The organism is Seleniivibrio woodruffii (genome assembly GCF_029267515.1).
In the GTDB taxonomy this organism is placed as follows: domain Bacteria; phylum Chrysiogenota; class Deferribacteres; order Deferribacterales; family Geovibrionaceae; genus Seleniivibrio; species Seleniivibrio woodruffii_A.
The window spans coordinates 230,687-277,272 of the sequence record NZ_JAJUIS010000003.1; the positions used below are offsets into that span (position 1 = coordinate 230,687).

The following is a 46,586-nucleotide window of genomic DNA, read 5'->3' on the forward strand; positions in this document are numbered from 1 at the left end:
AACCTATGGCGACTTCCTGTATGTTTTTCGCACGGACGGAAGGTTCCTGCGCGGGCATCTCCTGCATGGGGATGGCGAGTCTGTCCTTAGGTTTCAGTGCTGAAAAATCAATTTTTTCTATGAGTTCCCGCGCCTCATCGCGCAGTTTCTCTGCGGGTATGTATGACATTATTTATGCTCCTGAAGTTCGTCCACCGCCTGCTGAAGACGGCATTTGTGGTTTGCCTCCTGCTCCTGCGGCTTGTAAGAGCGCTGGCGGAGCATCATGTTGTCGAAATCGACCTCGTGGGCATCAAATTCCGGTCCGTCAACGCATACGAATTTTGTTTTTCCGCCGACGGTGACACGGCATCCGCCGCACATCCCCGTGCCGTCCACCATAATGGTATTCAGCGACGCAAACGTTTTAACGCCGAACGGACGGGTTGTCTCCGCGCAGAATTTCATCATTATTGCGGGACCGATGGCAACAGCAAGGTCAACGCCGCCCTTTTCGCATATCTCTTTCAGCGGGACTGTAACGAGGTCTTTGCGTCCGTATGAGCCGTCGTCTGTGCAGACGATGAACTCGTCCGCTATGGCGCGCATTTCGTCCTCAAGGATGAGAAGTTCCTTAGTTCTCGCGCCCATTATGATTATCACCCTGTTGCCCGCTTTTTTCATCGCCTGCGCAATTGGATGCAGGGGTGCAACACCAATTCCGCCGCCGACACAGACCACCGTGCCGACCTTTTCAATATGCGTTGGCATCCCCAGAGGTCCCAGAACATTCTCCACAACATCTCCCGCATTAAGCTGTGCCAGTTTCAGCGTGGATTTGCCCACTACCTGAAAAATGACCGTTATGCTGCCGACCGTTTCGTCGGCATCGGCTATGGTGAGGGGAATCCTCTCGCTGTAATCGCTGTCCGCCTGCAAAATGACGAACTGTCCCGCACGCCGTTCACGCGCTATTTCCGGTGCTTCAAGCACAAGCTGAAACACGTCGCGGGAAAGCTGTGTTTTTTCCAATACTCTGCTCATTTTTTACCTCAGATATTTGTTCCGAAATGCTAATTTCAGTCAGATTTTCTTTAATTGCAAGATATTTATGCGCCATAGCCCAGCCTTTGCGCCTAATGATGTTTTAAAACCTGAATGGATGTTATGCTATTTTTTAATATTGCTCAAAACAGATATTTGTAAATAGCTGAGAGGATGAAAAAGGGATTTTTTAGATGTATTGAAAACGTCGTTCTGTTTTGTTGGATTTATGCGCTCATCAGTCGCGATATTTTTTTGTGAGACCGTTGAGAAATTTCCTCATGTGCTGGTCGCCAAGCGCCTGGAAATTGCGGTGATCGGGTCTGCGGAAGTATGCGGACACTTCTGATTTTGTAATTTTCACGCCGCCAATTTCGAATATTTCTATGATGTCTGTATCTTTCAGTTCCAGCGCCACGCGCAGTTTTTTCACTATGTCGTTATTTCTCATCTTTAACGCCCCTTTTGTATGTTATGAAGCCGTCCAGAAAGGCGTTCAGAATCTCGTCGGAGGTTTCCTGATAGTCCTGGTCTTCCTCTTTGGACATGATTGCGGGGATGTCTTCACGTTTAATGGGATGACCTCCCATATCCAGTATTTTCAGGATTTTATTATCGTTAAGGTTCATGGCATAGCGGATGCGGCGAAGTATATCATTGTTGTTCATGGGGGTATAATACAGATTGGCTGGCGATTCGTAAAGTTATTTGTTGCCTTTTATAACGCTTCGCATCTCGGCGTTGTCGGAAGAAAAACCGTCATCATGTACTTGTTTATGTACACTCAGCCGCTTTTTCTTCCTCCGCCTTGATATGCTTGGTTCTAAAAAGCAAGTTTAAGACAGCGTAACTATCAAAGTGCTCTTTGCAGGATGCAGGAGGAAACGTCGGGTGTGATAGCTCCCGTTTCGCCGAGGGCTGTCATGCCGTGGCTTTTCAGCGCGTTCACAACGGCTTCAACGTCGGCTTTTATACCGTATTCGCTCAGCGTCAGCTTAACGCCGATACTGCGGAAGAGTTCCTCTATCTTTTCAATAGTGTGTTCCTCAGTTAAAGCCGCGCCTTCCAGTCCGAAAACGTTTTTGCCCATTTTCAGCAGTTTTTTTGATTTTTGAAGACGCATCTGGCGCAGAACGGCAGGCAGAATAATTGCCAGCGTCTGTCCGTGATCCAGCCCGTAAAGGGCGGTCAGTTCGTGACCTATCATATGTGTTGCCCAGTCCTGCGGAACACCAAGTCCGATAAGTCCGTTAAGCGCCTGATTGGAAGTCCACATCAGGTTTTTCTGCCAGCTTTCGGTGCGTCTGTTTTCCCAGTCTTTAGCAAGTGCGGCAACATTGCGCAGAAGCACCTCCGCATACCCCTCCTGAACCATACCGTCAGTGGGATAGGTGAGATACTGCTCTGTCGTGTGGACGAAGGTGTCCACCATGCCGTTAGCAAGCTGTCTGTCGCTTAGTGTTGTCATTACGGTATAGTCCATAACTGCGAACACAGGGTAGACCGCTTCTGATTTGAAGAAGCGTTTTTCATGGGTTTCGGCCTTCGTTATGACTGAACCGCCGTTGGATTCGGAACCTGTGGCAGGAAGGGTCAGCACAGCGCCTATGGGCAGCGCTTTCTTAACTTTATGTTTCCACTCAAGTATATCCCAGCCGTCACCGTCATACAGTGCCGCTGCGGCAACGTATTTCGCACCGTCGATAACGGAGCCTCCTCCCACTGCAAGTATAAAATCTATTCCGTTTTCCCGCACAGCCTCAACGGCTTTGTTCAGGGTTTCATAGTGGGGGTTCGCCTCAACGCCTGAAAACTCCGTGCAGGTATGTTCTTTCATCGCCTCTGTCACCTGAGAGTATACTCCGTTGGATTTGATGGAGCCTCCGCCGTAAATGAACAGAACTTTTTTGTCTTTCGGGATCAGTTTTGATATGGAACCGATTGTGTCTTTTCCGAAGATTATCCTCGTGGGGTTGTAGTAGTCAAAATTTTCAAAAGTGGTCATATTCCCTCCGTTCTATCTGAATAAAGAATATAGACGTGTTTTCGAAGATTGGAAGTGCGGTTCGTGCAAAATCTTTGCACAATCCTATAATTCTGAGATGTGAATAGTACCGCCTTGTTAAATTTTAAATAGCTGACAACTTGATTAATTTGTATTCAGGTATAATATTAATTAACAAGCAGACTGTTTTTATCTTTTTGAGGTGTGTCATGAAAGCAAACGGAGCATCACCGGACACCTGCATCAGTTTACAGATAACCGACAATGATATAATCCTGCTCCGTTCGCTTATGACGGATCCGGACGGGGTTATTATTTTCGCTCTGGACATGGAATACAGGTATGTTTCCTTTACTGTCAGCCACAAAAATGCCATGAAAGCGCTCTGGAACTGCGACATAGAGCAGGGTGTATGTATGCTCGACTACATCGGCTGCGAAGACGCCAGAAACAGAGCCTGTTATAATTTTAACAGAGCCCTTGCCGGCGAAAGGTTTACGGAAAGGGAGGTTTACGGCGGAAGGTACTGGGAGGACAGATACCAGCCCCTCTATGACGGGCAGTGCTGCATAGCAGGAATAAGTGTTTTCGCCATAGAGGTCACGCGTCTTGCGGAGGCAGAAGAAGAGCTCCGGACGGAGATGCTGGAAATGGAGCGGCTGAAAGAGCGCGAACTCATTTTCAACAGCGTAGGCGAGGGACTCTACGGCGTTGATCTCAACGGCAACTGCACGTTTATAAATCAGGAGGCGCTGCGTATACTTGGTTACGAAGAGCACGAAGTCCTTGGAAAAGAGACTCACGCTCTGTTCCACCACCACCACGAGGACGGCAGGGTATACGAAAGAGACGACTGCATAATCCACCGTTCACTGGCTAAAAACATGAAATCAGATGAGGTTACATGGCTTTTTAAGAAGACCGGTGAAAAATTCCCTGTGCGTGCCATCGCCACTCCGGTTAAAGATGGCGACAGTGTTACCGGTGTTGTGATAGCTTTCTGCGATATGACGGCGAAACACGAGGTTGAGGTGCAGCTTAAAAACGCCAATAAGGTGCTTAAACTGCTGGCAACCACAGATCCGCTCACAGGGATTTACAACAGAAGGTATTTCGAAGACAAGGGCGCGCAGCTCATTGCCGCCAGCAGAAAAGACGGCTCGGAACTTTCCGCTGCCATGTTCGATATAGATTTCTTCAAAAAAATTAACGACAGATACGGTCATTCAGTAGGCGACAAAGTGCTCGTTATGGTTGCTGCAACAGTTACTAAACATCTGCGCAAAGACGATATTTTCGCCCGCATAGGCGGTGAGGAGTTCGTTATACTTCTGCCGAGAGCGGGACTTAAAGATGCCGTGGATATTTCGGAAAGGATAAGACACAGTATTGAATATGCCGTGACGGAGCATAACAACGAAAGGATAAGCTGCACAGTCAGCATAGGGGTGACCAGCGTAAACGAGGGCATTGCAAACCTTGACGGGCTTATAAGAAAAGCAGACGACAGGCTCTATGCCGCGAAGAGGCTCGGACGCAACAGAACCGTGGCAGAGGATCAGCCGGAATAGGTCTCAACCCTGTTTCTCCCGTTTTCCTTGGCTTTATAAAGGGCGTCGTCCGCTTTGCGCACGGCTTCGTCCAGAGTGTCTCCGCTGTCAGGTATAATACTGAAAACGCCGATACTCACAGTCATGCGGATACATACGCCGTCAACGTCCACACATATTTTTTCAATGTCGCTTCGTACCGTTTCCATGTACTGTCTGAGTGAATTCTCTTCCCCGCCAGTGGTGTACACGGCAAATTCCTCTCCGCCATATCTTGCCGCTGTGTCGTTCTCTCTCTGGAAATGGGATTTAATGACGTATGCAGCCTTTTGCAGGCAGAGATCTCCGGTCAGATGCCCGTAAGTATCGTTTATCCTTTTAAAGTGATCAAGATCGAGAATAGCCATGGAAAACCGCACGCCCTCCCTGCGGCATGTGCCGAACACCTGAACGGCGTTAGCAGAAAAATAGCGTCTGTTGTAAAGTCCTGTCAGACTGTCCTTTTCGCTGAGCTCCTGGAGGAGAATGTTTGCCTCGGTGAGTTTTTTGTTCAGCCTTTTCAGTTTTGTGCTCCAGTAAAGCATAACGGCAATGAAGAGTATTGCCATCACCGCAACCTTGATAAGCAGGCTGTAGTCGATCCTCTGGTCATATCTTATGCTGAGCCAGTTGCCCAGTATGCGGTTTTTCTGGTCTTCGCTGATTGTGTTTATCAGTTTCTGGAATATGGCGGTAAGCTGCGGTTCGTCGTTTCTTGCGGCGATACCCATCTCCCAGTCCTGTGAAAGTCTGGCGGATATTTTAACGTCCGTTATCTTCTGCTGGCTTATCTGATAGCCGATCGAGGGCATAGTGCCTATATATCCGTATATCCTGCCCTGCTGGAGCATCCGGATACCCTCTTCGTCGTTTTTGACCTCGACTATTTTAAGTCCCGGATATGTGCGTTTCAGCACTTCGGTTATGGCATAGCCTTTAACTGAGCCGAATGTTCTGTCCATAACGCTTTCCAGCCCGTCGATGAATGGTTCGTTTACAGATGTTGCAACAACGTTCGGAACCACAAGATATGGCTTTGTGAAGTTGAGATATTTCATCCTCTCCGGTGTTTTCATGGCGAGGGAGAGGATGTCGCACTTGCGGCTTTTAACGGCGAGCATGGTCTCCTCCCAAGACGCTGTGGGAACGATGACTATCTCGGCGGGGAGTTTTGGTTTTATCAATGCGAAAAAATCTGCAGCTATGCCGACGTGGGTCTTTCCGCCTTTAAGCTGTTCGAATGGTATCCAGTTCGGGTCAACGCACATGCGTATGACTTTTTTGTTTTTCAGATACAGCAGCTCTTCACGGGTGAAAAGCTGGTTCGGGCTGGCGCTTTCGGGCACCTTTGCTGTTATCCACTGGTTTTCAAGCCGGAGCCTGTCTTCGGGGCTGATGCCCGCCATTGCCTTCTTTATTATGGAGTGCAGCAGCGGATATTTAGGGTTTATGCCGAATCGCAGATCCTCCATGCTGACCCCTTCCGGTGTGAATGCACCGGCTATTTTCAGGTTTACCAGTGCGTATTTCTTTATGATGTTGTTTCCGGCGTTAAGAGCGGTTACAACTGCGTCCAGCCTGCCGAAGGAGAGGTCGCGCATCATCTCGTCCTGCGAGGTGTATTCCTTTGCGGGGCTGTTAAGAAGAGAGTTCAGTGTTTTTGTATAAAATATTTCAGACATGATCCCGACCCGCCTGTTTTTTAGCGATCCGAGACCGGTATATGAACCGAAATCGTCGCGGATGAAGACAACGTTCGGGATGCGGAAGTATTCGTCTGTGAAGAGGGTGTAGTCAGCACGTTCTTTCGTATAGGTGATATCGGCTATAACGTCCAGTTTGCCGTCGCGGAAACCGTGCAGCAGCGACGACCAGTTGTTAACGGAATAGAGGAAGGTGATTCCCGTCTGTCTGCTTATCATATCCAGCAGTGAGAGTGTGTACCCGGCAGATTCGCCGTTTGAAACGAAGCTGAACGGGGAATAGTCCGGCATGAGACCCACGGAGAAAGCAGAGTGAGAACGTATGAACTGCTCTTCCTCATGAGTGAGTTTTATTTTATCCGGTTTTGTGATCTCCCTTCCGCTGAAAGTAGCCCAGCATTTTTCCAGATCCGATATTTCTGATTTAGGAATTGAGTTCAGCGTCTTTTCCATTATGGAAAAAAGTATGCGTTCATCTCTGCGGACGCCTAGTCTGAAATCTTCGTCCTGTAATTTGCCTATACCCGCGTTTCCTGCGGAAATTATGTTTGGCAGACTGTTTTCGCGGGCTATGAATTTACCTGTAAGCTCGCTGGCGACAACGGCGTCTGTCCAGCCGAAAGCAAGGGATTTCATCAGGTCTGCATAGTTGCTGTATTCTACAGTATCAAGCCCTGCTTCGCGCAGTATGGGAAGATAGTAAATGTCCTTTGCAACACCTATTTTCCTGCCTTTCAGGTTCGCAGGAGAATCTGCGGTAAATCTGCTGTCATCTGCCCGTTTGAAAAAAACAGTCTTTCTGTAGTGATACGGTTCTGTGAAAAGTATCTTTTCCGCCCGCTCCTTCGTGTATGATATTTCGTCTATAACGTCTATCTGTCCTGCGAGAAAAGCGTTATAGATATCCGTCCAGTTGCCCATGCGTATTGTCAATTTAAGCCCGGATTTCTTTTCCAGCATACGGAGAAAATCAACAGAGAACCCCTTTTCGGTTCCGTCTCGGAAAAAAGAGTATGGCTCGTTGTCATTAACAACGCCGATAATGACAGACTTCTTTTTAGCTATGAAATTCATTTCCTCCTGACTGAAAGAGGGCGTTGCCCATGCCTGCATCATAGAGGGGAGAGCGAGAAGACAAAAAAGAGTAAAAAATCTGGATAATTTCACCATAATAATGCTCTCCGCTTGTTTTTAAGACCGGATATGACTGATTTTACACTTTACAAAATTTAAATTCCATAAAAAAAGTTGATTTCAGACGCTGCGCGGTGTGAACTACAGCTTTTTTTATGTGAAAAAAATGTCCGGACATAATTGTCCTTTTTGTGAATTTAACAGGTGCATCATGTGGTTAATCATTTAATTGTTTAAGAGACGAATTGTATCTTAATTCTTTTTTCACAGAAATTTACATATTTTATCTGGCTTTTTTATCCGCGATTCACATATTATGACTTACACACAAAAATGACGGAGTGTTATTATCATGGAAATTCTGACCTATTCAAGTATCTTCGACTATTTTTCCGCTACAACGGGTATAAGAGAGTCTGTTCTGCGCGAAAAACTGCGCACGGAAGGGATAGATTCAGTATCAAATCTGCTCCGCAGATGCGGAAAAGAGATGTTTTCAGTTAATACCGTTCTTGCAGAGGATCTTACTGATTCCAAGGGAAAAATCAAAATTTTGGATAGTTCCCGCCCGCTTTACAGACATATTTCACTTTTACTTGGGCTTCATAAAGCGGACGACAATTTTGCAACATCACCCATTGTGCTTGAAATTAAGGATACGGCTATCATCGGTTCCAGACAGTATATGACCAAAAGAGTTACGGACGTTATTATCGAGGCGGCGCAGAAGCACCCCGTTTTCGGCGGATATGCCTCTGCTCTTATACGAAAAGACAAGCGCTTCGAAGGGCTTATAAGTGCGTCTTTCCAGAAGATGTTTGCATCGACTGCCGGTGTTAGGGACGGCATGAGGATATTTCAGGATCTGCACAACAGTCAGCTTCTGCTTGAAAATACCGCGGCTATGGCAGTTCTTTGCGGCAGCGCGGCTCTTAACATGCAGAATTCCGTTACTGTTCTGCGAAGTGACAGTGCCCCCATGCAGCGTTTTATGTGTGCCTCTCTGCTGTTTTATCTGTTTCTGAAACACGGGAAAGGACATCTTTCCCTCTGCCAGAACGACGAAGATATGAAAAGGATTCTTGATATATCCGGCAATACCTCTTTGCAGAAAATCACAAACGACAACTCTGTTGTCAGAAGTATTGTCACCGCACATATATTCATTAAACTTCTGGAGCGCGGCGGTATGGCTCCGGCAGAAACTCAGGTGCACACACAGATTCAGTATCTTGCTGATGAAGGCTATGCAGATGAAGTCTCTGTTTCCCGCCTCAGAGAAATTTTTCTCGGTGAGCGCAGATTTAAAGGAATGGAGATTGCCCGCAGGCTTTCAAAAGTTTGTAAAAGCAAAACCTTAATATGGGGAGCTGATGGGAGTCCGTGTTCTGTGCGTATACTTTGCGCAAATGGAAACTGCGAATATGCCAGAGGCGGTCGGATGTGCATTTCAAAAGATATTACAGTTAAAGCTGACAGGGAATACCCGACAGCTGTCAGTGCCGGTGAATATCATCAATGCTTAAAGTTCGTAAATCAGTTCGAGGACTTTTTCAGATATACGGAAGCAAAGGTCTCGTAAGAGACCTTTGCTTATGACAAAATGATAAAGAGACAATATTTCGGGTTGCTGTTGCCGTAAGTGTTTAAAAAACTGTTTATTTCAGAAATCTTATCAAACTTGGTCATTTATTTCTGCGTTCACATAATATTCACGAAAAATCACATTAAAAATCACATTTCAGAAATTTAGATTTCAGCTTATAAGATTATGAACTATTGATATGTGTTATTGAAATATATTAATTCAGTGCATTAGTGTTTTGTCCCTATTTAATAGTGGCTTGTGCTGATTGATAATGTTGTGTAAGGAGGTTGACGATGAGGTTGGTTTATGCTCTTCTATTAGTTGCAGCTGTGCTGGTTACCGGCTGCGGCGGAAGCTCAGGAAAAGGTTCCGGTGACGACTCTTCCCTGTCGCCGGAAACGTCAGACAAAACTGTTGATTATGCAGTGAGTTCCGACGTCAGTTTGACGCTAGATGATACTTTTAAAGTTGTTTCATCTGTGTCCAGCGGAGACAACGGAACCGTTGAACGTCAGGCGAAAGATACGGTTGCTGTTATCAAAGGTGATGAACTTTTTCTGATGGCTCCCGTTTTTGCATCGGATACCGATGTAGTTATCAGTTATGAGACGACAGCTGTGGCATATGTCCTTATGGATCCGGGGCTTCTTGGAATGAGCGCGGAGGGACAGGAGGCGGCTGTGGATATCATCAAAAACTCAGAGTATTTCGATGATCTTACACTTCTTATCAAGACCAATATAGAGAGCGGTTCTGCGGCTCCTCTTGATCCGCTGGTGTATCCTCTTCTTTCAGAGTATACCGTCAGTATCATTCAGGAGATCAACAATTCGCCGAAAATGAGATCCGTGCTTTATAAAGCTGCTGAATACAAAACTGCAAAAGCGGCTTCCCTTAGTGATGATCAGTTTACTGCTGATGTCGCAAGCGGTGTTATGACAGTTTCGAACCCTAAAGCGGTATTTTATACCGCATATGCAGACAGTGACACTCTTTTCGATACCGTGGCAGCAAAGGAGGGGCTTGTTAACCTTACTTTCTCCGCGGACTGGCCTTATGTAGGTGCCAGATCGACAGAGCAGTCCCGTATCAATCTTTCGATGATACACACAACTTCGGATTCAGCGTATCCTGTTACGTTGGTCAGAGGTGGTGCGGATGACCTTTTGCAGGTTTCAACAGCAGAGGGTGCCGCGGCGTGGTATAATACGATAAAAGGTTTCGGTCTGCTTGTGGAAGGGCTTGGCGTTACAGCGGATTATACGAACTCTACCAAACTTAGAAAGATTTTATATAAGGTAGGAGATGTTGCAGGCGCTATTCAGGAGAACGTGGGCGACGCTACAGCCATCATAGGCGGTGTCGCATATATTGCCAGAGAGATAAACGAACAGGGTGGTATTGATGACCCTGAAATCAACAATATATGTCTGACCATCCAGAGAATTGCAGACTACACTGAGATGTTTTTCGGGAGCCTGCCTGATTCCGCTTATAAAGCTGATGCCATCGTAAAAGATATATACGGAGAAGATTCTCTTAACGATCTTATCAAAAAAATTAAAACAAAAGACAGCGGAACTATTGCAGCTTTAAAAACGCATCTGCTTGCGAGTCTGGACAGCGGTACCGCTTCTTTTAATTGCCTTATAGCCTTCACAAAGAAAGACGTCAGCGATTATTCCTTCTGGGTCAAGAAACTTTCATCATTCTATGGAATGGCTGAGACCTATGATCTGGACGATGCCCTTATGGAGATGGTTGCTGATTCCAGCCAGGATTTCGTAAAGGCGGCTCTTAAAAATATCGCAAAAAGAGTTTTCGGAAGCGGTTTCGCAATAGCTGCATACGGAAACAAGCTGATTCCTTATGCATATGACATGGTTACAGCCCCTGACGATATCAAATTTTTCGTCAAGGATGGTAATATTGAGGACATGTCCATCCCCAGTGTCGGTTCTGTGATCATCAAAGTTAACGGCACAGAAGCATATAACACCAATACGGGAAAGACAGATCCCATAATAGCGGGCGAGGGTGATACGCTTACAGTGTCCTTCACAGCGAACGCACCCGGATATGACGACGTTGCCAGAAAAAATGCCGACGTAGGCTATTTTATCGAGATCGGAGAAATGCTTGCTGCGCAGGCGGATGTGCGATTCCAGTATTCAGATCCGGTTGCCGCAGGCAAAAGCGTTGAACTAGCGTACAGACAGTATCTTTATATCAGCAAGGATAATTTCACAAGCACACCGGACTGGACGAGAGGCATACAGAGATATGGAGAATCGTCGTCTGAAACCACTTTCAGTGACGATGATTTTTCAAAAGATGCCTATTTCAAGGAAGACAGCTTCGGTTCAGAGTTTACGGTTGTACTGCCCCATGATGTGAGGCAGCTGGATCTCTATCTTTCAACGTTCTCCGCTTATATGAACACAAAATTCACAATTCCCGTTGTTAAAAGCGGAGCACCGAAAGTGTCCATAACCAGTATCAGGACGGAAGATGATCCGTCAAAGTATATTTTTAAGGCGAAAGCGACCGACGATAACACTTCATCCGTTAATATGAAATACTACTGGGATTTCGGCGACGGAAACATTTTTGACGGTGAAAGTCTCGTTTCCCACACCTATTCCAGTGTCGGTGAAAAAACAGTAAGCGTTGTCGTTACGGATGAGGATGGCAACACTGCAACCGAAACCGTAAAAGTTTATCCCACATCCAGTTCGACTGTATTTACGGATGTTGTATTCCTTGTGGACGTGTCCGGAAGTTATGATGATGACCTTGGTACATTCAAGAGCCTCGGAACATCAATCATCGGTGCACTTTCAACTCTCGGATCGAATGTTCAGGTTGGTGTTGCATCGTTCTCTGACTATCCGCAGTATCCTTACGGCGAATCATACGACTACTCTTTCCGCTATGATTCCGCGCTGAGCTACATAACAAGTAAATCTGTGGATGCCATAAATGCGCTGGGTATACTCAACGGATACGACAGCCCTGAATCACAGCTTGAGGCTCTGTATCAGCTTGCTACAAGTGACGGATGGCTTGATCAGGCGCAGAAGATCATCTTCCTCGTTACCGATGATTCATTCCATAACTCTGATGTGGAAACCGACTATCCCGGTCACGGATACACGGAGACTCTCGCGGCGCTCAATGCAAAGGGTATAAAGGTTGTGGGACTTATCCCTACCAGCTATACGATAAACGACGTTTCGCAGATAGCCTCAGATACCGGAGGTCTTGTGGTTAATCTAGGAGCTTCAAGCTCAGGTATTGTTGATGCGATCATGAATCTCAACGATACGAAAAGTAAAACCGTTAAGAAATCAAAATATGTTGTGGGAACATCTAAACCTATGACACGCAACAGATAATAAAAAGGTTTTGGAGCCCTGTGAGATTCAGGGCTCCAAAACATTCGTAAGATATTTTTTATTGATATTTAAGGGTTACTGACAGACCGTTCCTGTTTTCAAAACTGATCGTGCCTTTAAGCTGGCGGGCGAGGGATTTTATTATCATAAGACCGTATGACGTCTCTTTTCCGAAATTCTCTATGCTGCCTATGCCGCAGCCGTTGTCACTGAAAATCAGCGTTTTTTCATTCCCTTGCAAAAAGAAACTGATACCTATTTCCAGTTTTTTATCTTCCGATTTTGCGTATTTAACTGAGTTTGTGAAGAGTTCGTTTATGATCAGTGCGCAGGGCACAGCTTCGTCGAGAGTCAGGCTTATGTCCTGAATATCAGTGCTGACAGACATCTCGTCCATAATGTTGCTGGCGCGAAGCAGGTTGTCCAGCATCTTTTCGAAATACAGCTTTGCCCCCAGCTTTGAAAAACTGTTGGTTTCAAACAGCAGTTCGTGGGTGAGCGACATTGAAAGTATCTTCATTACACATTCGTTTATGAAGTCCTTTTCCGGTGAGTTATCAAGTTCTTCCGCATGGAGCGAAAGGAGGCTGCATATCATCTGGAAATTATTTTTTACTCTGTGATGAAGCTCTTTAAGAAGCACTCTGTTCTCTTCCAGTGAACTTAAAATCATCTCCTCGGATTTAAGCTCCTCAGTTATATCTCTGAAAATGAGAACTCCCATGCTGCTGCTTTCGTTTCTCAGGGTACTGAAGTTATAAACGACCGGTATCAGATGTCCGTCGCTGTGTACAAGGCTGTCTCTTCTGTTGCGTATGTTTTCGCCTTTTGAAAGGCAGGAGAGTATCTCACATTCCGAGCTGTGGGTTTCTCCGTTAAAAGTTTTGTAGTGGATCGAACTGTGATGGTCTTTATAAAGCAGTTCATCAGGGTGGTATCCCAATTTTTCCGCAGCGGAATTATTTATAAAGAAGATAGTTCCTTCCCTGTTGATTCCTATTACGCCTTCGTTGAGTGATTCCAGAATGGATCGGTGCAGGCTGCGTATGCTGGAAAGTTCATATGCGAGATAGCTTTCGCTGGTGTTGTCCAGCACGGTTACAAACATGTAGTTTTTTCCGTCGAATTTCAGAGGTGAGGAATGGAGCGTGACGTGCACTGCGGTTCCGTCCGCAATAAGATTTTCGCACTGGAAAGGTAATCCTTCGTCAAAGCTGTTCAGAAAGTCCAGATAGTCCTCATCGGTGCAGAACAGTCTGCGTATGTGCATTTTCTGGATTTCGTCATGCTGATAGCAATAGAAGCTGTTCATTGCAAAATTTGTGTCTATTATGGTCATTGTGCCGATGTCAACAAGCATGGTCATTATGCCTGAACGTTTGAAGATAAGCTCATACCATGTTTTTTCCGATGCCAGCCGATCCATTTCCTGCGCTTTTTCCGTTATGTCGCGGGCTATGCCGATGATGCTCTCCGGTCTTCCGTCCATGCCGTAAATCACTGTCTGGTTCAGGTCGAACGTCAGAACGGTACCGTTTTTCGTTGTTATCCGTGATGAATCGCGAAGATTCTTTTTTATATCATGTCCGTCGGCTATCTTCCTTAGTTCCTTCACTCTGTCGTTGTCCAGTATAGCTTCGAGTCTTTCAGGATTGTTTATAAGCTCTTCCGGGGAAAAGCCGGTCAGGCGCAGGGAGGACATGCTTATGTATTCTATCTGCGGGCGCGGTCTTAGTTTTAATGAGAAAACTATGTCCCTGTTGGTTTCCGAAAGCTGCCTGAGAATACTGTTTGTGCTGTCCAGATCAGAACGCATCTTTTCGAAGTGCATCATAACTATGCCAAGGGCGGATAACAAAGTGAGAAACACAGTCAACTGCATACTTTCGTATGCAATATCAGCATCTTTGTGCAAGATGATCACTATGAACATCATAACGCTCCACGCGATGAAAGATGTTCCTGCAACTTTACTGCCGATGCCTTTTACCTTTCTTATCAGCACCAGACCGGACATTGCGAAAACCGAACCTGCAAAAGTGTAGACTATAACGATTAATGCGTGTTCCGGATCGTCAAGGCGTATGAATCCGGGTAGCAGTGTGACGGTCAGCATCAGAGCGGACAGTTTAAGCGATGGAATTTTGCCGTATACGAAATGATAAACGCCCAGACCTATGAAAATGCTGCTGGCGTAGTTCAACGCCATCGACAGGATGATGAAATGATCCAGCCCTGGGGAAACCATGGGGAGGGTGCGGAAAAGTACAGAGATGGAGTTTATACCCCATCCGATGCTCCAGAGCAGCAGATAGCGCTTTCCCTCACTGTAGTATATGAACAGGAAGGTGAACGAAAGGGTTATCGCAGCTATTATTACAGTGGCGGAATCATTCAGCAGATGGAGCATATTATCACCATGCGGCGCATTGCTTCAGAACAGCGCCGGATATATTTTCCAGAGGGAGAACAATGTCGGCTGCGCCCGCCTCGATAGCCATTTTCGGCATACCGAAGACAACGCTGGTTTTTTCATCCTGCGCGATGTTGTAAGCGCCGGCATCCTTCATCTCTTTCATACCCTTTGCGCCGTCGTCGCCCATTCCGGTCAGAATGACACCCACAGCGTTTTTGCCGACATATCGTGCGCCGCTGCGGAAAAGAACGTCAACAGAGGGTCTGTGTCTGCTGACAAGAGGTCCGTCTTTTATTTCAACGTAATATCTCGCTCCGCTCCGTTTTATTAGCATGTGCCTGTTGCCTGGGGCTATGAGCACCCTGCCGGGCAGGACGGTATCGTTGTCGTCCGCCTGTTTAACGGTGACTCGGCAAAGCCCGTTCAGCCTGTTTGCAAACGAGGCTGTGAAGTTTTCCGGCATATGCTGAACAATCACAACTCCGGGGCTGTCCGCAGGTAGTCCCTGCAGAAATACGCTCAGCGCCTCTGTACCCCCTGTGGACGCACCGACAAGAATGACCTTTTCAGTGGTTTTTATCATGGCGTGTCCTGTGGGCGCCTCAAGCACGGCGTCGGCTGTGAGTTTCGGCGGTATCTCGCGGAATACGTTGCACATCCGGTTCACTTTCACCTTTGCCGCCGCCTTAACCGCGTCGCATACCATTATTCTCGATTCCTCAAGGAATGCCTTTGTTCCTGATTTTGGCTTTTGTATGATATCCACCGCACCGTATTCAATAGCTTTAAGGGCGGTGGCGGAGTTCTCTTCCGTAAGACTGGAGCACATGACCACGGGAATCGGATGCTGGCACATGAGTTTTTTCAGAAAGGTTATGCCGTCCATACGGGGCATTTCAACGTCCAGAGTTATGACGTCCGGCACGAAGGTTTTCATTTTTTCCGCCGCTGCAAAAGGGTCCTGGCAGGCGGCAACAGTTTCTATCGCAGAGTCGGACAGCAGTATCTCGGTAAGCACCTGCCGCACAACTGCGGAATCATCGACAACCAGCACTTTTAATCTGCCCATTTTATAACCCCTGAATTTTTGATATTTTTCTAAGGTATACGGTTCCTGTGTCCAGCGAAAAATAAAGTTTTCTGGTAAACTGCCCTCCGGTGTCGCTTGCGGTGATGACGTATCCGAGTTTTTTGAGAATCGTCATCGAGGCGGTAACGTTTCTGTTTCCCACCCCTGCGTCGTCATCGGAAACTGTGAACATATTGCTCCCGCCGAATATTTTCACTTCGGTCTCTTTCTTTTCCGCGCCTGCATTGATTATTGTTTTGTTCATATACAAAACAGCGCAGTCAACGTATTTCATAATATCCTCCCCGCGTTTAAGGGCTTCTGTGGAGGAGGGGAGCATACAGTGGCTCATCATGCCTATACCCAGCCTGCGGACGAACATGGTGATGCTTACGCAGGAGCCGAGCACTGTGTTTACAACCATAGGCGTATCTGCATAAAAAATTTCGCCCGGTTTTAGATACAGGCTGTCGGCTTGGTTAATCATATCATATCCTGAAAAAAACAGTGGGTGCCACCGTATTCAGAGGCAGTTCCATCCCGTGCACGGATTCGGAATGTCCGAGAAACAGATATCCGCCGCGCACCATGTTACTGCATATTTTCCCTATTATTTCATACTGGGTCTGATGATTAAAATATATTATCACATTCCTGCAAAAAACCACGTTCATTTCAACAGGAAGGTTGTAACTTTCGTTCATAAGGTTAAGCCTGCCGAAAGAGACCTTTTGCCTCAGTTCAGGCTTTATGCGTACGAGTCCCGATGCGGAATCCTTTGATCGGAGCATATATTTTTTCTTAAACTGATCAGGTATATCGGACACTTTTTCTGTTGTGTAAACGGCTTTAACAGCCCGTTCCAGAACGGAATAGCTTATGTCGCTGGCATATACGCGGAAATTGCCTTTAAGCCCGAAATGTTCCGCAAGAACCATGGCAAGGGTGTACGGTTCCTCACCAGTTGAACAGGCGCTGCTCCACACGTTAAGTGTGCGTTCAGTGCCCAGCCCGTTCTTTTCCAGTTGTGGCAGAAGCCTTTCAGTCAGAAATTCAAAATGATTCGGTTCTCTGAAAAAGTCTGTTTTGTTTGTTGTGATGGTGTCGATGAGGTTCATCTGTTCCCTTTCGGCACCGGGGTCTGCGCTGTTGAAAACCAGCGCAATGTATTCCCCGTATGTCGAAAGGTGAAGAGCTTTGAGTCGCTTGCGGAGTCTGCCTTCGACCATATCTTTTTTGGTCAAAGGCAGTCTTATTCCGCACTTGTCTTGTATATATGTTTGGATAATGCCAAATTCATCGGATGTCAGTTTCTGGCTGTAAATATCGCAGTGCAGTTCCGCATCCATTTTCCGTAACCTACTCCGCGTGTTCTTCCGCAGCCGGCTGTGCTATGGCAGACAGCTCGTTCATGGAGAATACGGCGTTAACGTTTAAAATTATCACAAACCCGCTTTCGCGCTTCGCCATTCCGGCGATGAAGGCGGTGTTGAGCTGTGTGCCGATTCTTGGCGCATCCTCGATAACACTGTCTTCGAACTCCACAACCTCCTGCACGGAATCCGCCAGTGCGCCGAGAATGGTGGATTCGCCATCTATCTGCATTTCAACGATTATGATGCACGTGTTTACACTGCGTTCCGTTGCGCCCATGCGGAATTTCTTTTTCAGGTCAACGACAGGCACCACATTCCCGCGAAGGTTTATTACCCCCACCATGAAATCAGGAGTATGGGGAACCTTTGTTACGCCCGCGAAATCCATAACCTCGCGGACTGACATGATGTCAACTCCGTAGACCTCTTCCGCCAGTCTGAATGTCAGAACCTGACATGAGGTGCCGTTTTTTACGGCTGTGTTCTCTTCCATGGTTCTCCCCCTGTCAGAAACTTTCAAAATCTAGGTCGAGGTTATCCTTTTTACCGTCGGAAAGGTCGAGATGTATCCCTTCTCCGTCCTTTTTGCCTGCGGATTTATTGGCGCTCATGGTCGGCTTTTCTATATGTTTCGCTGTCAGTGCAGGTTTTACCGCCTTCTTTGTCAGCGATGCGTATTTGGCGCTGAAGTTTGTGTCCCCCTTCATTTTAAAGAAGGATACCGCGTGCTGAAGTGCCTCGGACTGGCTGGAAAGTTCTTCCGCCGTTGCCGCCATCTCTTCGGATGCGCCCGCGTTGCGCTGGATAACCTGATCGAGCTGCTGGATAGCAGTGTTTATCTGTTCGCCGCCTGTACGCATTTCGCTGCTGCCCGCGGTTATCTCCTGAACCAGTTCAGCCGTTTTCTGTATATCCGGCAGTATCTGGCTGAGAAGCTGCCCCGCGCGCTCGGCTATCGCCACGCTTGAAGACGAAAGCTCGCTTATTTCGCCAGCCGCTTCCTGACTGCGTTCTGCGAGTTTGCGAACCTCCGCGGCGACAACCGCGAAGCCTTTTCCGTGCTCGCCAGCTCTTGCCGCCTCTATAGCCGCGTTGAGCGCGAGAAGGTTTGTCTGGCGCGCTATCTCTTCAATGATGGAAATCTTGTCCGCTATCTCTTTCATGGCTTTGACAGTCTGCTGAACTGCCTCTCCGCCCTCTTTGGCATCGCCAGCCGCTTTCAGAGCTATTTTTTCGGTTTGCAGTGCATTATCTGCGTTTTGGTTGATGTTGGAAGCCATTTCTTCCATGGATGCCGATGCCTCTTCCGCGCTTGCCGCCTGTTCTGTTGCGCCCTGCGACATATCCTGCGCCGCGCTTGAGAGTTCCCTTGAACCTGAGGCAACGTTGTCTGCGGAAGTGCGCACGTCGGTGATTATGCTTCTGAGTTTTCCAACCATATCCCTAAGAGCGTTCGCAAGCTGTCCGACCTCGTCTTTCTGGTTTACGTCAAGCTGCGCGTCAAGATTACCGTCTGAGAGCTGTAAAGCAAAGTTTACACCCTTGAAAAGAGGACCAGTTATGGCTTTTGTGAGCAGAAATCCTATGAAAAGTCCCAGCGCTATCCCGACAACTGCGAAAATAACTATCATAGTTATAGCGCTTGCTATCTCGCTCATCATTTTTTCCTTCTGATCATCAACAGTCAGGGATACGACTTCCATTGCAGAACGGGCGTTCTCGATAAGTGTCTTTTCTATCTCTATCTGTTCCTTTGTCTTTACAAAGTATGAGTCGATGGCGGTCTTGTATTCGCCGAGCTGCTTTACAAGACTGGATGTCAGTTCGCCGGGGTGCTGAACCGAAAGCGCGCGTGCTGTTTCGGCAGTCTGCTCGAAGTTATCCTCATACTGCTGTAAGTATTCGTCTTTGTGGGAGATTATAAACTCTTTTCCGGCAAGCCTGACCTTCAGAAATTCACTGATGACCTTCTGGGCTTCTAAAGAGTTGTATGTTGCCATCGCTCTGTCGGAGAGCTTTATAGCCTCTGCTGAATGACTGTTCACGTCACCCATAAGGGCTATTTTGTCTTTTTCAAGGGCGACATATTTGTCGAAAGATTTGATGTATGAGTCTGCATTCGACATTATGTCGTCCATCTGTTTTTTGTTCACAGGATCCTGAAAGCGGTCTTTAAGAGCCGTGGCAGTGGCGGTTATCTCCTGCGCTTTTTTGTTCAAAAGCTCTGCCGCAGAGAAATCCTTGCGCAGTATAAAGTTTTTCTCCTGCTGTCTGGATTCCAGAACGAGCTTTTCAATCCGGTTCAGATCGTTGCTGTTTGTTGCACGGTTCTGAACGTTTTTCAGTCCGCTGAACCCCATGTATCCTGATAGGAGAATGAGGACGATGAGTAACCCGAAGCCGATGAACAGCTTCATTCCAAGTTTGAGATTCTTCAGCATGTTTGCCCCCGATAAAAATTATTCGATTCCTGTGTATATTTTCTGAACGTCCACAATGAGCGCTACGGAACCGTCGCCCAGAACGGACGCGCCTGATATGCACTCTATGTCTTTGAAAGCCTTGCCAAGTGATTTTATGACCGTCTGATGGTCTCCTACCACGCTGTCAACTACAAAGCCAACACGTCTGCCGTCCAACTCGATTATCACTATCTGCTGAATTTCAGGCGCTTCGCTCTGTATGTTGAAAAAGCTGCGCAGGTGGATGTATGGTATCAGTTCGTTTCGGACCATGATAATCCGCCGTCCTGAACTGCTTCTGTGTGCCGCTTCGTTAAACTCGATACATTCATTTACTATGGAAAGAGGAATTATGAAAAACTGATCGTCTATAACCACCAGAAGTCCGTCTATGATTGCGAGTGTCAGCGGCAGTTTAAGGGTTATGTTCGTGCCTTTGCCCTGAACGCTGGCGATATCTATGGTGCCGCGCAGAGCTTCTATATTCCTGCGCACAACGTCCATCCCCACGCCTCTGCCGGATACGCTGGAAACTTTTTCTGCGGTGGAAAATCCGGGAGCGAAGATAAGGTCGAACACATCCTTGTCAGAAAGTTCCGTGCCCTCTGACACCAGCCCTTTCGCTTTCGCCTTTTTAAGAACGGCTGCTTTGTCGATACCTTTGCCGTCGTCGGATATCTCAATTAAAACACTGTCGCCTGAATGATTTGCGGAAAGGATGATGTGTCCTTTCTCCTCTTTGCCTGCCGCGATGCGTTCCTGCGGCGTTTCGATGCCGTGGTCAATACTGTTGCGGATAAGGTGCACCAGCGGGTCGCCCAGCTTTTCTATGACAGTTTTGTCTATCTCCGTTTCTCCGCCGTGGGTGACAAGCTCTATCTCCTTGCCCAGTTCAGCGGAGAGGTCGCGCACCAGCCTTTTGAATTTGCTGAACGTTGAGCCTATTTCAAGCATACGGATGCTCATGGTGTTGTCCCGCAGTTCCCATACGAGTCTTTCCACTTCTTCGGCGACCTTGAGCATTTCCTGATTGTTCTCTTTAACGGCTATCTGGCTCAGTCTTGCCTGTACTGTTACAAGCTCGCCAACGAGATCGACGAGGAAGTCCAGTTTTTCGGAAGGCACCCGAACGGAGGAGATGTTCTCTGCCGCCGCTTTCTGTTCGCGTATCTGGCGGACGTGCTGCTGCTCTGTAAGAGCCGCGTCCAGAGCGTCCTGTGAAACCAGTCCCTTTTCAACCATGACCTCGCCGATGAGCTTGCGTTCGTCCATGAGCGCCGTCAGGTCTTCATTGTTGATATCTCCCTTTTCAAGGAGTATTTCACCGATCCGTTTCAGATTGTCGCCGCCTCCGGTGAAATCGTCTATGATGTTGATATTTATCTCACTTTCGTCCTGAACGAAGATAAAGACATCGCGGACATCATTCTCTGATTTGTCAGTGGTAAGGATTATCTCCCAGTATGTATAGCATTTCTCCGGTTCTATGCTGTTTAGGTCGGGCATGTGGGTCGTCAGTGCCGAGACGCTTGCCTCGCCGAGCGCCGCCACCTCTTTCACCAGAAGCTCAGGGTTTGAGCCGTAAAGGAGTATTTCAGGTGACGGTTTGAAAGTGATACGGAAGGTTGTGAGGTTCTGTCTGACCAGCAGTGCCTCTTTTGAGACGGGTTCGTGCACTTTTTTAGCCGGTGCCTGACCGCCTGTTTCCGTGAAAAATGCAGATATCTCCAGCGCAAGGGGTGAATCTGCCTTCATCGCCGGATCTGTCAGCATCTCCTTTATGATGTCGCACGCTTTCAGCGAGTAGTCCAGCATGGGCTTGGTTATGCCGAGTTTGCCGTTGCGCACCAGATCGTACGACGTTTCTATGCTGTGCACCAGAGCGGCTATGTTCTCAAAGCCGAACATGGCGCCGGAACCTTTGATGGTGTGCATGGCGCGGAATACCCGCGCAACAAGCTCCATGTCTTCACGGTTGTCGTCCAGCTCAAGCAGCGACTCTTCCAGTTCCTGAAGAAGTTCAGTCGCCTCCTGAATGAATACTTCCTGATGCACGTCTGCTGACATATGTCACCCCAGAACTTTTTTTGTAACCGTAACGAGCTGTTCCGGCTGAAAAGGTTTCACTATCCAGCCTGTTGCTCCCGCCGCCTTGCCCTCCATCTTTTTAGAGTCCTGCGACTCTGTGGTGAGCATTATTATCGGGGTGAAGCGAAATTCAGGCTTAGCCCGAAGCTCTTTTATCAGGGTGATGCCGTCCATGTTGGGCATGTTGAGGTCGGTTACCACCATGTCGATCTTCGAGCCGCCTGTTTTTGCGAGCGCATCCTTGCCGTCTGATGCCTCGATTATGTTATATCCTTCTTTAGTAAGCGTAAATTTTACCATCTGTCTGATGCTGGCGGAGTCGTCCACTGTGAGTATTGTCTTTGCCATATCAGTTCTCCATTACCATTGTGCATGTGTGGAATTTATCCCTTGAGCATCCTTTGTGGCGGATAAAGCCGGATGCCGCACCTTTTGAAAGCAGACTGTTTTTTCCCTGTTTCAGAACGAATTGCCTGTCGTTCGCTGTAAAGGTTCTGTGTGCGCTGCACATAAGCTGAAAAAAAGTCATATCAACGCTTTCTATTTCTTCAACCTGAACGTCAACGTCCAACTGCTGTTCTGCCGCCTCTTTCAGGGCGGAACACAGCTCTGCCGCGTGTTCAACCGTCATGTCGCCTGAAAGGGTCATGACTGCGTTCCCTGTGTTCTCTGTCTTGTCAAGTTGTATGTTCATAAGTCACCTCAATGATTTAAAAAAGTTCAACATTGTCGTCGGGTCTGTGTCTTCCGGTGCCTTTTGCAGGTTTTCCTGCGGAGCCGGTGTTTATCAGCGCCCGTTCCGATTCCATTGTGTATATTCTGTTCAGATGCTCCGTAAGCTCTCTCACGTTCAGCCTGTTGCCCGGTTCCGTTATGTTTTTCAGCCCTGCCGCGATGGTATCCAGATCGTTCTTCATTATATCCAGAGGGTCTATAACGTGTTCAATGCGCTGTCTGTTAATATCCTGATACTGCATGGAAACCACCATTGCGTTTATTTCTTCTGCAAGCTGCATGGAGCTTTGCTGGAGACGCGAAATGATGTCCTGTGAACGTTCGATGGCGCCGTCCAGTCTGTTCAGTGTTCCGTCTACGTCGGCGTGAGCATTTGCAGTGACTTCTGAGATTGTTTCAACCTCTTTTGCCGACTGGTTGTGAATGGTTCTCACTCTGCCGGAAATACTGTCCACAGCTTTTTTTATCTCTGTTGCGAACTGGTTTGATTTTTCCGAGAGCTTGCGTATCTCGTCGGCAACAACAGCGAAACCGCGTCCGTGCTCTCCTGCACGCGCCGCCTCTATAGCTGCGTTCAGCGCCAGAAGATTCGTCTGGTCGGCTATGTAGCCGACGTTTGCGACGATTACCCTTATGTTTTCAACTTCCGCCATCACCTTGTTAAGGTCGGCGTTCGAGCGTGTCGCGTATTCACCAATTCTCTGCATCTCTGTAATTACGCTTATCAGAGTGTGTCTGCTTGTCTGGACAAATCCCTGACTGTCGCCGTCCTCTCCTGTGAAGCTGCCCAGAGCGTCACCCGCCATCTGCGACTGGTTCATCGCTTTATCAACTATGTCTGCAAAGCTGCCGCTGATTACGTTTGACGCATCTTCACTGTCTGAATTGACGCTTTTCAACTGTTCCTGAAAAACCGTCAGGAGCGCCGCATAGTCTGTCAGAACCCTGCTCACCGGAGCGCTGTTTGTTCTGATTGATTCCGTGAAACCTTCTCTGGCTTTTTCGGCGGCATCTGCGACGGCTTTGTCGGAACCTTTCGCCGCCAGTTTTAAGATTACAGCCGCAGCAACTGACAGAACCGCACTGAAAATCCAGCGGAGCAGAACATAATCAATGTTAAGCACGGCTGCCTGTGTCAGCGCCATGACAGCAACGGCAACAGTAATATTCTTATTGGTAAACAGCATCGGAGCCTCCGTGCAGGTCAGAGTTTTTCAGCATCGCAAGCACCTGACCGACCAGCTTGTCGTGACTGAAAGGTTTTTCCATCACTGTTATTTTTTTGATATGGGAACAGAAGAATCTGAGATCGTAGTCCATGTATCCCGTAACAACTATCACGGGCACATCGACTTCGTTCTGAATGAAAAATTCGAGTATGTCTATGCCTGTCAGTCCGGGCATCATTATGTCCAGAATTATGAGATCATAAAGGTTTCCTGTCGCCATGCTCAGGATGATGTTCCTGAGTCCGTCGGAACCGTCCTGCTCGTCCGTGACGTGGATACCCTCCCTTTTAAGGGCGATTTTCACGCTGTTTCTGAATTGTTCTTCATCGTCTATTAAAAGCACTTTTTTTCTCATGGTGAATTATACGCAATGTTTGTGCCAAGATATAATATGCTGATAAATAATATGTTTCACTTTCGGGTTAAATATACGGATGTTAAACAAAGTTGACACGATTAAACAAATATGGCTAACTAACCTATAAACAATACTTTCGTGCTGTAAAATAAAGTTGACACCAGCGTTTTTGTAATGAAAAATTATACATGCACCGTGTTTATTTTGGTTTGAGGCTTATATGTCGAAAAGGATACTTGTTGTTGAAGATGAGGCTGTGATAGGTCTGGATATCGCTTCCAGACTGGAACGCAGCGGTTATGCTGTTATCGGGCTTGCTGTTGACGATGAGGAGGCTTTTGCCATTCTGGCAAAGGAGACCCCTGATCTCATACTGATGGACATCAGTCTGAAGTCCTCTGTTGACGGCATAGAGCTTGTCAGCCGGATACATAAAGATAAAAAAATTCCGGTTGTTTACATAACGAGTTATTCCGACCCTGCCACCATAAGCAGGTCGATGACCACCTCTCCGTACGGCTACATCATTAAACCCTTTACCTCCCAGTCTCTGCTTGCCACCGTATCGCTTTCTTTTACAAGGATTGAACTGGAGCGCACCACAAAAGAGAAGAGCGAGCTTGTTCAGAGCGTTCTGGAACACACATCGGACGGTATCGCTGTCATTAATGCCGACTATTTCATCACTCTGGTTAACGATACCTTCTGCCGCATAACAGGTGTGCCCGACTGCGGTATGGGGGTTAATATCAGAAACATACTCGGAGGCTATACCCACGGCACCTATTCTTCGGTTATCTGTCTCGACAACGGCATGGAAAAGAAAACCGCAGTCATTGGCGTGAGCAGGTTCCGTGACGGGAGCATCATAACTCTCACCGATATAACCCAGACTGAGCTTTTTAAAACCGAGCTGAATATCGCTGAGAAAAAATTCACCAGCATTTTCAAAAAGAAATATATTCCCGGGCTTATCGCATCCTGCGGAGACCTTGTGATAAAAGACTGCAACGAAGCTCTCATGAGGCTTTACTCTCTCGCTTCCGATGCTGAAGGACTGCCTGTTTCAGCGCTCATTGGTGCTGATGCCGCGCAGAAAATTGCAGAGCTTGCCGAAGGTCAGACATATTTTGAACTTCCCAGAATAGAACAGATCAGCCGTTCCGGAAGGGCTTTTACCGCAGATTTCCGCGGCGACCTGATATCGGAAGGGGATACACGGTTTCTCATTATAGATATAGAGGACGTTTCTGAGAAAGTGCGTTTTGAGAACGTCGAGAAAGAACTTAAAATGCGCATGATACAGACAAACAAGATGGCTGCACTGGGCACACTGGTCTCCGGCGTTGCGCACGAGCTTAACAATCCCAATAATTTTATAATGTTCAACTGCTCTATAATAAAAGAGTACATAAACGATTTTATGGCGCTGATTGATGATATTACCGAGGAGACAGGGGAACCCATGGTCGGCAACACACCGTATTTCGAAGCGAAGGGCGATATGATGCAGCTTCTGGAGGGTATATACAAAGGTTCTGAAAGGATACGGGACATTGTGCTGGATCTTAAAAGTTTCGCCAGACAGGATACAATCGCAGCGCATCAGCTTATTTCCGTTGAAGAGCCGCTGAAAGCTGCAATCCACATCCTTGCGCATAAGATAAACAAAAGCACGGACTGTTTCGCAGAGGATATAGAACACGACCTGCCCCTTGTTATGGGAAACAGCCAGAAGTTGGAGCAGGTATTTATAAATATCATAATGAATGCTCTGGAAGCCACTCCAGGCAGGCATCTACCGGTTTCAGTCCACTGCCGCAGACAGGGAGAGGACGTCGTAATAGAGGTTAAAGACTGCGGAGTAGGTATACGCGAAGAGGATATTCAGCGCATCACTGAACCTTTCTTTACAACGAAACAGGCAGAGGGCGGCACAGGACTTGGACTTTCGATAGCCTATACAATCATTCAGGACCATAAAGGCACTCTGAACGTGTCATCTGAAAGAAACAAAGGCACTATCGTCAAAATAACGGTTCCGACAGGTGCCTCTGTATGATTTCAGGAGTTTTTATCATTGATGACGAGAAGATGATAACCGATTCCTATGCCATCTTTATGAAGCGCAGCGGAATCACCGATTACACCATATACAACGATCCCAGAGAGTTTGCAGGGAATATAGACAATATAAACCCGATGATAGTATTTGTGGATTTACAGATGCCCTATCATACTGGCGAGGAACTTCTTGAGCTGATAAAGAAGAAGCATCCCGCCGCCTCGGTCATAATAGTTACGGGGAACAACGACGTCAGCACGGCTGTGCGCTGTATTCATAAGGGAGCCCTCAATTTTCTTGTGAAGCCTCTGGACAGCGAAAGGTTTGCCGCGGCATACCATGCAGCAGTGAATGCAAACCAGATGCACATGGAGATAAATGCACTGAGAAGCGCCATGCGCTTTGAGGAAAACCCTGATGTTGCGGATTTCCACGGTATAATAACCTCAGACGGGAAGATGAAAGAGGTTTTCAGATATATTGAATCGGTTTCTAAAAGCAGTTTTCCGGTGCTCATCACAGGCGAAACTGGAGTCGGAAAAGAGCTTTTTGCCCGCGCTGTACATGAATGCAGCTTGCGCAAAGGGCTTTTTGCCCCTGTAAACGTAGCCGGATTGGACGACACCATGTTTTCCGATACTCTCTTCGGGCATGTTAAGGGCGCATTTACCGGTGCGGACAAACCCAGACAGGGTTTTGTTGCTGCCGCGGAGGGCGGAACGCTCTTTCTTGACGAGATTGGCGACATGGCGGAGAGTGCACAGGTCAAGCTGCTGCGGCTTTTACAGGAAAAGGTCTATTCACCTCTCGGTTCTGATAAATATATAACAGCGAATGTCCGTATAGTTGCTGCCACTAACGCCGGTCTTGAAGAAAGGGTGCAGGCGGGAAAGTTCCGGCAGGATCTTTTTTACAGGCTCACCACACACAGGATAGAGATTCCGCCTCTGAGAGACAGAGCCGGGGATATAGAGCATCTTGCTCTGATGTTTTATAACAAAGCTCTTAAAGAGGTGGGCATGGAGCGCGCAGACCACTTGCCTGCATACATAATAAGGACGCTGAAAAACTGTGATTTTCAGGGAAACGTCCGCCAGTTGCAGGCTGTCATGTCCGACATGGCAATGGTTTTCAGCGGAAGAAAACCTTCGGAATGTGATGCCGCCGCGTTTTTCAGCAGACACGGTATCAGGTCTGCGTCCGCGCAAGGCTCTTCCGGACACACTTTTTCATATTTCGGTGATTTCCCTACTTTAAAGGAGATTGAACATTACACTGTGGAATATGCCCTGAAAGAGTCCGACGGCAATATAAGTTCGGCGGCAAAACTTTTAGGGATAACCCGTCAGGCGCTTCATAAACGTCTAAAAGCAGATTGAGTTTCAGCCTGTTCCGAAATTCATAATTTCTTTCCTTTCAATAACCTCAGCTTATTATCTGTTCAAAGGTGTCTGTGATTGAAAAAATACAGATATTTTTTATTCATATATTCGTCAATCAGCATATATTGTACTTATTGTAAATGCCATAAATTCAGTAAAACTAAACCACTAAAAATAGTCTGCTCAGTATATAAATATTCAATAAAATTAATATATGGAAATCCATGTTGGTTACTTACTGATAAATAATAATTTTAATGTTTAATATTTATGGTTACAGGCTAAATTTACTGTGCTGGGTTAAAAATTATGGGCATATGCCAATTTGAATTAGTTAAGTTATATTTGACATCTGAATTTTATTTGGTATACTCTGTAAAAAAAGTAATGACCGTGTAAATTTAATGTTTTGATTAAGCAAAAAACCTGCTTGTATACGGCGTTTATTTCAGAATCAAGGCTGTGTGCGACAGGCGGTATTTGACATAAAGCAAAAGGAGGCTAAATTTATGTCGAAAAGAATTTTATTTCTTTTGATGCTCGCTTTCACCTGCGCGTTTATGCTCGTAGGTTGCGGCGACGACGGCTCTGACGGTGCTCCCGGCTCAGATGCTGATGCGTCTGCTATGATAGCAGAACTTCAGGCTCAGCTTGATGCCGGTCTTATCACCATCGCAGAATATGAAGCGGCTATCGCGGCTCTTCAGGCTGACCTTAAGGTAAGCTCTGTTAAGACAGAGTCTTGCAGCACTTGCCATGATGCTGCATCAATTCACCAACCTGAAGAACACCCTACAGTTGCTGCCACTATGACTGCTCCTGTTACAGGTGGTTCTCTTGTTCTTACTGCGGTTGTAAAAGATGCTGAGGGAGAGCCTATTACAGGACTTACTAAAACTGAACTTGCCACAATCTACGTAATGTATGATGGTGCAACAGATCTTAAGCGTGCACGTATAACTTCCAGTACGGCTTATTGGGCAGCTGATGTTACAGTTGTTGAAACTGCTACTGCAGGAACTTATACTGTTACCCTTGCAAATGCTGAGACCAACATTACTACAACTGGCGGAGAAGCATTCGCTTTTGCGACATCTAAAGGTCGTTCGCAACTCATTTTCGAAATAGGTGAGTATGAACCAATCAGTAATGTAATGGCTTTCCCTGCTAGCGGCGATGCTGCTAGAGACGCATGGGTTAGTAATGATAGCTGTATTAGATGCCATGGAGATTACGTATTTAAACAAGGTCACCACGGAACAAACGGGGAGGATAATCAAGGTGACGGATATCTTCCTGTTGGAGTTGAGAACTGTGTGACTTGCCACTCATACAATGACTCAGGTCATCGTCTGACGAGATATGTTCACGGTATTCACAATTCTAAAAACATGCCTGATGGTAAATTTGTAAAATCTTCCACTAGCAGCGGTGTTACAACATATGATGAATTTGAAGCAGATTATCCTGCAGATATGACTTCTTGCGTTGTTTGCCATAAGGATGGTTCTGGCAACCTTGTTGCTTCTGTTATGTCACAACCCGCATCAATAACACTTTGTCAGACTTGTCATAGAGGGGATATAGATCCTTTTGACACAGCAAGCGCAAGCTATGATGCTGATGATGTGAAAGAACAAGTTATCGAAGATATTTTTGCTAAAGCCGGAAGGACAGGAACAATTGTTTCAACTCACAAAACTATGGTTGTTACCAATGGGCAGGATTGCTCTGATTGCCATACAATCACAGACTTCCACAGTGGCAAAAGCAAAGAAAATGCTCTTGCAGAAACAATCGCATACAAAATCGACAGTGTAACTGTTGCAGATGGTAAGGCTACTATTAAATGGTATGCTTATAACCCTAATGATGACACTAAATATGACCTTTCTCTTAAAACAGCAACCACAGGTAAACCTCTTTTTATCCACACCGCTCCCTCAACAGACCCTGTTGTTGATGGTGTTTGGCTGCTCGTTGGTTACTATGCCGCAGGCACAAACGATATTATTGGCTACGACTCATACTATAACGCAAGCACAACTACTATATGGAGTGTAACAACTTTTGGATCTGATAAAGTTGCCACATCTGTTGTGCCTCTTAGTTCGACAAAAATAGGAACTCTTACACCTAGCTCAACAAAGGGTATCATCGGTATTATCGGTGCTCCTCTTGTTGATGGCGTCGGAGCAAAAGTAACAAGCGTTACTAAAGATTTTAATCTTTCAACAGGCGCTCTTACTTCCAGTACAGCTATTGCAAATGATGCAAAATGCTCTAACTGTCACGATAATATTCTTCTGCACGCCGGAAGACACACAGCTATAGGCAATGCAATTGCTTGTAGAATATGTCACAACCCCACAAGCTCAGCAGGACACTATGCTCAGCAGTCAAGGTCACTGAAATCTTATGTACACGCAGTACACGAAGGTCAGGCTGACTCTGGCACAGGTGAAATACTTGTTACTGGATATCCTAACACTATGGCTGACTGTAGTGCATGTCACGATGCTGGAACCTATAGTGTGCCCAACCAGACAAAATCACTTGGTGGTGTTGTTGGAACGCTTGGTACATCTAAAGCAACAACCGGTCCTGCTTCTATAGCATGTCTGTCTTGCCACGTTGCATATCAGTATGTAAGACCCAGGAATACAACCACAGGTGCGGTGGATTACGCTACAGGCAAATCAATGCTTCAGCTGACTGAAACACTCGAAACTCTTGAAGCTGAACTTGCGGTTCTTGAAGCGGCAACTACTCCTAATGCAACAGCAATTGCAGCTAAAGAAGACGAGATTGCTGATCAGGAAGAGATCATTGCTACTTATAACTCAGTAGCAGCCACTGAGGCTTATGCTCTGAGAGCACATGCCGGTTCAAACGGATACCTTGTTGATACAACAGTAGCTCCCTATGCAACTGTTCTTAATAAGGCACTTGAACTACTTGGCATCAAATAACAATCTTATTAAGAGTTTCTGACTTTTAGTAAGTAAATTTTAAAGCTCCGTGTTTCGGCACGGAGCTTTTTTATATATTGTTAATTCAATAATAAATTAAGAATAAAACAAATTCTTTTAAACTTCACAAAAATCATACTAAAAATATCCTGTAACATTTTCTGAATATTCAGATTTCTGCATCTTGATAAAATTTACAATTTATGGCACAAGTGTGCCTATCTTATGTTGACAATAACCAGAACCTATTCTAGTCTATGGCAATAGCCGCATTTTAGGCTGTGTTAAACGACTGGCTGGCAAAGTGCATGATAATGTTTCTTGCCCCCCTCCTTTCGTAATGGAGGGCTGGGATGGATTTTATTGGTATATAATGTAAATCCTCTTAATCTATTTCTTTGAGGGGGAGACAAGAGCTTAACAGATTTTGCCGAAAGTCTGGTTTAATCATCTATATTTTGGAGCTGATGATGAGAATATATTGTTTTATTGCCGTCATGGTCTTCAGTCTCTTTGTAACCTGCGCATCGGCACAGGCAGCGGTCACGGATGGTGAAAACTGCATGATGTGTCACAAATACCCCGGTCTGACACGAGTCAATGACGAAGGTTATCTCAGAGTTTTTTATGTCGATTCGGAAAACTATGCCCACACTGTCCACACAAAAGTCAAGTGTACCGGCTGCCACGTCGATATCAAAGAGATCCCCCACAAAGAGATGAAGCCTGTTGACTGTTCAACTGAGTGTCACATCAACAACGCCGGTTCGGAAAAGCCTTTTTCCCACAAAAAGATCGTGGAAACGCTTAAAAAAAGTATCCACAACCCGGACAATCCCGATGTCAGGGCTCGCATAGTTGAGGATTTTCCCAGCTGTACAAACTGCCATAAAAACCCGACATACAGGTTTGACCCCGGCGACGTGGAGTCTGTTGACGAAGCGAGGCACAAAGAGCGCGTATTGCAGAAATGCGCTGTCTGCCACGACAACAACATCGACTATAAGTATTTTTTCAACCACGTTACGCACAGGATAAAAAACCTTGCCCCTTCAGAGGACGTTGTTAAAACATGCAGCAAATGTCACTCCAGAGAGGAAATGGCGACAAAACATAAAATGAAGAACGCCGCGGCTACCTATCTGGATACTTTCCATGGTAAGGCTGTTGAGTTCGGAATGCCCCATGCACCCACCTGTATCGACTGCCACGTCAAAAAAGGCGACTCCGCTCACAACATCCAGAGCTGGAGAAACCCGAAAAGCGCAACGTATGAACCCAACAGATATAAAACGTGCGAAGACGCAGACTGCCATGCCAACGCTTCCCAGCAGTTCGGTATGATAAGGATGCACTCCGTCATCGACAAGGATATCTATCCTATCGAGTTTTATGTCGCTCTCGGATTCACCATCCTGACAATCGGTGCATTCTATCCGCTGCTTGGTCTGATGATTCTGGAACTTATCAGAGAACTGTTCCCGAATTTCAGCCTCAGACGCAAAAAAAAGGACTAAGAGGGTACCGATATGATGAGAAAACTGCCTCTGATAAAAATTAAAAATGGTACTAAACATTACCTGAAAATAACAGGCAACCAGAAGGCGCAGCACTATATACTCATGACCACTTTCCTGATGCTGACCATCACTGGTTTCCCGCTGAAATTTCATTACTATGAATGGGCAAAACCCGTTATTGAGTTTTTCGGCGGGCTGCATGTAACAAGGACTCTGCACAGGATAGCAGGCGTGACCATGTGCGGTCTGTTCTTCTATCACTGGTATTACCTGATAAAAAACATTTACAACTATTACTGGGGTCCCGCGAAGAGAAGCGGAACCTTTTCATGGGGCGAGCTAGGCAAGTTCGTTTACTACTCTCCCATGTGTCCCCGTGCGAAAGACGGAAAAGACATTGCGGACTTTGTTAAATTCGCGCTTTTTATATCCGATGACAGACCCAAGCACGAAAGATTCCACTGGAGAGAGAAGTTCGACTACTGGGCTGTGTTTTGGGGTATTCCCGTTCTCGGCATCACAGGCGTTTTCCTGTGGTTCCCCGTGTGGGCTGCTTCATTCATGCCGGGCTGGGCGATAAACATAAGCTACATCGCGCACTCAGACGAGGCGATGCTGGCGGTCAGCGTTATCTTTATCTGGCACATGTACAACGCACACGTTAACTATGACAAGTTCCCCGCTTCAAACCTGTTTATCACAGGCTACCTGCCTGAGAACCTGATGAAGCACGAATACTATGTTGAATGGGCGCGAATCAACAAGATAGTTGAAAAGGACCCCTCATTCATGGTGGACGTGGATGCACAGCAGGAAGCTCAGAAACTGGAGGATGAGGAAAAGCTCTCCATCATAAGAGATCAGATCAGCTTCCTTCAGGAAAGCGAAAAGAACGACAAGGGGGATAAGTAATGTCTCACCAACACGTTAAGGTCGGACCTAAAAGAATTATATACTGCCTTCTGGGCATAGCTATAATGGTGTACTGCGGCTATATCGTTGAGATACTTGTTATGCACATCTGGCACAAGGCGCCACATGCCGAACATGGCGAGGCGGGGCTTTCCAAAGAGGACAAGCTCTATCAGGACATGATAGCAGGAGTAAGTCAGGACGGCGGACACGGAGCACCCGTTGTGGATATCAACAGCAGCCACAAGCTCTATGATTTCCACGAAACAAAGAGGACTGCCATCGAAGATACGCAGAACCTCTGCGTTTCATGCCACGGCGACGTTCCCCACGACAAAAAGAAAGAGGTCAGGGCTTTCCTGAACATGCACGCATACTTCATGGCTTGCGAAACATGCCACATTAAGGTCGAAAATACTATGACCACCAAGTTCGTTTGGTATGAGAAAACCACGGGTGAACAGAAGGATAAGATAGACCTTTCAACTTATCTGAAAGATACTCCTTACAAGCTGCTGCCCCTTGCTGCGGATGGCGGCAAGCTGTATGACAACGACCAGATGGTCAAATACGTTGACGAGTTCAAAAGTCAGGTGAACAACATGGCTCCCTCCGCGAAGAGCGCAGCAATGAAGGTTATCCACAGACCTATGACCGAGCTTAAAAACGCGGTCAACTGCGAAAACTGCCACACACCCGACCGCGCGAAGGCATACCTGCCCTTCGAAAAGATTGGCTATCCCGAAAGGAGAGCAAATCAGCTCGTCGGCAACGAAGTTGTTGGCATGGTGAACAAGTATAAAGAATTTTATATACCTAATTTCCTGAAACCTGCAGAGGGAACAGAGAGTGAAAATTAAGATATTCGCCGTATTTCTGCTTTTTAATATTGCCGTAATAAGTGATGCTGCCACAGTGACAGCATCACTTCTCTATAAAGTGCAGTTGCGCGGTAATGCAGCGCCTGCCGATGCGGTGGTTGAAAGCGATTCCAGCACAGGGATATACGACGCCTTCACGGGCTCGTATACGGTTTACAGAAACGGAAAAGCCGTAAGGTCAACACAGAAGGGCTTTCTTAAAGGCGGAACCTGCCTTGTTAAAAGCGGTAACTACTTCCTTTTCTGTAATAACACAGACAATACTCTGGACATGCTCACGGGCGGTCTGGACAAATTCAGTTCGTTCGGCGGAGCCGGCAAGGGGAAATATGACCCCACCGACGCTGTTGTTTCGGGAGGGTACGTTTATTCGGCGGATAACGACAACCACCGGATACTCAAAACCCATATGGGAACAAAAGCTGTCGAGGCGACTGTCGGCGGCTACGGACAGGAAAAGCTGCAGTTCTGGTATCCCTTTGCGATGGCGATTGACAAGAAGGGCGTGCTCTATGTTTCCGAGGCTCTCGGAACACGCGTTCAGAAGGTTACAAAGGATTTCAAGTTTTATGAGTTCATCGGACAGTGGGGTATAGACAAGGGTCAGTTCTACAGACCCACGGGCATAGCTCTGCTCAACGGTGAGATACTTTTTGTCGGCGACGGCTTCACAGGAGTTATCCAGTATTTTGATCCGGACGGTAAATACATGGGAGTTCTGAAAGACAAAAGCGGCAAAAAACTCAAGTTCGAATCGATAACGCACATGAGGATAAACGGGCGCTACCTTGCCGTTGTTGACGGTTTCGGCAGATCCGTTTCAGTATACGAACTGAGGGGGGCAAAATGAAAAAGCTCCTCCTCCTTTTAACACTTATGGTTCTTTCAGCATCAGCGTATGCGGCTGACATCACAAAAAGCAATCCCGACGCGTCCAAAGAGTGTTCTTTCTGCCACTATGAATGGATGCCCCAGTTTCTCTATGACCTGAAAGGCACGGAGGTTGTTTCATATCAGAAAGAGAAGGTCGTTGCCAGCAGCAAGATGTGCTACAGCTGCCACAACGGTACTGTTGCTGACAGCCGTATAAAGGTCTGGTCGGGCGGGATGCACAAACTCTCCGACAAGATACCCGAACATATGAAGATTCCCAACAATCTTCCTCTTGATAAAGGTAAAATCGCCTGCCGTACATGCCACTCCGCCCACTCAACCGGAGATCCCAAGAACGACAAGGTAGATAAAAGCATCTTTCTGCGTATGGAGAACACAAACTCCGAACTGTGCATGGCGTGCCACAAAGACATAGGGCACGACGGCAACATCAGTCACCCCCTTAAAGCACCTGAGAGCGGTTATGAAGGAATGGCGGCTGCCGTTAAGTCCAGATACGGCAAACTCGGCAGCAAAGGACAGGTAGTCTGCGAAAGCTGCCACGCCCCCCACTCGCCAAAAGGTGAAAAGCTGCTCATAGAACCCCTTGAGGGCGGCAAAGTCTGCGGCGTCTGCCACGAAAACGTTGTGGATTCCGAATCGGGCGAATATGTTAAAGGACTGCTGAACCACCCGGTTAACGTGAAACACGGAAGACAGGCTGAGATGCAGGCGATGATAAACGACGGCGGAAAATACGGCAAGGACGGCAAAGTTATCTGCTCAACATGCCACTCCACCCACAAGGCGAAAGCGGAAGGACTGCTTGTTGAGGCTAACACCGACAATAAGCTCTGCTACGCGTGCCACAATAATAAGAAAGAAATCGTCGGCGGCAAACACGACATGCTGACTGCTAAAGGATTCCGCACAAAAGACGGCAAATCCGCACAGCAGGTCGGCACATGCCAAAGCTGCCACGCTCCCCACGGCTGGTCTGTCAGCCTCGCGGGTGACGGCGACCTCCTTACAAAAGGATGCGTAGGCTGCCACTCCGAAGGCGGCGTAGCCAATAAAAAGATAATAGACACCAAAAAGTTCAATCACTCTGTGGGCAAGGTTCTGAAAAAAGACATGCAGAAGGACGAACGACTGCCTCTGTTCCAGAAGATAGTCCGTTTCTTCACCACACTGGGCTCCTCTGAAAGTAAAACAGAGATTACATGCGCCACATGTCACGACGTGCATGGCAAAGAGAAAAACTCTCTGCGTGTTGACGCGGCGAACGGAAAACTCTGTGTCACATGCCACAAAGACAAAGAGATGATAGCCAAAACGTCCCACGGCGATAAGAAGAACGAGAAAAGCTGTCTGTCATGCCACAAAGTGCACAACAGCGACAGCGAAAGACTGCTTATCGTTGCTGAGAACGACGGATGTCTCGACTGTCACAAAGTGGGCGGCAGCGGCGAGAAAAAACTCATCGGCGCACACTCCCACCCTGTCAATATGAAGACCAAGATGAAAATGACAGGCGACTTTAAGACCACGAAAGACGGAACCTTTACATGCGTAAGCTGTCACGACCCGCACAAAGCGTCCAAAAAAGGAACTCTGGACAAAGACTTCCTCAGAGGTGGATTTGCGGATCAGGATTCCTTCTGCTCCACATGCCACCAGACACAGAAGGAGATAGCTGGAACAGATCACGACATGCGCAAGAAAGACTCCGACCCTGTGTGCGCATCATGCCACAGCGTTCACAATGCCAAGACCGACGTGAACATGATGACAGTTGACTACGCATACAAAACAAAAGACGATAACTGCATCGCTTGCCACAATCCCAAAGGTGCTGCCGACAAGAAAGCTGTCAGCGGCGGACACAAGATGGGCAAGATAGAGGCGCACAATAAATATAAATATCTGACACAGAAGGACAGCGAATACTATATCTACTGTTCCACATGCCACACCGTTCACAACAACGGACCTAAGAAGGGCGACGAGGGCACGATACAGAACAGCTTCCTTGACAAGAAGATAACCTCCGTTAACGGCAATTTCTGCGCGGGATGCCACGAGGATCAGAAAACTCTGACGACTTCACCTCACAACGTGCAGAAATTTGAGAAAAACACCGACAGGGTTGTTAAACTCAAAGCATCCAACGACACTTGCGGCGCCTGTCACGAAGTTCACGGCGACGGCGGTTACTATCTGTTCAGCAAGTCTTACGGCAAAGACTTCGAGAAGATATGCTCAAGCTGTCACAATACCGACGGCATAGCTTCCAAAACGGCTATAACGTCCAGCCATAAGATGAACGTGAAGCCGAAAAAAGAGATGAACATCTACCTGCAGGACGGAAACATAGTGTGTGCAACATGCCACGAACCACACGGTCCTGAGAAGGGTATGCTCAGAGATATGGGCGAGAAAAATATATGCTTCGCATGTCACGCAGACCAGAAACTTGTGGATATGACAAAGCATAATCTTTCAAAACTTGACTATCTGAGCGAAAAAGATAAAAAGAAAGCTGCTGCGAACGTATGCTACGCATGTCACACACCCCACAATTTCCATAAGGAAAACAGACTGATGTGGGCATACAAGCAGGACGGCAAAACGCCCTTCTCGTTTGAAATGTGTACCGACTGCCACAAAACGGACGGCGTGGGCTATAAGAAGATACCTGAGAAGATAACGCACGACAGGATATTCAAGATATTCCCGTACAGGGAGAAATTCAAAGAGAACCTGTTCGACGACAGCGGAAAGGTATCCGCCGAAGGCTCCATAACATGCCAGAGCTGCCACAACCCCCACGTCTGGAAAGCGGGCACGATGGAGGCTGGCGCATCGGCTGAGGGCGACCTTACAAACAGCTTCCTTAAAAAGGATGTAAAAAGCAAATTCTGCTCTGTCTGCCACGGCGAGACACAGGCGAAGGATCTTTTTGAGAAATACCACGATAAGAAATTCAGGGATAACAGAAGCCAGCTCAACAAAAAGATGCTGGAGACTGAGGTGCTTAGAAATCTTTTTGAGATCCAGCGCAACCTTGAAAAAATAGAGGGGCAAAAGTGAAACTGAGAATACCGGCAGGAATACTTGCGGCTGCGCTGATATTTTCTCAGGCTGCTGCAAACGAACTGAAACCAGTTTTTAAAACGTCGAAACCGCTGGGCGAAAACCGCGCGGTGCTGTATTTTGACAGCAACAACAGATTTAACGTGAGTCTGCTTGCGGACTTTCTGAAGGAGTGTGAATCGCACCCTGCAGTCACATGTATCGGGGCAGAAGGTTCTTCTTCAACTATTGAAAGCGTGGCGGACGGGTTCAGGGGCAGCAGGGACGAGAGCTTCATCTATAAGGGGCTGACAGACCGGCATCTTCCCTATATGGAGTTCTATAAGAAGAATAAGCTCGTCGGATCTATAACAAGCGACGGCAGTTTCAATGTCAGGGTCGGCATATATCTGGACTATATTTCAGGAAAGTTTGATGCTAAGGCACTGGACGACAGGCTGAAAATGGCGGAGAGCGCCGAGAATTACAAGAAAATAGTTCCGCGTATGAACTTCGTGCTCCTCCTTGCGAAAAAGGGAGAGACCGATGCGGCTCTGCGCGAACTGGAATCCATAGACTCGTCAAAGCTGGATGACAAGGGCAAGCTCCTTTTCGGTCAGACATATCTCAGGCTTAAATCGCCGGAAAAAGCGCTTGAGGTGCTTTCCACCTGTTCCGATACCGATTGCAGATTCTACACAGGACTTGCATATTACCTCGGAGGCGATAACGCAAAGGCGCTTGAGATACTCACCCAGCTCAAGGGCAAGTACAGCTCCGTGAACAAACTTAATTTTTATTTGAAAACTATTTATGAAGCAAATGGAGACAAAAAACATGCGGACGAGATCGATCTTCCCGATAACTATAATATTGATTCTGAGTAGTCTGCTGTTTGCCTCCTCCGCATGGGCAAAGATGGAGATTATCTTTCCCATGTCTCAGAATATGAAGGCTGTCAGTAATATTCACGTCATCGGCAGGGCGGACAGCAATCTCCCCGTGCGCATCGATATCAACGGCAGCATCATGGACAAAAAACTTATACGCGCCAAAGACAAAGAGGGGAATGACTATTACATGCTCATGACCATTCTGCGTCTGGACGACGGCGTTAACAATATCACCATCACACAGGGGGAGGACGCTCAGAAATTCGTTATAAACAGGATAGATTCCGCGGCAAAGGTTGCCGACTGGACAGAAGGTCTGAACGGATTTCACTCAAGTACCAATAAAGAGATATGTCTGAACTGTCACAGGTTCGAAAACCTGAGTGACTGTGTTAACTGCCATAGTGACAAGTTCTTAGGAGCATGGGTTCACAAACCTGTCGCAGAGGCGAAGTGTTTTTTCTGCCACGAAAAAGAGAACAATTTCGTTCCTAAGGAGCCTTTTGCGGAAACCTGCCTGAAATGCCATACGGCAATGCAGGAGAAGATAGACACCATGCCTATGGTTCACGCACCCGTCATAGAGGGGTACTGCACCATATGCCACTCTCCCCATAAATCAACGAACAGGACGCACCTGAGAAAGCCGCCTTCGGAGCTGTGCTTCGAATGTCACGATTCCGCCAGTATCCACAGCACCAGCTATATGAAGGTGCATCCGACGTCTGGTGTTAAGGTGGAGAAACTGAACAAAGAGATAGACTGTGCGGACTGCCACAGCCCCCACTTTTCGGATAACGACAAACTGCTGTCCGTCGAGGGCGGACGCGAGGCGCTCTGTGCCAAGTGCCACGAACCTGAAGAAGCAAAGGATCTGCTCGAAGCTCTGGAAGGAATGGCTTCCGAGTGACGGCAATAAGAGGATGATATGAGATTCATTAAATTTCTGTTTGCAGCTATGTCGCTTTTCGCCCTGACAGCCTGTTTGGGCGGCGGTGATGTTAAAAGCTCCATCAATGACGATACCAGTATAATCGTTTCCGTACAGGTTGGTACGGACGGCAAGCTGAACTATGTCGGAACAGGCGATATGGAGGGCTTTTCCATAAGCGCCGCGGCAGAAGAGCTTGCGGGAAAAACTGTGTATATAGAAAAATCGGAGTCATCATATTCGGTTGACGGGTACGTTTCCCTGTCACCGGTTTATACGGTGTCTCTGGCTGAAAAGGACAGCTCTGTCTATCTTGCGAAGATAACTCTGCCCTACAGCGCAAACATTCTTGCATCAGAAGGCGGGGCAGCTTCCGATTCAATATTCTGCTCGCTTTCCGGTTCGTCCGTTACTGAGTTTACAACAATTCATGGCTCCGGCAGCGACGTTGCTGCTCAGGCAACGTTCCCCGGCAGCTTCTTTGCGGGATATAAAAAACAGACTGCGGATTCGTCCGTTTCAGGAATTATAAAGCTCAACGCGGTAAGCTATGCCGCCGCCACAGCATTTTTCACAGACCCTTCGGGCAGGAGCATCCCGGAAACATCACGCGGCACAGACCATGTGCAGCTTGGCGAGAAGGTCATTTTCGATGTTGACGAGATCGTTTTCGGCGAAACCGTGACTTCATACGCATGGGAACTGCTGGTTAAACCGACTGGCTCCAATGCGTCTATGAGTGCAGATGGAACGACTGTTTCAATAGTGCCTGATATCGTCGGCGTTTATATTGTCGGTCTCAGTCTGAACGGTTTAAACGGAAAAACAGAATACGAAACAAAGAACATATTTGCTCTGAATTACACTTATGTAGCTTCAGCTAATAAGTCCATGTGTGTTACTGCTTGTCACGACGGAAGCACTTCCGAGCCTGCTCCCGATAAATACGGCAGAGATATATTGAGAGATATAACAAGTATGTGGAGCGGATCGGTACACGCATCTGCTTATAATGCAACTGTTGCTGCATCACAAAATTCAACTTGTTATCAGTGTCATACTACAGGTTTCAGACCGGATGGAGCATATCCATCCGCGAATGGGTATGATGATAAGCTGAACTGGACAACGCTGGTTCCCTCCGGTGGAACACATCTTCAAGGAGTGACCTGTGAAGCGTGTCATGGTCCTAATGAAGGCAGCACAGGCACTTTCAATCAGAAGCATTATAAGAATACATCTCTTTCATCCAACGTGTGTCTCACATGTCACGATTATTCGGGAGTATCGGATCACTCGTTCAAATATTCAGACGCACACGACAAGTCCCACACTCTGGCGGGCGGAAACGTAGCCAGAAACGCAGCATGTTTCAAGTGCCACACAGGCGAAGGCATGATGGGACGACTCTTTAACCTTGATATTACTCCTTCAAATACAGAAACAATATCCGGCATCGGCTGTTCCGTTTGCCACGACCCCCACGGGGAGACAGGTCTTGACTCGCAGATAAGAGTCAGCGGAAGTTACACTCTGCCCACCGGCACCACAACCGCAAATGTAGGCAACAGCAAACTCTGCTATTACTGCCACAACGCGGAGGTTGCACTTCCCGCAGTGGGTTCAATACCCCATAACACACAGGCGGAGTTTATGCAGGGTGTCGGCGGTTATGTATACGGACAGACTCTCGGATTTACAAAATCCGTTCACGTCTTGCAGAGTGTTCAGTGCGCAACATGCCACATGAAAGAGAACGGCAAGGCGACACATGAACTTGATATGCACGACAACCCCACGGGGCGCATTGTGAACTGCCTCGGTTCAAACTGCCATACCACTTCTCCGACATATGTTGACGGACATTACGAATATGACGGCAGGGTAGCGGCTGTGCGTGCTAAGATGGGTCAACTGAAAGCCGCTATAAACGCGAAAGCCGGCGAATCGGCAGATGCGGCTGTCAAAGCAAGCTACACCGCTTCCACGACTACGCTTACGACAGCACTCAACCGTGCAGCATATAACTATAACTATCTGCTGATGGACAGAAGCGGCGGTTTCCATAACCCCGGTTATGCTACAATATTGTTAGACCTTTCGCTCGCCGATCTGGCGGCAAACTGATAAAAACGGGAGAAAGCCGGTGAAATTTTTTAAATTTGTATTAGCAGCGATTATGGTATGCTCAGGATTTTCCGCATACGCATATAACATCGACGGATTCTTCTCGACCGCCTATGAAGTTTCGAAGGATAAGGGCGAAAGCAGCGAGGGGCTGTGGGAGAACTATCTCAGCATAGACAACGCGAAGCTGTATGACCCATATCTCGGATTCAACTTTTACGGGCGCTTCGCAACGGATTCGGAAGAGGACAGCGACAGCCAGTCCGACGTTTACTCGGCATACCTTGACTATAACAGCTTTCAGAACGCTGTTGAGGTCAAGGCAGGGCGTTTTGCATATATGGGCAACAGATTTCTTACTCTGGACGGAGCTCTCGCAACCGTCCGCACTGACTATAAATTCGGTGTTACGGCATTTGCCGGTAAGCCCCAGTATTTCGATGCCGACGGAAGGCACATAAACGAGGAATTCCGTGAAACAGGCGACAAAATGTACGGCGGACGCATCTTTCTTAACGGGATCAAAGATACCACGGGCTACGTTTCATACTCTAAAGAGTACGACAGCGACACGACATATCAGGAGTTTGCAGGGCTTGGTCTCGGCAGGGTATTCGCCCTTTCCGGCAAAAACGTTCTCAGCGTTGATGCAAAAGGTGAATATGACATGGAGGAGAACAACTTCTACAGAGGCTCCGTGAGAGCCTACCTGAAAATGAACGCTCTCAGACTGATAGCGGAAGGCTCTAAATACAACGTCAAAGACGGTACGAACTATCAGGATATACTGATAATAAGCAACTTCTCCACAGGGCAGGAAGAGAAAATGGCGTTCACTGTTCAGTACTCTGTAACTGAGAACTTCTCTCCCTATTTCACGGTTGTCAGCTCAAAGATAGAGCAGGAGAGCGGCGACATAGTAGACGGACAGATATACAAGGCGGGCGCTGATTTTGACTGGTTTAAAACCAGAGGCGTCACAGCCAACGTTGAGGGCTATTATTACGACAGCGAAACCGCAAACGCCAAAGGTGCAAGCGCAGCGCTGGACTGGAGCCTTACGAAGAAGTTCCGCGTTACTTTCGAGGGAGAAACCCTCAGACTTGAAAACTACGCATCCGAGGATAACATCTATTCTCTTTACGCAGATGCGGAGTATGACATAATGAAGGATCTGACGCTCAGCATCTATGCGGAGAACAGTCAGGAAACGAGATATCTGCCGGAGAACAGATACGGCGTGAAAGCTGCTTATAGCTTTTAAACCATTGCCAGAGAAGAGGATATAATGATTAAAAAGGTATCATGGCTCTTATTGCTGATCGTTCCGGTCATCTTCGGATGCACACAGTTTTACTATCAGTCACCAGTGACTAAATTTAACCACGAAAAACACGTGGACATCCTTTTCCAGCAGAAAAAGGACTGTTTCCACTGTCATAAACTGCCGTCCATCGAAACAATGATAAAACAGGGCGGAGAGCTTAAAATTGCCGCAGATCTGAAAATAGACGGAAAGTGTCACTCGTGTCACAGAGATATAGAAACGAGAGTTTCGTCTGCTCCCCAGAACTGTTCCACATGCCACGAGAACATGAAGGTGCTGAAACCGGCAGACCACCTGAAAAACTGGAAAGAGATGCACGCGGCTCCCGCAACTCTGGACAGCAGGTCATGCCAGACATGCCACGACGAATGGTACTGTGAAAGCTGCCACAGCAAACAGAACTCCATGGAGAATATGAGACACAGCCGCTCTTTCAAGCTGAAACACTCCCTTGAGGCTTCCATTGACCCCGGTTCGTGCGACACATGCCACAGGGTTGAGTTTTGTATTTCTTGCCACAGGAAGGACTGATTATGAAAAAGATATATAAAGCACTTATATATGTTGCCGTTTTGGGTGTCATAGCCCTCACCGCCGCCTGCGGAGGCGGAAGTTCCGGTGACGGCGATTCGCCCACGACTGAAATGAAAGGTAATGCTCCTCAGCTGACCGTACCTGAAAACCACTACGGCGGAACAGCCTGGGGCAACGACAAATGCTACCTGTGCCACAACATCAAAAAACTGCAGGACATCCACGATTACAGCCCGAAACTCGCAGAGAGTTTTTCAAAAGTGGAGGAAACCGATATCGGTGCTTGTCTGTACTGCCATGGAACAAACGGTATTACAGGCATAACCGCTGAGACCTACCAGTGTATGAAATGCCACGGGGACGCAGATATAGTATCTTCTCACGATATGTTCGGCGGAAAGAACATGCACGATTTTGACGGCGACGGCAAAATAGGCAACTCTGACTGCGTAGTTTGTCATGAATGGTCTGATATGGACGGAAATATAGACGTGAACGTGGATTTCAGAAAATCAGGCAGCGACTACGTTACTGCAAACGACCTCTGTCTGTCGTGCCACGACGGTAACGGTGCGTTTGGAATCATGCCTTCGGTGCTCAAATTCGACACAGAGGTCACGAATATCTACTCAACGTTCATAGGCATGGGAAGCACCGCCGCGGAGATGAAATCCACAGCGGACATTCACGGCGCAAGGATAGGTCAGGGGCAGAGCTTCGGCGTGTTCAGAGGCACCTACGTTAACGACATGGAGCTTCCGTGCCTGAGCTGCCATCAGGTTCACTCCTCCGACAACCCCTATCTCATAACTGAATCCGGCAAAACTGCCGTAAATGCCGACGATACCGCCAAAAATGCGAAGGTCAGCGTTACGGAGAACAACTTTTCCGAACTTTGCGCTGTGTGCCATATGAACCCTGACGGTGCCGACACGGCGAACGGACTTAAAGAGGTGGTGCACACCAGCACATACTCTTCGAACTGTACAGATTGCCACTATCACGGTGCCGGACACGGAACCAGCGTTAACGGTTTGTTCTGAAAAAAAAATTCACTTATAATATAAAAAAGGGAATCCTGAAAAGGGTTCCCTTTTTTGTTCGCAAACTGCCGTCAGATGCCGATTCAACTGTGCATCTTCAAAATATCCAATACTATTAGTTAAACCGACGTATCAAAATATCATCTTTGAGTGGAGATATAGACAAAATCAATATGCAGAATAAAATATATTCAAACTAGGTTATGTAATGATGACGGGTAAAAGTTTAATATAAAGTAAAACAGATTGTCATAATCTTTAAAAAACTAAAACAAGCTGGTCTGAAAGTGATTTTTTTACTGGAATGATTATAATAATGTTATATAATTAATCATAATAATCGGGGACGATTATATGGAGGTTAATTATATGAGAAAAGCGATTGCATCTGCTCTGTTTACCATGTTTTTCGCTTTCGGCGCGATGTTCGCATACGCCGAGAATCTCAACCTGACTGTCCCGCTGCCTCTCACAGGCACGCAGGCTAAGTTCGGTGAGATTCAAAAAAGGTCTTATGAAATAGCCGCCGCCGAAATCAACGCAAAAGGCGGTATCAAAGGCAAAACACTTGTTCTTAAATTCGAAGATTCCGGAGCTAAACCTGAGGTTGCAAGAGGTATCGTCGAAAAGCTCATCGACGTGCAGAAGCAGCCGCTTATCATCGGTGAATACACTTCCGCATGTGCCAAGGCGGTTGCCGCAGTCAGCGAGGAACGCAAAACACCTTATATGGTGGTTGTTTCCGGTGCAGACGACATAACCCAGCAGAAATACAAATATGTTTTCAGGCTCAACTCCCCTAATGCGAACTATGCCGACGGTCTGCTCGGTTTTATGCAGGCGGTTGTTAAGCCCAAAACAATGGCGATACTGCATGAAAGCTCGGACTTCGGAACATCCGGTGCGGACGAAATGGCTAAACATGCTGAAGCACTCGGAATCAAAGTTCTTCTGCAAGAGAAATATGAAAAGGGCGCGGTTGATTTCAAACCCGTTCTTACAAAAGTGAAATCACTCAGACCTGACGTGGTTTACATGGTTTCATACGTTATGGACGCCGCCCTTCTTATGAGACAGATAAAAGAGCTCAGACTTGATGCCAGCCTCTTTGCCGGTGGCGCTGCGGGGTTTGCTATTCCTGAGTTTGTTGACAACGCAAAAGACGCATCCGAATACGTTGTGACCTCAACTTTGTGGAGTCCTCAGGTGAAATACAAGGGTTCCAAGGAATATGCCGAAAAGTATAAAAAGATGTACGGCGATTATCCTTCATACCACGGCGCGGCGGCATATGCGGCACTTTTCGTTGCCAAAGATGCTCTTGAACGCGCAAAAACATGGTCTCCTGAAGACATACGCGCGGCTATGAAAGCCACAAAGATGCAGACAGCGTTCGGCAATGTTCAGTTCGTTGACAAGAACGGATATCAGAACCAGAACTTTATCCCCACACTGGCTCTTCAGGTTATCAAAGGCAACCACGAAACCATCTGGCCCAAGAGCATGGCAAGCGCTAAATACCTCTATCCCATGCCCAAGTGGAGACAGAGAAAGTAGCTATTACACAGCGGCTCCCTCTGACACACCGGGGGAGCCTTTTTGTTTGAATTGTCGTGAGTATTTGTCTTTTCATTTAAAAAAAGAAATGTGGATTTCCATTTTTCAGTAACAAAATCCAATTCTGCCCTCCTTTTTCAAAGCGGAGAGCAGGAAAGAAAAGAATGGACGGCAAATGACACGACGTCATTTTTTTAAAAATATACGAGGACACAGGAAGTGTCCCACGGAGAATGTTTTCAGCCGATTTATGGATGAAAACATGCGTAGTGAGAGCAAAGCGTAGTTTATCTGAGCTTTGCGTTAGTAAAAAAATGACAC

The 46,586-nt window shown here is 47.1% G+C and carries 35 protein-coding genes (1 of these 35 cut by a window edge); 18 read left to right on the plus strand and 17 right to left on the minus strand.

Annotated elements, in window-relative coordinates:
- From gltA to Q7P67_RS05105, 5 genes are all read right to left on the minus strand, one after another.
- On the minus strand, window positions 1-169 hold the start of the coding sequence (gene gltA, locus Q7P67_RS05085; RefSeq protein WP_303850836.1) for an NADPH-dependent glutamate synthase. 1,316 nt of this gene lie to the left of the window's left edge; 169 of the gene's 1,485 nt are visible here — the first part of the coding sequence; its start codon is at window positions 167-169; its stop codon lies beyond the left edge, outside the window.
- Window positions 169-1,023, minus strand: coding sequence for a sulfide/dihydroorotate dehydrogenase-like FAD/NAD-binding protein (locus Q7P67_RS05090; RefSeq protein WP_303850837.1), 855 nt, complete (start codon window positions 1,021-1,023; stop codon window positions 169-171). The genes gltA and Q7P67_RS05090 overlap by 1 nt, the downstream gene beginning before the upstream one ends.
- A 238-nt stretch (window positions 1,024-1,261) precedes the next feature.
- Window positions 1,262-1,474 (minus strand): DUF1456 family protein, encoded by a 213-nt coding sequence (locus tag Q7P67_RS05095; protein ID WP_303850838.1) that lies wholly within the window; start codon window positions 1,472-1,474, stop codon window positions 1,262-1,264.
- Window positions 1,464-1,691 carry a DUF1456 family protein gene (locus tag Q7P67_RS05100; RefSeq protein ID WP_303850839.1) on the minus strand — a complete coding sequence of 76 codons (228 nt, stop codon included), beginning with the start codon at window positions 1,689-1,691 and terminating at the stop codon, window positions 1,464-1,466. The genes Q7P67_RS05095 and Q7P67_RS05100 overlap by 11 nt, the downstream gene beginning before the upstream one ends.
- 185 nt (window positions 1,692-1,876) lie before the next feature.
- Complete coding sequence (locus Q7P67_RS05105; protein ID WP_303850840.1) at window positions 1,877-3,028, minus strand: iron-containing alcohol dehydrogenase; 1,152 nt, start codon at window positions 3,026-3,028, stop codon at window positions 1,877-1,879.
- A gap of 209 nt (window positions 3,029-3,237) precedes the next feature.
- On the opposite strand from Q7P67_RS05105, the gene Q7P67_RS05110 reads away from it, so the two are divergent.
- Window positions 3,238-4,599: a sensor domain-containing diguanylate cyclase gene (locus Q7P67_RS05110; RefSeq protein WP_303850841.1), complete on the plus strand. Its 1,362-nt coding sequence runs from the start codon at window positions 3,238-3,240 to the stop codon at window positions 4,597-4,599.
- On the opposite strand, the gene Q7P67_RS05115 is transcribed toward Q7P67_RS05110, so the two are convergent.
- Window positions 4,587-7,490 carry a transporter substrate-binding domain-containing protein gene (locus Q7P67_RS05115; protein ID WP_303850842.1) on the minus strand — a complete coding sequence of 968 codons (2,904 nt, stop codon included), beginning with the start codon at window positions 7,488-7,490 and terminating at the stop codon, window positions 4,587-4,589. The two genes, Q7P67_RS05110 and Q7P67_RS05115, sit on opposite strands and share 13 nt — an antisense overlap.
- A gap of 316 nt (window positions 7,491-7,806) precedes the next feature.
- Between Q7P67_RS05115 and Q7P67_RS05120 the strand changes: the two genes are divergently transcribed.
- A complete protein-coding gene (locus Q7P67_RS05120) occupies window positions 7,807-9,036 on the plus strand; it encodes a hypothetical protein (RefSeq protein WP_303850843.1) in 1,230 nt (409 codons plus the stop codon).
- Between the two features lie 299 nt (window positions 9,037-9,335).
- Window positions 9,336-12,440, plus strand: coding sequence for a PKD domain-containing protein (locus Q7P67_RS05125; protein ID WP_303850844.1), 3,105 nt, complete (start codon window positions 9,336-9,338; stop codon window positions 12,438-12,440).
- Window positions 12,441-12,498: 58 nt separating this feature from the next.
- Here Q7P67_RS05125 and Q7P67_RS05130 read toward each other — a convergent pair whose 3' ends face one another.
- Genes Q7P67_RS05130 through Q7P67_RS05180 form a run of 11 tightly spaced genes read right to left on the minus strand, consistent with a single transcriptional unit; the run spans window position 12,499 to window position 24,170 of the window.
- Entirely contained in the window at window positions 12,499-14,850 is a 2,352-nt protein-coding gene (locus Q7P67_RS05130) for a PAS domain S-box protein (protein ID WP_303850845.1), read from the minus strand.
- Between the two features lie 4 nt (window positions 14,851-14,854).
- Complete coding sequence (locus Q7P67_RS05135; protein WP_303850846.1) at window positions 14,855-15,925, minus strand: chemotaxis response regulator protein-glutamate methylesterase; 1,071 nt, start codon at window positions 15,923-15,925, stop codon at window positions 14,855-14,857.
- Window position 15,926: 1 nt separating this feature from the next.
- Entirely contained in the window at window positions 15,927-16,412 is a 486-nt protein-coding gene (locus Q7P67_RS05140) for a chemotaxis protein CheD (protein ID WP_303850847.1), read from the minus strand.
- A 1-nt stretch (window position 16,413) separates the two neighbouring features.
- A complete protein-coding gene (locus Q7P67_RS05145) occupies window positions 16,414-17,274 on the minus strand; it encodes a protein-glutamate O-methyltransferase CheR (protein ID WP_303850848.1) in 861 nt (286 codons plus the stop codon).
- 10 nt (window positions 17,275-17,284) lie between these two features.
- Window positions 17,285-17,794: a chemotaxis protein CheW gene (locus tag Q7P67_RS05150; protein WP_303850849.1), complete on the minus strand. Its 510-nt coding sequence runs from the start codon at window positions 17,792-17,794 to the stop codon at window positions 17,285-17,287.
- A gap of 13 nt (window positions 17,795-17,807) precedes the next feature.
- The gene (locus Q7P67_RS05155) at window positions 17,808-19,742 is read right to left on the minus strand and encodes a methyl-accepting chemotaxis protein (RefSeq protein ID WP_303850850.1); all 1,935 of its coding nucleotides are present in this window, start codon (window positions 19,740-19,742) and stop codon (window positions 17,808-17,810) included.
- Window positions 19,743-19,760: 18 nt separating this feature from the next.
- On the minus strand, window positions 19,761-21,830 hold the full coding sequence (locus Q7P67_RS05160) for a chemotaxis protein CheA (RefSeq protein ID WP_303850851.1): 2,070 nt from the start codon (window positions 21,828-21,830) through the stop codon (window positions 19,761-19,763).
- Window positions 21,831-21,833: 3 nt separating this feature from the next.
- Window positions 21,834-22,199, minus strand: a complete 366-nt coding sequence (locus Q7P67_RS05165) for a response regulator (protein WP_295225438.1) — start codon at window positions 22,197-22,199, stop codon at window positions 21,834-21,836.
- A gap of 1 nt (window position 22,200) precedes the next feature.
- Window positions 22,201-22,545: an STAS domain-containing protein gene (locus Q7P67_RS05170; protein ID WP_303850852.1), complete on the minus strand. Its 345-nt coding sequence runs from the start codon at window positions 22,543-22,545 to the stop codon at window positions 22,201-22,203.
- 16 nt (window positions 22,546-22,561) lie between these two features.
- The gene (locus tag Q7P67_RS05175) at window positions 22,562-23,773 is read right to left on the minus strand and encodes a methyl-accepting chemotaxis protein (protein WP_303850853.1); all 1,212 of its coding nucleotides are present in this window, start codon (window positions 23,771-23,773) and stop codon (window positions 22,562-22,564) included.
- The gene (locus tag Q7P67_RS05180; RefSeq protein ID WP_303850854.1) at window positions 23,757-24,170 is read right to left on the minus strand and encodes a response regulator; all 414 of its coding nucleotides are present in this window, start codon (window positions 24,168-24,170) and stop codon (window positions 23,757-23,759) included. The genes Q7P67_RS05175 and Q7P67_RS05180 overlap by 17 nt, the downstream gene beginning before the upstream one ends.
- A 223-nt stretch (window positions 24,171-24,393) precedes the next feature.
- Here Q7P67_RS05180 and Q7P67_RS05185 point away from each other — a divergent pair, with 223 nt between their 5' ends.
- From Q7P67_RS05185 to Q7P67_RS05255, 15 genes are all read left to right on the plus strand, one after another.
- A complete protein-coding gene (locus Q7P67_RS05185) occupies window positions 24,394-26,235 on the plus strand; it encodes an ATP-binding protein (RefSeq protein ID WP_303850856.1) in 1,842 nt (613 codons plus the stop codon).
- Window positions 26,232-27,617 (plus strand): sigma-54 dependent transcriptional regulator, encoded by a 1,386-nt coding sequence (locus Q7P67_RS05190; protein WP_303850857.1) that lies wholly within the window; start codon window positions 26,232-26,234, stop codon window positions 27,615-27,617. Before Q7P67_RS05185 ends, Q7P67_RS05190 begins: the two co-directional genes overlap by 4 nt.
- A gap of 512 nt (window positions 27,618-28,129) precedes the next feature.
- A complete protein-coding gene (locus Q7P67_RS05195) occupies window positions 28,130-30,592 on the plus strand; it encodes a hypothetical protein (RefSeq protein ID WP_303850858.1) in 2,463 nt (820 codons plus the stop codon).
- Window positions 30,593-31,089: 497 nt separating this feature from the next.
- A complete protein-coding gene (locus Q7P67_RS05200; RefSeq protein ID WP_303850859.1) occupies window positions 31,090-32,109 on the plus strand; it encodes a cytochrome C in 1,020 nt (339 codons plus the stop codon).
- Window positions 32,110-32,121: 12 nt separating this feature from the next.
- Window positions 32,122-33,024, plus strand: coding sequence for a formate dehydrogenase subunit gamma (locus tag Q7P67_RS05205; RefSeq protein ID WP_303850860.1), 903 nt, complete (start codon window positions 32,122-32,124; stop codon window positions 33,022-33,024).
- The gene (locus Q7P67_RS05210) at window positions 33,024-33,884 is read left to right on the plus strand and encodes a cytochrome C (RefSeq protein WP_303850861.1); all 861 of its coding nucleotides are present in this window, start codon (window positions 33,024-33,026) and stop codon (window positions 33,882-33,884) included. Before Q7P67_RS05205 ends, Q7P67_RS05210 begins: the two co-directional genes overlap by 1 nt.
- On the plus strand, window positions 33,874-34,755 hold the full coding sequence (locus Q7P67_RS05215; RefSeq protein WP_303850862.1) for an NHL repeat-containing protein: 882 nt from the start codon (window positions 33,874-33,876) through the stop codon (window positions 34,753-34,755). Before Q7P67_RS05210 ends, Q7P67_RS05215 begins: the two co-directional genes overlap by 11 nt.
- The gene (locus tag Q7P67_RS05220; RefSeq protein WP_303850864.1) at window positions 34,752-37,871 is read left to right on the plus strand and encodes a cytochrome c3 family protein; all 3,120 of its coding nucleotides are present in this window, start codon (window positions 34,752-34,754) and stop codon (window positions 37,869-37,871) included. Before Q7P67_RS05215 ends, Q7P67_RS05220 begins: the two co-directional genes overlap by 4 nt.
- A complete protein-coding gene (locus Q7P67_RS05225; RefSeq protein WP_303850865.1) occupies window positions 37,868-38,740 on the plus strand; it encodes a lipopolysaccharide assembly protein LapB in 873 nt (290 codons plus the stop codon). Before Q7P67_RS05220 ends, Q7P67_RS05225 begins: the two co-directional genes overlap by 4 nt.
- On the plus strand, window positions 38,727-39,656 hold the full coding sequence (locus tag Q7P67_RS05230; RefSeq protein ID WP_303850866.1) for a cytochrome c3 family protein: 930 nt from the start codon (window positions 38,727-38,729) through the stop codon (window positions 39,654-39,656). The genes Q7P67_RS05225 and Q7P67_RS05230 overlap by 14 nt, the downstream gene beginning before the upstream one ends.
- Window positions 39,657-39,674: 18 nt before the next feature.
- Window positions 39,675-41,804: an ammonia-forming cytochrome c nitrite reductase subunit c552 gene (locus Q7P67_RS05235; protein ID WP_303850867.1), complete on the plus strand. Its 2,130-nt coding sequence runs from the start codon at window positions 39,675-39,677 to the stop codon at window positions 41,802-41,804.
- Between the two features lie 19 nt (window positions 41,805-41,823).
- Window positions 41,824-43,068: a hypothetical protein gene (locus Q7P67_RS05240; protein ID WP_303850868.1), complete on the plus strand. Its 1,245-nt coding sequence runs from the start codon at window positions 41,824-41,826 to the stop codon at window positions 43,066-43,068.
- A 24-nt stretch (window positions 43,069-43,092) separates the two neighbouring features.
- Complete coding sequence (locus Q7P67_RS05245) at window positions 43,093-43,662, plus strand: cytochrome c3 family protein (protein ID WP_303850869.1); 570 nt, start codon at window positions 43,093-43,095, stop codon at window positions 43,660-43,662.
- Between the two features lie 2 nt (window positions 43,663-43,664).
- Window positions 43,665-44,708 carry a cytochrome c3 family protein gene (locus Q7P67_RS05250; protein WP_303850870.1) on the plus strand — a complete coding sequence of 348 codons (1,044 nt, stop codon included), beginning with the start codon at window positions 43,665-43,667 and terminating at the stop codon, window positions 44,706-44,708.
- A gap of 369 nt (window positions 44,709-45,077) precedes the next feature.
- Complete coding sequence (locus tag Q7P67_RS05255) at window positions 45,078-46,265, plus strand: ABC transporter substrate-binding protein (RefSeq protein ID WP_303850871.1); 1,188 nt, start codon at window positions 45,078-45,080, stop codon at window positions 46,263-46,265.
- Window positions 46,266-46,586 lie beyond the last annotated feature (321 nt).

What these genes read in the sequence shown, in the direction of transcription:
- Q7P67_RS05160 (WP_303850851.1), bottom strand. Translation starts at nt 21,830, where the DNA reads ATGTCAGCAGACGTGCATCAGGAAGTATTCATTCAGGAGGCGACTGAA.
- Q7P67_RS05150 (WP_303850849.1), bottom strand. Translation starts at nt 17,794, where the DNA reads ATGGAAGAGAACACAGCCGTAAAAAACGGCACCTCATGTCAGGTTCTG.
- Q7P67_RS05140 (WP_303850847.1), bottom strand. Translation starts at nt 16,412, where the DNA reads ATGATTAACCAAGCCGACAGCCTGTATCTAAAACCGGGCGAAATTTTT.
- Q7P67_RS05175 (WP_303850853.1), bottom strand. Translation starts at nt 23,773, where the DNA reads ATGCTGTTTACCAATAAGAATATTACTGTTGCCGTTGCTGTCATGGCG.
- Q7P67_RS05115 (WP_303850842.1), bottom strand. Translation starts at nt 7,490, where the DNA reads ATGGTGAAATTATCCAGATTTTTTACTCTTTTTTGTCTTCTCGCTCTC.
- Q7P67_RS05245 (WP_303850869.1), top strand. Translation starts at nt 43,093, where the DNA reads ATGATTAAAAAGGTATCATGGCTCTTATTGCTGATCGTTCCGGTCATC.
- Q7P67_RS05100 (WP_303850839.1), bottom strand. Translation starts at nt 1,691, where the DNA reads ATGAACAACAATGATATACTTCGCCGCATCCGCTATGCCATGAACCTT.
- Q7P67_RS05250 (WP_303850870.1), top strand. Translation starts at nt 43,665, where the DNA reads ATGAAAAAGATATATAAAGCACTTATATATGTTGCCGTTTTGGGTGTC.
- Q7P67_RS05105 (WP_303850840.1), bottom strand. Translation starts at nt 3,028, where the DNA reads ATGACCACTTTTGAAAATTTTGACTACTACAACCCCACGAGGATAATC.
- Q7P67_RS05125 (WP_303850844.1), top strand. Translation starts at nt 9,336, where the DNA reads ATGAGGTTGGTTTATGCTCTTCTATTAGTTGCAGCTGTGCTGGTTACC.
- Q7P67_RS05095 (WP_303850838.1), bottom strand. Translation starts at nt 1,474, where the DNA reads ATGAGAAATAACGACATAGTGAAAAAACTGCGCGTGGCGCTGGAACTG.
- Q7P67_RS05195 (WP_303850858.1), top strand. Translation starts at nt 28,130, where the DNA reads ATGTCGAAAAGAATTTTATTTCTTTTGATGCTCGCTTTCACCTGCGCG.
- Q7P67_RS05170 (WP_303850852.1), bottom strand. Translation starts at nt 22,545, where the DNA reads ATGAACATACAACTTGACAAGACAGAGAACACAGGGAACGCAGTCATG.
- Q7P67_RS05130 (WP_303850845.1), bottom strand. Translation starts at nt 14,850, where the DNA reads ATGCTCCATCTGCTGAATGATTCCGCCACTGTAATAATAGCTGCGATA.
- Q7P67_RS05145 (WP_303850848.1), bottom strand. Translation starts at nt 17,274, where the DNA reads ATGGATGCGGAACTGCACTGCGATATTTACAGCCAGAAACTGACATCC.
- Q7P67_RS05210 (WP_303850861.1), top strand. Translation starts at nt 33,024, where the DNA reads ATGTCTCACCAACACGTTAAGGTCGGACCTAAAAGAATTATATACTGC.
- Q7P67_RS05200 (WP_303850859.1), top strand. Translation starts at nt 31,090, where the DNA reads ATGGTCTTCAGTCTCTTTGTAACCTGCGCATCGGCACAGGCAGCGGTC.
- Q7P67_RS05135 (WP_303850846.1), bottom strand. Translation starts at nt 15,925, where the DNA reads ATGGGCAGATTAAAAGTGCTGGTTGTCGATGATTCCGCAGTTGTGCGG.
- Q7P67_RS05155 (WP_303850850.1), bottom strand. Translation starts at nt 19,742, where the DNA reads ATGCTGAAGAATCTCAAACTTGGAATGAAGCTGTTCATCGGCTTCGGG.
- Q7P67_RS05220 (WP_303850864.1), top strand. Translation starts at nt 34,752, where the DNA reads ATGAAAAAGCTCCTCCTCCTTTTAACACTTATGGTTCTTTCAGCATCA.
- Q7P67_RS05205 (WP_303850860.1), top strand. Translation starts at nt 32,122, where the DNA reads ATGATGAGAAAACTGCCTCTGATAAAAATTAAAAATGGTACTAAACAT.
- Q7P67_RS05190 (WP_303850857.1), top strand. Translation starts at nt 26,232, where the DNA reads ATGATTTCAGGAGTTTTTATCATTGATGACGAGAAGATGATAACCGAT.
- Q7P67_RS05090 (WP_303850837.1), bottom strand. Translation starts at nt 1,023, where the DNA reads ATGAGCAGAGTATTGGAAAAAACACAGCTTTCCCGCGACGTGTTTCAG.
- Q7P67_RS05180 (WP_303850854.1), bottom strand. Translation starts at nt 24,170, where the DNA reads ATGAGAAAAAAAGTGCTTTTAATAGACGATGAAGAACAATTCAGAAAC.
- Q7P67_RS05235 (WP_303850867.1), top strand. Translation starts at nt 39,675, where the DNA reads ATGAGATTCATTAAATTTCTGTTTGCAGCTATGTCGCTTTTCGCCCTG.
- Q7P67_RS05110 (WP_303850841.1), top strand. Translation starts at nt 3,238, where the DNA reads ATGAAAGCAAACGGAGCATCACCGGACACCTGCATCAGTTTACAGATA.
- Q7P67_RS05120 (WP_303850843.1), top strand. Translation starts at nt 7,807, where the DNA reads ATGGAAATTCTGACCTATTCAAGTATCTTCGACTATTTTTCCGCTACA.
- Q7P67_RS05255 (WP_303850871.1), top strand. Translation starts at nt 45,078, where the DNA reads ATGAGAAAAGCGATTGCATCTGCTCTGTTTACCATGTTTTTCGCTTTC.
- Q7P67_RS05185 (WP_303850856.1), top strand. Translation starts at nt 24,394, where the DNA reads ATGTCGAAAAGGATACTTGTTGTTGAAGATGAGGCTGTGATAGGTCTG.
- Q7P67_RS05165 (WP_295225438.1), bottom strand. Translation starts at nt 22,199, where the DNA reads ATGGCAAAGACAATACTCACAGTGGACGACTCCGCCAGCATCAGACAG.